The sequence below is a fragment of the Pseudomonas sp. 18-147 genome (assembly GCF_051048045.1).
Lineage (GTDB): Bacteria > Pseudomonadota > Gammaproteobacteria > Pseudomonadales > Pseudomonadaceae > Pseudomonas > Pseudomonas aeruginosa.
Genome location: NZ_CP182296.1, coordinates 4805062 through 4860785 on the forward strand (window position 1 = coordinate 4805062; position 55724 = coordinate 4860785).

The 55724-nt window shown below is 67.0% G+C and carries 54 protein-coding genes (2 of these 54 only partly in view); 27 read left to right on the top strand and 27 right to left on the bottom strand.

Features of this window, described 5'->3' with window-relative positions; genetic code table 11:
* A protein-coding gene (locus tag ACM0M4_RS22795; protein WP_003123025.1) for a LysR substrate-binding domain-containing protein crosses the window boundary here: on the top strand, positions 1-829 show its 3' portion. Its footprint begins 101 nt before the window's first position; the window shows 829 of its 930 coding nt (coding positions 102-930); its start codon lies off the left edge, out of view; its stop codon occupies positions 827-829.
* Positions 830-973: 144 nt separating this feature from the next.
* On the opposite strand, the gene putP is transcribed toward ACM0M4_RS22795, so the two are convergent.
* Positions 974-2494 carry a sodium/proline symporter PutP gene (gene putP / locus ACM0M4_RS22800; protein ID WP_003103073.1) on the bottom strand — a complete coding sequence of 507 codons (1521 nt, stop codon included), beginning with the start codon at positions 2492-2494 and terminating at the stop codon, positions 974-976.
* Positions 2495-2805: 311 nt separating this feature from the next.
* Positions 2806-5988, bottom strand: a complete 3183-nt coding sequence (gene putA / locus ACM0M4_RS22805) for a bifunctional proline dehydrogenase/L-glutamate gamma-semialdehyde dehydrogenase PutA (protein ID WP_012614477.1) — start codon at positions 5986-5988, stop codon at positions 2806-2808.
* Between the two features lie 463 nt (positions 5989-6451).
* Between putA and ACM0M4_RS22810 the strand changes: the two genes are divergently transcribed.
* The gene (locus ACM0M4_RS22810; protein WP_003085587.1) at positions 6452-8515 is read left to right on the top strand and encodes a TonB-dependent receptor; all 2064 of its coding nucleotides are present in this window, start codon (positions 6452-6454) and stop codon (positions 8513-8515) included.
* A 120-nt stretch (positions 8516-8635) separates the two neighbouring features.
* Here ACM0M4_RS22810 and ACM0M4_RS22815 read toward each other — a convergent pair whose 3' ends face one another.
* A complete protein-coding gene (locus tag ACM0M4_RS22815) occupies positions 8636-9388 on the bottom strand; it encodes an AraC family transcriptional regulator (protein ID WP_003085585.1) in 753 nt (250 codons plus the stop codon).
* Positions 9389-9578: 190 nt separating this feature from the next.
* Here ACM0M4_RS22815 and lon point away from each other — a divergent pair, with 190 nt between their 5' ends.
* From lon to cmoB, 6 genes are all read left to right on the top strand, one after another.
* A complete protein-coding gene (lon, locus tag ACM0M4_RS22820) occupies positions 9579-11978 on the top strand; it encodes an endopeptidase La (protein ID WP_003101982.1) in 2400 nt (799 codons plus the stop codon).
* Between the two features lie 110 nt (positions 11979-12088).
* Positions 12089-12493, top strand: a complete 405-nt coding sequence (locus tag ACM0M4_RS22825) for a protease inhibitor I42 family protein (RefSeq protein WP_003085581.1) — start codon at positions 12089-12091, stop codon at positions 12491-12493.
* 98 nt (positions 12494-12591) lie between these two features.
* Positions 12592-13344, top strand: coding sequence for a substrate-binding periplasmic protein (locus tag ACM0M4_RS22830; RefSeq protein ID WP_003114186.1), 753 nt, complete (start codon positions 12592-12594; stop codon positions 13342-13344).
* Between the two features lie 131 nt (positions 13345-13475).
* Entirely contained in the window at positions 13476-14048 is a 573-nt protein-coding gene (locus ACM0M4_RS22835; RefSeq protein WP_003085577.1) for a hypothetical protein, read from the top strand.
* 104 nt (positions 14049-14152) lie between these two features.
* The gene (gene cmoA / locus ACM0M4_RS22840; RefSeq protein WP_003123029.1) at positions 14153-14893 is read left to right on the top strand and encodes a carboxy-S-adenosyl-L-methionine synthase CmoA; all 741 of its coding nucleotides are present in this window, start codon (positions 14153-14155) and stop codon (positions 14891-14893) included.
* The gene (gene cmoB / locus ACM0M4_RS22845) at positions 14890-15858 is read left to right on the top strand and encodes a tRNA 5-methoxyuridine(34)/uridine 5-oxyacetic acid(34) synthase CmoB (protein WP_003085573.1); all 969 of its coding nucleotides are present in this window, start codon (positions 14890-14892) and stop codon (positions 15856-15858) included. The genes cmoA and cmoB overlap by 4 nt, the downstream gene beginning before the upstream one ends.
* An 88-nt stretch (positions 15859-15946) precedes the next feature.
* On the opposite strand, the gene pdxJ is transcribed toward cmoB, so the two are convergent.
* The 12 genes from pdxJ to rpoE all read right to left on the bottom strand — a co-directional run bounded on the left by pdxJ (position 15947) and on the right by rpoE (position 26471).
* Positions 15947-16693: a pyridoxine 5'-phosphate synthase gene (pdxJ, locus tag ACM0M4_RS22850; RefSeq protein WP_003101974.1), complete on the bottom strand. Its 747-nt coding sequence runs from the start codon at positions 16691-16693 to the stop codon at positions 15947-15949.
* On the bottom strand, positions 16686-17387 hold the full coding sequence (gene recO / locus ACM0M4_RS22855; protein WP_003085569.1) for a DNA repair protein RecO: 702 nt from the start codon (positions 17385-17387) through the stop codon (positions 16686-16688). Before recO ends, pdxJ begins: the two co-directional genes overlap by 8 nt.
* Before the next feature lie 60 nt (positions 17388-17447).
* Positions 17448-18365 carry a GTPase Era gene (era, locus tag ACM0M4_RS22860; RefSeq protein WP_003085566.1) on the bottom strand — a complete coding sequence of 306 codons (918 nt, stop codon included), beginning with the start codon at positions 18363-18365 and terminating at the stop codon, positions 17448-17450.
* Positions 18358-19047, bottom strand: a complete 690-nt coding sequence (gene rnc, locus ACM0M4_RS22865; protein WP_054376026.1) for a ribonuclease III — start codon at positions 19045-19047, stop codon at positions 18358-18360. The genes era and rnc overlap by 8 nt, the downstream gene beginning before the upstream one ends.
* Positions 19044-19421 (bottom strand): DUF4845 domain-containing protein, encoded by a 378-nt coding sequence (locus tag ACM0M4_RS22870; protein ID WP_003085562.1) that lies wholly within the window; start codon positions 19419-19421, stop codon positions 19044-19046. The genes rnc and ACM0M4_RS22870 overlap by 4 nt, the downstream gene beginning before the upstream one ends.
* A 168-nt stretch (positions 19422-19589) precedes the next feature.
* Positions 19590-20444, bottom strand: coding sequence for a signal peptidase I (gene lepB, locus ACM0M4_RS22875; RefSeq protein WP_003101969.1), 855 nt, complete (start codon positions 20442-20444; stop codon positions 19590-19592).
* A 5-nt stretch (positions 20445-20449) separates the two neighbouring features.
* Positions 20450-22249 carry a translation elongation factor 4 gene (lepA, locus tag ACM0M4_RS22880; protein WP_003085555.1) on the bottom strand — a complete coding sequence of 600 codons (1800 nt, stop codon included), beginning with the start codon at positions 22247-22249 and terminating at the stop codon, positions 20450-20452.
* 149 nt (positions 22250-22398) lie between these two features.
* Positions 22399-23823 (bottom strand): serine protease MucD, encoded by a 1425-nt coding sequence (gene mucD / locus ACM0M4_RS22885; RefSeq protein ID WP_003114183.1) that lies wholly within the window; start codon positions 23821-23823, stop codon positions 22399-22401.
* A 39-nt stretch (positions 23824-23862) separates the two neighbouring features.
* A complete protein-coding gene (mucC, locus tag ACM0M4_RS22890) occupies positions 23863-24318 on the bottom strand; it encodes an alginate biosynthesis regulator MucC (RefSeq protein WP_016263846.1) in 456 nt (151 codons plus the stop codon).
* Entirely contained in the window at positions 24315-25265 is a 951-nt protein-coding gene (gene mucB / locus ACM0M4_RS22895; protein ID WP_003101960.1) for a sigma factor AlgU regulator MucB, read from the bottom strand. The genes mucC and mucB overlap by 4 nt, the downstream gene beginning before the upstream one ends.
* An 8-nt stretch (positions 25266-25273) precedes the next feature.
* The gene (gene mucA / locus ACM0M4_RS22900) at positions 25274-25858 is read right to left on the bottom strand and encodes an anti-sigma factor MucA (RefSeq protein WP_003101958.1); all 585 of its coding nucleotides are present in this window, start codon (positions 25856-25858) and stop codon (positions 25274-25276) included.
* A gap of 31 nt (positions 25859-25889) precedes the next feature.
* Complete coding sequence (gene rpoE / locus ACM0M4_RS22905) at positions 25890-26471, bottom strand: RNA polymerase sigma factor RpoE (protein ID WP_003085543.1); 582 nt, start codon at positions 26469-26471, stop codon at positions 25890-25892.
* Between the two features lie 403 nt (positions 26472-26874).
* On the opposite strand from rpoE, the gene nadB reads away from it, so the two are divergent.
* Entirely contained in the window at positions 26875-28491 is a 1617-nt protein-coding gene (gene nadB / locus ACM0M4_RS22910; RefSeq protein ID WP_003101954.1) for an L-aspartate oxidase, read from the top strand.
* Here the strand turns inward: nadB and ACM0M4_RS22915 are convergent.
* Together ACM0M4_RS22915 and ACM0M4_RS22920 are read right to left on the bottom strand one after the other, a co-directional pair.
* Positions 28460-28912, bottom strand: coding sequence for a protein YgfX (locus ACM0M4_RS22915; protein WP_054376027.1), 453 nt, complete (start codon positions 28910-28912; stop codon positions 28460-28462). The two genes, nadB and ACM0M4_RS22915, sit on opposite strands and share 32 nt — an antisense overlap.
* Positions 28896-29150, bottom strand: a complete 255-nt coding sequence (locus ACM0M4_RS22920) for a succinate dehydrogenase assembly factor 2 (protein WP_003085532.1) — start codon at positions 29148-29150, stop codon at positions 28896-28898. Before ACM0M4_RS22920 ends, ACM0M4_RS22915 begins: the two co-directional genes overlap by 17 nt.
* A 272-nt stretch (positions 29151-29422) precedes the next feature.
* On the opposite strand from ACM0M4_RS22920, the gene ACM0M4_RS22925 reads away from it, so the two are divergent.
* On the top strand, positions 29423-30367 hold the full coding sequence (locus ACM0M4_RS22925; protein ID WP_003101947.1) for a YgfZ/GcvT domain-containing protein: 945 nt from the start codon (positions 29423-29425) through the stop codon (positions 30365-30367).
* A 100-nt stretch (positions 30368-30467) separates the two neighbouring features.
* A complete protein-coding gene (locus tag ACM0M4_RS22930) occupies positions 30468-31304 on the top strand; it encodes an HDOD domain-containing protein (RefSeq protein ID WP_003085528.1) in 837 nt (278 codons plus the stop codon).
* A gap of 8 nt (positions 31305-31312) precedes the next feature.
* Here ACM0M4_RS22930 and ACM0M4_RS22935 read toward each other — a convergent pair whose 3' ends face one another.
* A complete protein-coding gene (locus tag ACM0M4_RS22935; RefSeq protein ID WP_003145754.1) occupies positions 31313-32695 on the bottom strand; it encodes a sensor histidine kinase in 1383 nt (460 codons plus the stop codon).
* A complete protein-coding gene (locus ACM0M4_RS22940; RefSeq protein ID WP_003085524.1) occupies positions 32688-33359 on the bottom strand; it encodes a response regulator in 672 nt (223 codons plus the stop codon). The genes ACM0M4_RS22935 and ACM0M4_RS22940 overlap by 8 nt, the downstream gene beginning before the upstream one ends.
* Positions 33360-33569: 210 nt before the next feature.
* On the opposite strand from ACM0M4_RS22940, the gene ACM0M4_RS22945 reads away from it, so the two are divergent.
* Genes ACM0M4_RS22945 through ACM0M4_RS22965 form a run of 5 tightly spaced genes read left to right on the top strand, consistent with a single transcriptional unit; the run spans position 33570 to position 38943 of the window.
* The gene (locus ACM0M4_RS22945; RefSeq protein ID WP_003116508.1) at positions 33570-34853 is read left to right on the top strand and encodes an OprD family porin; all 1284 of its coding nucleotides are present in this window, start codon (positions 33570-33572) and stop codon (positions 34851-34853) included.
* Between the two features lie 29 nt (positions 34854-34882).
* Positions 34883-35866 carry a tripartite tricarboxylate transporter substrate binding protein gene (locus tag ACM0M4_RS22950; protein ID WP_003085519.1) on the top strand — a complete coding sequence of 328 codons (984 nt, stop codon included), beginning with the start codon at positions 34883-34885 and terminating at the stop codon, positions 35864-35866.
* A 48-nt stretch (positions 35867-35914) separates the two neighbouring features.
* Positions 35915-36385 carry a tripartite tricarboxylate transporter TctB family protein gene (locus ACM0M4_RS22955; RefSeq protein ID WP_003101933.1) on the top strand — a complete coding sequence of 157 codons (471 nt, stop codon included), beginning with the start codon at positions 35915-35917 and terminating at the stop codon, positions 36383-36385.
* 10 nt (positions 36386-36395) lie between these two features.
* Positions 36396-37913, top strand: coding sequence for a tripartite tricarboxylate transporter permease (locus tag ACM0M4_RS22960; protein WP_003116509.1), 1518 nt, complete (start codon positions 36396-36398; stop codon positions 37911-37913).
* Positions 37906-38943, top strand: a complete 1038-nt coding sequence (locus tag ACM0M4_RS22965; RefSeq protein ID WP_003114172.1) for an AbrB family transcriptional regulator — start codon at positions 37906-37908, stop codon at positions 38941-38943. The genes ACM0M4_RS22960 and ACM0M4_RS22965 overlap by 8 nt, the downstream gene beginning before the upstream one ends.
* Before the next feature lie 126 nt (positions 38944-39069).
* Here the strand turns inward: ACM0M4_RS22965 and ung are convergent, their stop codons facing one another.
* From ung to ACM0M4_RS22980, 3 genes are all read right to left on the bottom strand, one after another.
* The gene (gene ung / locus ACM0M4_RS22970) at positions 39070-39765 is read right to left on the bottom strand and encodes a uracil-DNA glycosylase (RefSeq protein ID WP_003106436.1); all 696 of its coding nucleotides are present in this window, start codon (positions 39763-39765) and stop codon (positions 39070-39072) included.
* 99 nt (positions 39766-39864) lie between these two features.
* Positions 39865-40686, bottom strand: coding sequence for a VanW family protein (locus tag ACM0M4_RS22975; protein WP_221345431.1), 822 nt, complete (start codon positions 40684-40686; stop codon positions 39865-39867).
* A gap of 56 nt (positions 40687-40742) precedes the next feature.
* On the bottom strand, positions 40743-41624 hold the full coding sequence (locus ACM0M4_RS22980) for an AraC family transcriptional regulator (protein ID WP_017148766.1): 882 nt from the start codon (positions 41622-41624) through the stop codon (positions 40743-40745).
* Between the two features lie 132 nt (positions 41625-41756).
* Between ACM0M4_RS22980 and ACM0M4_RS22985 the strand changes: the two genes are divergently transcribed.
* From ACM0M4_RS22985 to ACM0M4_RS23015, 7 genes are all read left to right on the top strand, one after another.
* A complete protein-coding gene (locus ACM0M4_RS22985; RefSeq protein ID WP_023122704.1) occupies positions 41757-43265 on the top strand; it encodes a CoA-acylating methylmalonate-semialdehyde dehydrogenase in 1509 nt (502 codons plus the stop codon).
* A gap of 11 nt (positions 43266-43276) precedes the next feature.
* The gene (locus ACM0M4_RS22990) at positions 43277-44440 is read left to right on the top strand and encodes an isobutyryl-CoA dehydrogenase (protein WP_003085499.1); all 1164 of its coding nucleotides are present in this window, start codon (positions 43277-43279) and stop codon (positions 44438-44440) included.
* A 65-nt stretch (positions 44441-44505) separates the two neighbouring features.
* Positions 44506-45324 (top strand): enoyl-CoA hydratase, encoded by an 819-nt coding sequence (locus ACM0M4_RS22995; protein WP_003085498.1) that lies wholly within the window; start codon positions 44506-44508, stop codon positions 45322-45324.
* 58 nt (positions 45325-45382) lie between these two features.
* A complete protein-coding gene (locus ACM0M4_RS23000) occupies positions 45383-46486 on the top strand; it encodes an enoyl-CoA hydratase/isomerase family protein (RefSeq protein WP_003114169.1) in 1104 nt (367 codons plus the stop codon).
* Positions 46487-46597: 111 nt separating this feature from the next.
* Positions 46598-47494 (top strand): 3-hydroxyisobutyrate dehydrogenase, encoded by an 897-nt coding sequence (gene mmsB, locus ACM0M4_RS23005; protein ID WP_054376029.1) that lies wholly within the window; start codon positions 46598-46600, stop codon positions 47492-47494.
* A gap of 56 nt (positions 47495-47550) precedes the next feature.
* Positions 47551-48195: a potassium channel family protein gene (locus tag ACM0M4_RS23010; protein WP_003085490.1), complete on the top strand. Its 645-nt coding sequence runs from the start codon at positions 47551-47553 to the stop codon at positions 48193-48195.
* Between the two features lie 115 nt (positions 48196-48310).
* Positions 48311-48952, top strand: a complete 642-nt coding sequence (locus ACM0M4_RS23015) for an NAD(P)-dependent oxidoreductase (RefSeq protein ID WP_003110820.1) — start codon at positions 48311-48313, stop codon at positions 48950-48952.
* A 34-nt stretch (positions 48953-48986) separates the two neighbouring features.
* On the opposite strand, the gene ACM0M4_RS23020 is transcribed toward ACM0M4_RS23015, so the two are convergent.
* On the bottom strand, positions 48987-50963 hold the full coding sequence (locus tag ACM0M4_RS23020) for an alkyl/aryl-sulfatase (RefSeq protein WP_054376030.1): 1977 nt from the start codon (positions 50961-50963) through the stop codon (positions 48987-48989).
* Positions 50964-51065: 102 nt separating this feature from the next.
* Here ACM0M4_RS23020 and ACM0M4_RS23025 point away from each other — a divergent pair, with 102 nt between their 5' ends.
* Positions 51066-51980, top strand: coding sequence for a LysR family transcriptional regulator (locus ACM0M4_RS23025; protein ID WP_003116515.1), 915 nt, complete (start codon positions 51066-51068; stop codon positions 51978-51980).
* A 3-nt stretch (positions 51981-51983) separates the two neighbouring features.
* On the opposite strand, the gene ACM0M4_RS23030 is transcribed toward ACM0M4_RS23025, so the two are convergent.
* The 4 genes from ACM0M4_RS23030 to ACM0M4_RS23045 form a co-directional block, all read right to left on the bottom strand.
* The gene (locus ACM0M4_RS23030) at positions 51984-52172 is read right to left on the bottom strand and encodes a hypothetical protein (protein ID WP_003098351.1); all 189 of its coding nucleotides are present in this window, start codon (positions 52170-52172) and stop codon (positions 51984-51986) included.
* 122 nt (positions 52173-52294) lie between these two features.
* The gene (locus ACM0M4_RS23035) at positions 52295-52540 is read right to left on the bottom strand and encodes a DUF1145 domain-containing protein (RefSeq protein WP_003085479.1); all 246 of its coding nucleotides are present in this window, start codon (positions 52538-52540) and stop codon (positions 52295-52297) included.
* Between the two features lie 116 nt (positions 52541-52656).
* Complete coding sequence (locus ACM0M4_RS23040) at positions 52657-53112, bottom strand: hypothetical protein (RefSeq protein WP_003114164.1); 456 nt, start codon at positions 53110-53112, stop codon at positions 52657-52659.
* Positions 53113-53207: 95 nt separating this feature from the next.
* Positions 53208-53387: a hypothetical protein gene (locus ACM0M4_RS23045; protein ID WP_003098355.1), complete on the bottom strand. Its 180-nt coding sequence runs from the start codon at positions 53385-53387 to the stop codon at positions 53208-53210.
* A 232-nt stretch (positions 53388-53619) separates the two neighbouring features.
* On the opposite strand from ACM0M4_RS23045, the gene ACM0M4_RS23050 reads away from it, so the two are divergent.
* The 3 genes from ACM0M4_RS23050 to ACM0M4_RS23060 all read left to right on the top strand — a co-directional run.
* Complete coding sequence (locus ACM0M4_RS23050; RefSeq protein WP_016253815.1) at positions 53620-54696, top strand: DUF2157 domain-containing protein; 1077 nt, start codon at positions 53620-53622, stop codon at positions 54694-54696.
* On the top strand, positions 54693-55508 hold the full coding sequence (locus tag ACM0M4_RS23055; RefSeq protein ID WP_003098357.1) for a DUF4824 family protein: 816 nt from the start codon (positions 54693-54695) through the stop codon (positions 55506-55508). The genes ACM0M4_RS23050 and ACM0M4_RS23055 overlap by 4 nt, the downstream gene beginning before the upstream one ends.
* 80 nt (positions 55509-55588) lie before the next feature.
* Positions 55589-55724, top strand: partial view of a cysteine-rich CWC family protein gene (locus ACM0M4_RS23060; protein WP_003098360.1) — the 5' portion only. Its footprint extends 77 nt past the window's final position; the window shows 136 of its 213 coding nt (coding positions 1-136); it begins with the start codon at positions 55589-55591; the stop codon falls past the right edge of the window.

Here is a 55724-nt window from a genome sequence, read left to right on the forward strand (position 1 = left end):
GGTAACGCCAACCGCGGTTTCCCACCAGATCCGTTCGCTGGAAGCCTGGCTCGGCGTTCCGCTGTTCCAGCGCCTGCCACGGAAAGTGCGCCTGACCGACTGCGGCGAACGGCTGTTCCGCAGCCTGCACGGGGCCCTGCTGGAAATTTCGCAGAGCGTCGACACGCTGCGTCCGCAGCGCAGCGTAGGCAACCTGACGGTCTCCACCACCCCGGCCTTCGCCGCCCTCTGGCTGGTGCCGCGTCTCGGCCGCTTCTACGCCGCGCACCCGCAGATCAACCTGCGCCTGGACACCAACTGCGAAGTCCTCGACCTGCACCAGGACGCCAGCATCGACCTGGTGATCCGCTACAGCCTCGACGACCATCCGAACTTCTACGGTCTCTGCCTGTTCGACGAATGCTTCGCGGTCTACGGCTCGCCGGCCCAGGTCGCCCTGGCCGCAGAACGGCAGCCGACCCTGATCAGCGTGCGCTGGCACAACTCCAGGCTCTACGCCCACGGCTGGGAGGCCTGGTGCGCGCAGGCCGGCGAAGACTGGATGGAGGGCCAGCCGGTGATCCGCCAGTACGACGAGGAGCACTATGCCCTGCAGGCGGCCATCGCCGGCCAGGGACTGGTGCTGGCCAGTTCGATCCTGGTTTCGGAAAGCGTCGCCAGCGGCCTGCTGCAACCCTACAGAGCGGATATCAGTGTCGACGGCGCCGGCTACAGCGCGCTATGCGTGCCCGGACGGGAACGTCATCCGCCGGTGAAGGCATTCTTCGAATGGCTGAGGCTGGAGGCACGACAGTCGGGGCACGCTTGCCGGCTGGAGCGGGACGCCTGAGCGGCGCGGCGGGACAGGGACAACGCGGCTGCCGTTATCCGTCCTGCGCGGAGAGGCGCAGCAGCCGCCGGAAAAAACGACGGCCCGCACCTTGCGGGGCGGGCCGTCTCCATGCGCGGGCGCTTTACCCGCCCGCAGGCTCGATCAGCGCTGGGTTACCGGAGCGGCGGAACCCTGGTGCGCCTCGCGGTACTCCTGCTCCGCATCGTCGAAGCGCTTGAGCATGCTCGTCGAAGGCGCCTTGCCGAGCAGGCTGAAGACGACGATGGCGACGCTGGCGAAGAGGAAGCCGGGGATGATCTCGTACAGGCCGGTCCAGCCCAACAGGTTCTTCCACAGGATCACCGTCGCCGCGCCGACGATCATGCCGGCCAGCGCGCCGTTGCGGGTCATCCGCTTCCACAGCAGGGAGAACAGCACCAGCGGGCCGAAGGCGGCGCCGAAGCCGGCCCAGGCATAGGACACCAGGCCGAGCACGCGGTTTTCCGGGTTGGAGGCCAGCCAGATGGCGATCACCGCCACCAGCAGCACCATGGCGCGACCGACCCAGACCAGTTCCAGCTGGCTGGCGCCCTTGCGCAGGAAGGCCTTGTAGAAGTCCTCGGTGAGCGCCGAGGAGCAGACCAGCAGCTGGCAGCTCAGGGTGCTCATGACCGCGGCGAGGATGGCGGACAGCAACACGCCGGCGATCCACGGGTTGAACAGGATCTTGGCCAGCTCGATGAATACCCGCTCGGGGTTCTCGCTGACCGCGCCGGCCTGCTCCGGATGCGCCTGGAAGTAGGCGATGCCGAAGAAGCCCACGGCCACGGCGCCACCGAGGCAGAGGATCATCCAGGTCATGGAGATGCGGCGCGCGGCAGGGATCGATTTCACCGAGTCGGCGGCCATGAAGCGCGCCAGGATGTGCGGCTGGCCGAAGTAGCCCAGGCCCCAGGCCATCAGCGAGATCACGCCGATGAAGGAGGCGCCCTTGAGCATGTCGAAGCTGGTCGCGTCCTTCAGCTCGATGGCGGTGAAGGTCGGCTCGACGCCGCCGGTGGCGAGCATCACGATCACCGGGGTGAGGATCAGCGCGAAGATCATCAGCGAGGCCTGCACGGTGTCGGTCCAGCTCACCGCGAGGAAGCCACCGATGAAGGTGTAGGCGATGGTCGCCGCGGCGCCGGCCCACAGCGCGGTCTCGTAGGAGAGGCCGAAGGTGCTCTCGAACAGGCGCGCACCGGCGACGATGCCGGAAGCGCAGTAGATGGTGAAGAACACCAGGATCACCAGGGCCGAGAAGATCCGCAGCAGGCGGCTGTTGTCCTCGAAGCGGTTGGTGAAGTAGTCGGGCAGGGTCAGCGCGTTGCCGTTGTGCTCGGTCTGCACCCGCAGGCGGCCGGCGACGAACAGCCAGTTGAGGTAGGCGCCGACGATCAGGCCGATGGCGATCCAGCTTTCGGACAGGCCCGACAGGTACACCGCGCCGGGCAGGCCCATCAGCAGCCAGCCGCTCATGTCGGAGGCGCCGGCGGACAGCGCCGTGACGAAGCTGCCGAGGCTGCGGCCACCGAGGATGTAGTCGGAGAAGTTGTTGGTGGAGCGATATGCCGCCAGGCCGATCAGGACCATGGCCGCGATGTAGATCACGAAGGTGATCAGCGTGGGCGTATTGACACTCATAGGGACTCCCCTATTGCTTGTTTTTATCCGGGCCCTTGCGTGTGCAAGCAACGGGTAGCGGGCCCTTGGTTGGCAGAATGGCGCTTGTGGCGTCACTCCGTGAGCGCTTGCCGGAGCAAGCCGGAAACGTGGGTGGCCTCAAACGAGTCCGAACAGGCCCACGCCTCACGATCCCTCCCCTGTCGGGCAGGGAAAATCGTCCTTTATGGTCCGTTCCGGGCACGCACCGGAACGGCGGTCATTTCCCTCGGCGTTCGCTGCGGCGAACCCCGGAAACCGACCCGGGCGCCAAGGCGCCCGGGAACGGAGTATCACTCGGCGTCGGCCAGCGACAGCAGCGACGCGTTGCCGCCCACCGCGGTGGTGTTCACCGACGTGGTGCGCTCGCTGACGAAACGCAGCAGGTAGTTCGGCCCGCCGGCCTTGGGACCGGTGCCGGACAGGCCGTGGCCGCCGAACGGTTGCACGCCCACCACCGCGCCGATCTGGTTGCGGTTGATGTAGAGGTTGCCGACCCGCGCCAGCTCTTCGATGCGACGGGCGGTTTCCTCGTTGCGGCTATGGACCCCCATGGTCAGGCCGAAACCGGTGGCGTTGATCGCCTGCACGACCTTTTCCAGGTCCTGCGCGGCATAACGCACCACGTGCAGCACCGGGCCGAAGTTCTCTTTCTTCAGCTCGTCGATGCCGCTGATCTCGAACGCGACGGGAGCGACGAAGTGACCGTTCAGGTTGCCCGGCACCTTGGTCTCGGCGATCAGCTTGCCGGCGGCCTTCAGCGCGGCGATGTGCTGCTCCAGGCCGGCCTTGGCCTCGGCGTCGATCACCGGGCCGACGTCGCTGACGCGCACGTCGGTCGGGCCGACCTTCAGCTCGGCCATGGCGCCCTTGAGCAACTCGATCACCCGCTCGGCGATGTCCTGCTGCACGTACATCACGCGCAGCGCGGAGCAGCGCTGGCCGGCGCTGGTGAACGCGGATTGTACCGCATCCTTGATCACCTGTTCCGGCAAAGCGGTGGAATCGACGATCATCGCGTTCTGCCCGCCGGTCTCGGCGATCAGGGTGGCGATGGCGCCGGGCTTCTCGGCCAGTTGGCGGTTGATGATGCGGGCGGTGTCGGTGGAGCCGGTGAAGGCCACCCCGGCGACCCGCGCGTCACGGCAGAACACGCCGCCGAGGGTGGCGCCGTCGCCCGGCAGCAGGGCGATAACGTCCTTCGGCAGGCCTGCTTCGAACATCAGTTCGACGGTGCGCGCGGCGATCAGGCTGGTCTGCTCGGCCGGCTTGGCCAGCACAGTGTTGCCGGCCACCAGCGCGGCGCTGATCTGGCCGAGGAAGATCGCCAGCGGGAAGTTCCACGGGCTGACGCAGGCGAAGATGCCGCGGCCTTCGTAGAACAGCTCGTTGCGCTCGCCGGTCGGGCCGCGCAGTTCCTCGCGGACCAGGCGCTGGCGGGCCTGCTGGGCGTAGTAGCGGCAGAAGTCGACCGCCTCGCGGATCTCGTCGATACCGTCCTGCAACGACTTGCCGGCTTCCAGGGTGCACAGCGCCATCAGCTCGCCGCGCTGGGCTTCCAGCAGGTCGGCGAGACGCTCGAGGATGCCGGCACGCTCGTCCACCGGGGTGGCGCTCCAGCGCGGCCAGGCCGCCTGCAACACGTCGAGGGCCTTGCCGGCCTGCTCGGCGGACGCGTACTGGACGCTGCCGACCAGCCTCTCCAGGTCGTACGGGCAACGCACTTCGTGGGCCGGGCCGGAGAGCTTCTCGCCGTTGACGATCGGCGCGGCTTGCCACTGGCGGGTCAGGTGCGGCTTGTAGGCGAGCTCCAGCTCGTTCCACTGGTTCTGGATGTTCATGTTGATGCCCTGGGAGTTTTTCCGCCCGGCGCCGAAGATCGCCTGGGGCAGAGGGATACGGTCGTTGGCCAGCGTCTTGAACTGGCGCAGTTGGGTAACCGGGTGCTGGATCAGCGTCTCCACCGGCACGCGCGGGTCCACCAGCTTGTGCACGAAGGAAGAGTTGGCGCCGTTCTCCAGCAGGCGCCGGACCAGGTACGGCAGCAGGTCCTTGTGCGCGCCGACCGGGGCGTAGATGCGCACGTTGCGGCGGTACTTCTCGATCACCGTGTCGTACAGCGCGTCGCCCATGCCGTGCAGGCGCTGGAACTCGAAGTCGCGCTCCTCGCCGCCGGCGGCCCTGGCTTCGTCGGCCAGGGCGAGGATGGCGGTCACGGTGTGGGCGTTGTGGCTGGCGAACTGCGGGTAGATCACCCCGCGGGTGTGCTCGCTGAGCAGGTAGCGGGCGCAGGCCAGGTAGGAAGTGTCGGTGCCTTCCTTGCGGGTGTAGACGGGGTAGCCATCGGCGCCCTGCACCTGGCACTGCTTGATCTCGCTGTCCCAGTAGGCACCCTTCACTAGGCGCAGCGGGATGCGTGCGCCAAGCTCGCGGCCGAGCAGGGTCAGCCATACCAGCACCGGCAGGCAGCGCTTGGAGTAGGCCTGGATGACCAGGCCGAACTCGCCCCAGCCGGCGATGGCCGGGTCGCGCATCAGCTTCTCGTAGAGTTCGAGGGACAGCTCCAGGCGATCGGCTTCCTCGGCGTCGATGGTGATGCCGACGTTCAGCTTGCGCGCGCGCACCGCCAGTTCCAGGACATTGGCGAACAGCTCGCTGAGCACCCGCTCGCGTTGCGCCACTTCGTAGCGCGGATGCAGCGCCGAGAGCTTGATCGAGATCGACGGCCGCGGCCCCGGACCGACCTGCGGCTCGGCGCCGACGGTGTCGATGGCCTGGCGGTAGTCGGCCATGTATTTCTCGGCGTCGGCGGCGGTCAGCGCGGCCTCGCCGAGCATGTCGAAGGAATAGGTGTAGCCCTGCTCGCGGCATGGACGACCGTTCTTCAGCGCTTCGGAGATGGTCCGGCCAAGCACGAACTGCTTGCCCATCAGCTTCATCGCCTGGTTCATCGCGGCGCGGATCACTGGTTCGCCAGAGCGCTGCACCAGCCAGCTGATGACGCTCGGGGCGCGGCCGTCGGTGCGTTCGTCGATGTTCACCACCTTGCCGGTCATCACCAGGCCCCAGGCGGCGAAATTGACCAGAACGTTGTCGCTCTGGCCGAGATGGCGCTGCCAGTCGGCGGCGGACAGCTTGTCGCGGATCAGCGCGTCGGCGGTCGCCGCGTCAGGCACACGCAACAGCGCCTCGGCCAGACACATCAGCATCAGGCCTTCCTGGGTGTCCAGGCTGTATTGGCGCAGGAGTGCGTCGAGGGTATCGACGGCGTTGTCCCGGCTGCGCACGGTTTCGATCAGTGCGCGGGCGTTGCGGCGGATAGCCTCGATGCCATCGGGACCGGGGTCGGCGAGCTGCAGCAGTTCGCCCAGGTAGGCTTCCTCGTCGACCGCGTAGTTGGCGCTGATGACAGGGAAGAATTCGGCTGCGGACCGGGTCTGGTCCTCGCCCTGCAAGACGTGACTGGCTTTGAACATCACGCCCTCCTCTTGTGGAGCCATTGTTATTGAAAGAAGTCCGGCCAGGCGTCCATTGCCCGGGGCACCGCCGCCGGCGGGTTGTGCCGGCGGCGCGGCACGTCCTGTGGCGCGGGAATACGGATCAGTATGGGTCAGGCCCATTCCGCCGGCGCGAGGCACCAGCGGATAGCGGAATGTAGTGGCTGCGAGAGGGGCGATTCTTGCGAAAGACTCTGGAGTTTTTGCGGAAAACTCCTGGCTGCGGAACTTTCCCGTTCCTCTTCGCCGGCAGGCATGCGGACATTGCCGCTGCACGTCGGCACGACGCCATGCAGAGTGGCTACGCGGGTCTACCGACACAAAAAGAAATAATATAACATCCCAATAAATACGCCGATCCGACCCCGTCGCCCTTCCTCCGGGAAGGGCCTGGGTTCGCTTTGGCCTGAAAAAAGTCCGACCCATGACCATGGAGCCCGCAATGTCCTCTTCCGGCCTTTTCCCTTCCCGTCCGCTCTGGCCTCTCACGCCACTGGCGCTGGCCTGCCTGATTGTTTCGGGGGAAACGCTCGGCGCCGACGGCCGCCCCAGCGAATTGCCCTCCCAGGTGATCACCGCCAACCCGCTGGGCAACGAATCTCCCGCCACGCCCAGCAGCGTGCTCGAAGGCGACGAGCTGACCCTGCGACAGAAAGGCAGCCTCGGCGAAACCCTCAACGGCCTGCCCGGGGTGTCCTCCACCTACTTCGGACCGGGCGCCAGCCGACCGGTGATCCGCGGCATGGACGGCGACCGCATCCGCCTGCTGCGCAACGGCGTCGGCGCGCTCGACGCCTCGTCGCTGTCCTACGACCACGCGGTGCCGGAAGACCCCAACAGCGTCGAGCGCCTGGAAGTGGTACGCGGCCCGGCCGCCCTGCTCTACGGCGGCAATGCCATCGGCGGGGTGGTGAACAGCTTCGACAACCGCATCCCCAGCGAACCCGTCGACGGCATCCACGGCAGCGGCGAACTGCGCTACGGCGGCGCCGACACCACCCGTAGCCGCTCCGGCGCACTGGAGGCCGGCGACGGCAACTTCGCTCTGCACGTGGACGCCGCCAGCCGCGAGTTCAACGACGTCAGGATTCCCGGCTACGCCCATTCCAGCCGCCAGCGGCAGATCGACGGCGACACCGGCAAGCATCGGGTGCAGAACAGCGACGGCCGCCAGGACGGCGGCGCCGTCGGTGGCTCCTATCACTGGGAGCACGGTTACGCCGGCCTCTCCTACAGCGGCTACGACAGCAACTATGGCTCGCCGGCCGAGGACGACGTGCGCCTGAAGATGCAGCAGGACCGCTACGCCTTCGCCTCCGAGATCCGCGACCTCGAAGGCCCGTTCACCTCGCTGAAGCTGGACGCCGCCTATACCAAGTACGAGCACAAGGAAATCGAGGACGGCGAGACCGGCACCACCTTCAAGAACGAAGGCTACGAAGGCCGCATCGAGGCCCGCCACCGCCCGCTCGGCCCGCTGAACGGGGTGGTCGGCGCGCAGTTCGCCAACAGCCGCTTCTCCGCCCTCGGCGAGGAAGCCTTCGTGCCGCACACGGAAACCGACAGCGCCGCGCTGTTCGCCCTGGAGGAATGGAAGCTCAGCGACCGCCTCGACCTCAGCTTCGGCGCCCGCCTGGAGCACACCCGCGTGGACCCCGACGCCAAGGGCAACGAGCGCTTCGCCGAGAACGACGGTTCACAGAGCTTCACCACCGGCAGCCTGTCCACCGGCGCGGTGTACAAGCTGACGCCGATCTGGTCGCTGGCCGCCACCCTCAGCTACACCGAGCGCGCACCGACCTTCTACGAGCTGTACGCCAACGGTCCGCACGCCGCCACCGGCACCTACGAGGTAGGCGATGCCGACGCGGACAAGGAAAAGGCGGTCTCCACCGACCTCGCCCTGCGCTTCGACAACGGCGTGCACAAGGGCAGCGTTGGGGTGTTCTACAGCCGCTTCTCCAACTACATCGGCCTGCTCGCCAGCGGTCGCCATCGCAACGAGGAAGGCGAAGTGGTCGCCGCCAGCGATGACGAGGCGCTGCCGGAATACCTCTACAGCGGCGTTCGCGCGGACTTCTACGGCGTCGAGGCGCAGGACCGCATCCACCTGCTGGAAAGCCCGTACGGCAACTTCGACCTGGAACTCTCCGGGGACTACACCCGCGCCAAGAACAAGGACACCGGCGAACCGCTGCCACGCATCGCCCCGCTGCGCCTGAACACCGCGCTGATCTGGGAGTTGCAGCAGTGGCAGGCGCGGGTCGACGTCGAACACGCCGCCTCGCAGCACCGCGTGCCGGAGGAAGAACTCTCCACCGACGGCTACACCACCCTCGGCGCCAGCCTCGGCTACAACTTCGACCTCGGCGAGAGCCGCTGGCTGGCCTTCGTCAAGGGCACCAACCTGACCAACCAGACCGTGCGCTACGCCAGTTCGATCCTGCGCGACCGGGTGCCGGCGGCGGGACGCGGCATCGAGGCGGGGGTGAAGGTGGCGTTCTGAGACAGGCCGTGCGGGACGAATTCGCTCGGCGGATGACGTCCGCGCCGTTATCCGTCCTACACCACTCCCGGTAGGGCGAATAACCGCCTGCGGTTATCCGCCGAAGGTGGCGGATGGCGCTCAGCCCTTGCGCAGCGACTTCGGCGTCAGCCCCAGGTAGCGGCGCATCGCCGTGGTCAGCGCGCTCTGGCTGGAGAAGCCGCATTCCTCGGCGATCCGCACCAGAGGCAGGCGGCTTTCCCGCAGCAACCGCGCGGCGCAGTCGAGGCGGACCTTGAGCAGGTACTGGTGCGGGGTCAGGCCGACGCTGTCCTTGAACTGCGCGTGGAAATGGCTCGGGCTGAGACAGGCGACCTGGGCCAGTTCGGCGACCGTGATGCGCCGCGCCAGGTTCCGCACGATATGCGCGTCCAGGCGCTCCAGGTCGAGCGGCCCGCTGGCCGCCAGGGGCTGCTGCTCGCCGAACAGGCGCAGGTGCAGGGCGCGGATCAGCACTCCGCCGAGGGCACGGGTCAGCAGCGGGTCGCTGCCGTAGCGGGCCAGTTCGGCGCCGGCGTAGCTGAGCAGGTTCTGGAAGTCGGCGTCCAGGGTCGGGTAGCGCGGCGCCTCGAACAGGCGCGCGAGCAGGTCGGGGTCTTCCGGGGTCGGGTTGTCCTCGCCCAGGTCGATGATCAGCATGCGGTTGTCGCCCACCCCGGCGAACACGTGGCCTGCCTCGCCCGGCACCAGGCAGGCGCGCATCCGGCAGACTTCCCCGCCACAGCCGTTGACCTCGAATTCGGCGCGCCCGGCCAGCGACATCACCAGTTGGTGATGCTCGTGGGCGTGGGTGTGCGACTGGTCGGGCAGACGGATGAGGCGGGTGTCGAACATGAACGGCAACTGCTCAATTTTTGCGCACTCTACTCGACTTGCCCGACGCTGCCCAGCACCTTGCCGCAAGTGGTACCCGCGTACCGCGTGCTGCGTGGAAACCTTCGGCAACATCCTTGAACGGACAGGGATTGAAACCCGCCCCCGGGGCCCCATCTAGACTCTCATGTTTCAGTCAGTCAGGTGCCTCATGAGCGACCAGGACGTTAATCCCGAACACATCAGCGACGCGCAGCCCGCCGGCACCGGCCTGGTGCTGCCCGGCCAGACCCTGCCGACCACCCTCTACGTGATCCCGATCCACAACCGCCCGTTCTTCCCGGCGCAGGTGCTGCCGGTGATCGTCAACGAAGAACCCTGGGCGGAAACCCTCGAACTGGTGGCCAAGACCGACCACCATTCGCTGGCCCTGTTCTTCATGGACAATCCTCCGGAAGACCCGCGCCACTTCGACGTCAACAGCCTGCCCGAGCACGGCACGCTGGTCCGAGTGCACCATGCCTCGCGCGAGGGCGGCAAGCTGCAGTTCGTCGCCCAGGGCCTGTCGCGGGTGCGTATCCGGGGCTGGATCAAGCGCCATCGTCCGCCGTTCATGGTGGAGGTGGACTATCCGAAGACCCCGATCGATCCCAGTGACGAAGTGAAGGCCTACGGCATGGCCCTGATCAACGCGATCAAGGAGCTGCTGCCGCTCAATCCGCTGTACAGCGAGGAACTGAAGAACTACCTGAACCGCTTCAGTCCCAACGACCCGTCGCCACTCACCGACTTCGCCGCGGCCCTGACCACCGCGCCCGGCGGCGAACTGCAGGAAGTGCTGGACACCGTGCCGATCCTCAAGCGGATGGAGAAGGTCTTGCCGCTGCTGCGCAAGGAGGTGGAAGTCGCGCGCCTGCAGAAGGAACTGTCCGCCGAGGTCAACCGCAAGATCGGCGAACACCAGCGCGAATTCTTCCTCAAGGAACAGTTGAAGATCATCCAGCAGGAGCTGGGCATCACCAAGGACGACAAGAGCGCCGACGCCGACGAATTCCGCGCCCGCCTGGAAGGCAAGGTGCTGCCCGAGCAGGCGCGCAAGCGTATCGACGAAGAGCTGAACAAGCTGTCGATCCTCGAGAGCGGCTCGCCCGAGTACGCCGTCACCCGCAACTACCTGGACTGGGCCACAGCCCTGCCCTGGGGCGTGTACGGCAAGGACAAGCTCGACCTCAAGCATGCGCGCAAGGTCCTCGACAAGCATCACGCGGGCCTCGACGACATCAAGGATCGCATCCTCGAGTTCCTCGCCGTGGGTAGTTTCAAGGGCGAGATCGCCGGCTCCATCGTGCTCCTGGTCGGCCCGCCGGGAGTGGGCAAGACCAGCATCGGCAAATCCATCGCCGAGAGCCTCGGCCGGCCGTTCTACCGTTTCAGCGTCGGCGGCATGCGCGACGAGGCGGAGATCAAGGGCCACCGCCGCACCTACATCGGCGCCCTGCCCGGCAAGCTGGTGCAGGCGTTGAAGGAAGTCGAGGTGATGAACCCGGTGATCATGCTCGACGAGATCGACAAGCTCGGCGCCAGCTACCAGGGCGACCCGGCCTCGGCGCTGCTGGAAACCCTCGACCCGGAGCAGAACGTCGAATTCCTCGACCACTACCTGGACCTGCGCCTGGACCTGTCCAAGGTGCTGTTCGTCTGCACCGCCAACACCCTCGACTCGATCCCCGGACCGCTCCTCGACCGGATGGAAGTGATCCGCCTGTCCGGCTACATCTCCGAGGAAAAACTGGCCATCGCCAAGCGCCACCTGTGGCCCAAGCAGTTGGAAAAGGCCGGCGTACCCAAGGGCCGCCTGAGCATCAGCGATGCCGCGCTGCGCGCGGTGATCGAGGGCTATGCGCGGGAAGCCGGGGTGCGCCAGTTGGAGAAACAGCTCGGCAAGCTGGTGCGCAAGTCGGTGGTCAAACTGCTGGAGGATCCCGAGTCGAAGGTGAAGATCGGTCCCAGGGACCTCGAGGACTACCTCGGCATGCCGGTGTTCCGCAGCGAGCAGGTGCTTTCCGGGATCGGCGTGATCACCGGGCTGGCCTGGACCAGCATGGGCGGCGCCACCCTGCCGATCGAGGCGACCCGCATCCACACGCTGAACCGTGGCTTCAAGCTCACCGGCCAGCTCGGCGACGTGATGAAGGAGTCCGCCGAGATCGCCTATAGCTACATCGGCTCGCACCTGAAGAAGTATGGCGGCGACCCGACCTTCTTCGACCAGGCGTTCGTCCACCTGCACGTGCCGGAAGGTGCCACGCCCAAGGACGGTCCCAGCGCCGGCGTCACCATGGCCAGCGCCCTGCTCTCCCTGGCGCGCAACCAGGTGCCGAAGAAAGGCGTGGCGATGACCGGCGAACTGACCCTGACCGGCCAGGTCCTGCCCATCGGCGGGGTCCGCGAGAAGGTGATCGCCGCGCGCCGGCAGAAGATCTTCGAGCTGATCCTGCCGGAAGCCAACCGCGGCCACTTCGAAGAGTTGCCCGACTATCTCAGGGAAGGGCTGACCGTGCATTTCGCCAAGCGCTACGGCGACGTGGCCAAGGTGCTGTTCCCGGCCTGAGCCGGCGGCGGATGGCCGACCGGTTCGGCCGTCCGCCGCGCCAACCTTGGCACTCGGGCGCCAGCAAGGTTTATGCTGGCGCCCTTTCCATTCGAGCCGAGGAGCGCTGCATGTCCTTTTCCCCCTCCCGTCTGCTGCTGCCATTGTCCATCGTGGTCCTGGCCGGCTGCGCCGGGCAACAGAAGCCGGTGGTCACCCTGGACGACGCCGACGACTGTTCGCCGCTGAAGCTGACGCAAGGCCAGGAACTGGTGCTGACCCTGCCGAGCAATCCCACCACCGGCTTCCGCTGGGAACTGCGCAACCCTGCTGCCAGCGTGCTCAAGCGCCTTGGCCCGGAGGTCTACAGCAATTCCGAAGAAGACAGCGGCCTGGTTGGCAGCGGCGGCGAATCGACCTGGCGCTTCCGCGTCGCCGCCAGCGGCGACGACCGCCTGGAACTGGTCTACCGGCGGCCCTGGGAAAAGGACGCGGAACCGGCGGAAAGCTTTTCCTGCGCGATCCAGGTGCGCTGAAACCGCTGCCCGCGGCGGACACATTCTGTACGAAGACCGACGTCCTGCGCCGTGGCGACCTGGCCTATCCTGACAGGCCCCGTCGCCCCGAGGACTCCATGCTCCGCGCCTCCTTCGTCCTGCTCGCCCTGTCCTGCGCCGCTCCTCTGCTCTCGTTGGCCGAACCGTTGCGCTTCGCAGGCGACGACGGCTGCCCCTACCTGTGCCCTGGCACGCCGCAGCGGCCCGGCTACCTGGTCGAGGCGCTCAGCCAGGTCCTTCGGGAGCCACCGCACTTCGACAGCCTGCCCTGGCCGCGCGCCGTGCAGATGGTCCGCGACGGCCATCGCGACGGCCTGGTCGGCGCCTATGGACTCGACGGCCTGCGGGTCGGCAGTGAGCCCATCGGCTGGGTCGGGCTGGCCTTCTATACCCGCCACGACAGCGACTGGCACTACTCCGGCGATGCATCCCTGCTCGGCCAGCGCCTGGGCCTCGCCCAGGGCTACGTGAACAATCCGCGCTTCGAAGCCTGGCGCAGCCAGGCCGGCGACGACGACCTGCACCTGCAGGTCCTCGGCGGCGAGCGCGTGCTGCCGCGCAACCTGCAGAAACTGCTGCTCGGCCGCATCGACGTGCTATTGGAAGACCGCGACATCATCGAGCACTACCTGGAGCATCATCCGCAGCTCGCCGGACAGATCCGCCGCGCCGGCGAACTACCCGGGCGGCAGCCGCTGCACGTCGGCCTCAGCCCGCACCTGCCGGAGGTCGACGCGCGTCTCGCGGAACTCGACGAAGGGCTACGCCAACTGCGTCGCGAAGGCACCCTGAAGGTCCTCGGCGAGCGCTATAGGCTTTCTTTCGAATGACTTTCCGGGCCGCCGGAAATCCGCCGCCAGACCAGCAACCACGCTGCTTTCAGCCGATTGAATAAATTCCGGCAGGCCTTTTTGGCGTCGTCTATTACTCAATCTACGACGGCACCGAAAGGAGGCGCGTCATGGGCACCGCTCTTCGTTACTCACTGCTCTGGGCATCCACTGTCTTCGTTTCCTCCTGCGGCAGCCTGCTGCCCAGCGAACGAGCGGAAGTCCAATCCCCCTTCGTCGACTACCTCGATGCCGAACTGCGCTATTCCCAGGCACAACCCGGCAGCACGACCCGTTCGCAGCTGTTCGGGCTGGGTTTCGATCCATTGACCCAGGGCAACGGCCGCATGCTGTCGTTCATCGACGTGCGGCTCATGTTCATCCAGCCGAACATCCCCATCGATTACCTGCCGGGCGGCCTGGTGCAATGCCTGGAAGCGAAGGACCGTTGCATCGGCTACGCCTTCGATTTCAGCAAGACCGACACCCAGCGGGTCGGCAGCTTCTGGGCGGACGTGTTCAACTTCCGCAAGAAACGGGAGTTGCAGGGCTGGTCGTTCAAGGCGGTGTTCGTCTTCGTCAACGACGTGCTGGTGCACAAGGTCAGCAACGGCGAACCGAACATCCATCGCCTGGAAGACAAGAAGAACCCGCTGGGTCCGCTGCAGGGCGCGGGAGAGTACTTCTCCGACAAGCTCAGGTGATTCGCCTGCGCGCATGGGTGAATCGTCGCCGCGCAGTTGGGCGACGCTCATCCCTCGGCTACAATTCGGCCCCCTGAAAAGCCGTGATGCCCGAGGTCACCCGCGTGAGCGAGTCCGATCGCCTGTTCGCCCAACCCCAGCAACGTGTCGCCGACTTCGTGTTCAACGAAGACGTGGTGCGCGTGTTCCCCGACATGATCAAGCGCTCCGTGCCGGGCTACCCCACCATCGTCGAGAACATCGGCGTACTCGGCGCGCAGTTCGCCCAGCCGAACAGCGTGCTCTACGACCTCGGCTGCTCGCTCGGCGCGGTCACCCAGTCGCTGCGCCGCCACGTCCGCAACGACGGCTGCCGGGTGATCGGGGTGGACAACTCGCACGCGATGATCGAGCGCTGCAGTGAATACCTGCATGCCCAGGACGCCATGTACCAGGAGCTGCTGCCGGTCGAGCTGATCGAGGCCGACATTCTCGCCCTGGACCTGCAACCCACCTCGCTGGTGGCGATGAACTTCACCCTGCAGTTCGTCGCCCCCGACCAGCGCCTCGGCCTGCTGCGCAGGATCCGCCAGGCACTGCTGCCCGGCGGCGCGCTGATCCTCTCGGAGAAACTGCGCTTCGCCGATGCGCAGGAGCACGCGCTGCTCACCGACCTGCACATCGCCTTCAAGCGTGCCAACGGCTACAGCGAGCTGGAGATCGCGCAGAAGCGCAGCGCGCTGGAAAACGTCATGCTCCCCGACACCTTCGAGGAACACCGTGAACGGCTCCTGGCCGCCGGCTTCAGCCGGGTCAGCCAATGGTTCCAGTGTCTCAACTTCGCCTCGATGATCGCCCTGCCATGATCCAGCACCTCGCCCTCGACGCCCTCCAGCGACACCTCGCCGGCTCTCCGCTGTACGGCTGGGCGACCAGCCTGCCCGCGCAGATCGCCGCGCGCATCGAGGAAGGCCACGGCGACCTGGCCCGTTGGTGGAGCGCGGTCCAGCGCCTGCCCCAGGTGCCCGCGCCGAAGGTCGAACTGGCCCAGCGCTTCGCCCTGCACAGCGACCACGATGCGGCGCTGCAAGCGCAGGTGAAGGAAGCGCTGCAAGGGCTGATTCCCTGGCGCAAGGGGCCGTTCGACTTCTTCGGCGTACAGGTCGATACCGAATGGCGTTCCGACTGGAAATGGGAGCGTGTCTCGCCACATGTCGAACTGCGTGGCAAACGCGTCCTCGACGTCGGCTGCGGCAACGGCTACTACCAGTGGCGCATGCTCGGCGCCGGCGCGGAAAGCGTGGTCGGGGTCGATCCAAACTGGCTGTTCCTCTGCCAGTTCCTCGCCGCCAAGCGCTACCTGCCGGAGCTGCCGGCCTGGCACCTGCCGCTGGCCCTGGAAGACCTGCCGGAGAAGCTCGAAGGCTTCGACACGGTATTCTCCATGGGCGTGCTCTATCACCGTCGCTCGCCCATCGACCACCTGCTGGCGCTCAAGGACTGCCTGAAGCGCGGCGGCGAACTGGTCCTGGAGACCCTGGTGGTGGAAGGCGACGCCAGCACCGTGCTGGTGCCCGAGGACCGCTACGCGCAGATGCGCAACGTCTGGTTCCTGCCCTCGGTGGCAGCCCTGGAGCTCTGGCTGCGCCGCGCCGGGTTCGCCGACGCGCGCTGCGTCGACGTCAGCCTGACCAGCGTCGAGGAACAACGCTCCACCGAATGGATGCGTTTCCAGTCGCTGCCGGAATTCCTCGATCCGCAGGACCGTTCGCGAACCGTCGAAGGCCTGCCGGCACCGATGCGCGCCACGCTGGTGGCGCGCAAGCCCTGACAGCGAATAGGGAAAAGCCCATCCTCGGATGGGCTTTTTTTTGCTTTCATCCGCCCCGCAGGTCGACGGCAAGCGGGGCGCGATTGCCTCAGCGCTTGGTCGCCGCGGCCAGCATCAGCGCTTTCATCTCGGCCACCGCCTGCCTGAAGCCGACGAACAGGGCGTGGGCGACGATGGCGTGGCCGATGTTCAGCTCGTTGATGCCGTCGATGGCCGCGACCGGCTCGACATTGTGGTAGTGCAGGCCATGCCCGGCGTTGACGATCAGGCCGAGGGAACGCCCGAGGGCCACGCCCTCGCGTACCCGCTGCAGTTCACGGGCCTGCTCCTCGGGGTCTTCGGCGTCGGCGTAGCGACCGGTATGCAGTTCGATAGCCGGCGCGCCGACCCGGGCGGAGGCCTCGATCTGCCGCGGATCGGGATCGATGAACAGCGACACTTCGCTGCCCACCGCAGCCAGGCGTCGCACCGCGTCGCGGATGCGCTGTTCCTGGCCGGCGACGTCGAGGCCGCCCTCGGTGGTCAGTTCCTCGCGGCGCTCGGGGACCAGGCAGCTATGCGCCGGCCGGATCTCCTCGGCGAAGGCGAGCATTTCCTCGGTGACCCCCATCTCGAAGTTCATCCGCGTTTGCAGCACTTCCTTGAGCACCCGCACGTCGCGTTCCTGGATATGCCGGCGGTCCTCGCGCAGGTGCACGGTGATACCGTCGGCGCCGGCTTCCTCGGCGTCCAGGGCGGCCTTCACCGGGTCCGGATAGCGGGTGCCCCGGGCCTGGCGCAGGGTGGCGACGTGATCGATGTTCACGCCGAGCAGAATTCGAGTGGCTTCAGTCACGGGGTGACTCCTTACGGTTCATGAACAGCTCGCGGCTGACCAGCGGCCGGCCGCCCAGATGGGGAGCGAGCGCCTGGCGCATCAGGCGCTTGGCCGCCGCCAGGGCGCCGGGGGCGCTCCAGTCGGCGTCGGCCATGGATAACAGTTCGGAGCCCTGGAACAGCCCGGGTTGCAGCTGCGCCACCGGCTCCAGGCCGGCCTCTGGCAAAAGCTGGTACAACGCCTGCGGCTCGATCGGGCGCCCATCGATGTCGACATCGAGAGCGAAACCATAGCCCAGTTGCTCCAGCAGGCGCCATTCGAACGCGCGCAGCAGCGGTTCGATGGGTCGCCCCGCCGCCAGCAGCGGCAGGGTCGCGGCGTAGTGGGCGAAGATTTCCGGCTGCGGGTCTTCCGCCGGCAACAGGCGGATCAACAGCTCGTTGAGATAGAGACCGCTGAACAGCGCCTGGCCATTGAGCAGGTTGGGAATGCCGGCGCTTTCCAGGCGGGCCACGGTCTTCAGTTCGCCGCGCCCGCGCCACTCCGCTTCCAGCGGCACGAATGGCCGCGCCAGGGCGCCGGCCTTGCCGCGGGCGCCGCGCAGGACCGCGCGCAGGCGACCCAGCGGGGTGAAGAAGTCCACCAGGGCGCTGGTTTCCTTGTACGGCCGGCTATGCAGCACGTAGGTGGCTTGGGCGGCGGCGAAGGACATGGCGGGTCGACCGGGCGCGAGAGGGATGGCGCCCGGCTGGCGCCGGGCTGCCGGGAACGGTCAGAGGTCGCCGTAGCCCAGCGAGCGCAGGGCGCGCTCGTCGTCGGACCAGCCGCCCTTGACCTTGACCCAGAGGTTGAGCATGACCTTGGAGTCGAACAGCACTTCCATGTCCTTGCGCGCGTTCTGGCCAATGCTTTTGATCCGCTCGCCCTTGTCGCCGATGATGATCTTCTTCTGCCCCTCGCGCTCCACCAGGATCAGCGCATGGATATGCAGGATGCGACCTTCCTGCTTGAACTCCTCGATCTCCACGGTGATCTGGTAGGGCAGCTCGGCGCCGAGCTGGCGCATGATCTTCTCGCGGACCAGCTCGGCGGCCAGGAAGCGGCTGCTGCGGTCGGTGATCTGGTCTTCGGGGAAGAAGTGCTCGCTTTCCGGCAGACGCTCGGCGACCAGCTTCTCCAGCACGTCCAGGTTGGTCCCGTGCTGCGCCGAGATCGGTACTACCTCGGCCTTCGGCAACTGCTGGGTGAGCCATTCGAGGTGCGGCAGCAGGTCGGCCTTTTCCTCGATGCGGTCGGTCTTGTTCACCGCGATCAGCACCGGGCAACTGACGTACTGCACGCGCTCCAGGACCATCTGGTCCTCTTCGGTCCAGCGGGTGCGGTCGACCACGAAGATCACCACGTCGACATCCTTCAATGCCGCGCTGGCGGTACGGTTCATGTAGCGGTTGAGGGCCTTCTCGCCGCTCTTGTGCAGGCCGGGCGTATCGACGTAGACGGCCTGCACCTCGCCCTCGGTCTTGATCCCGAGCATGTTGTGGCGGGTGGTCTGCGGCTTGCGCGAGGTGATCGCCAGCTTCTGCCCGAGGATGTGGTTGAGCAGGGTGGACTTGCCCACGTTGGGGCGGCCCACGATCGCCACGTAGCCGCAACGGCTGCCGGCGGGGATGTCGTCGTGCATGTCAGTCATGGCCATTCTCCACGCCCAGGGCCACCAGCGCGGCGGCCGCGGCCACCTGCTCGGCGATGCGGCGGCTGCCGCCGTGCCCGTGGGTCTTGTCGTTCAGCAGGGCCACTTCGCAATCGACGAAGAAGGTCCGGCAATGGGGTTCGCCCTGGATATCCACCACCTCGTAGCGCGGCAGGTCGCAGCCACGCGACTGCAGGAACTCCTGCAGGCGGGTCTTGGGGTCCTTGTTGGTGTCCACCGGGGTCAGCTCGCGCAGTTGCGGTCCGAGCCAGGCGATGATCCGCTCGCGCGCGGAGTCCATGCCGGTATCCAGGTAGATGGCGCCGATCAGGGCTTCCATCGCATCGGCGAGGATCGACTCGCGGCGGAACCCGCCGCTCTTCAGCTCGCCCGAGCCCAGCCGCAGGTAGTCGCCCACCTCGAAGCCGCGCGCCAGCAGGGCCAGGGTCTCGCCCTTGACCAATCGCGCGCGCAGGCGCGAAAGCTGGCCTTCGCGAGCCTGCGGGAAGTGGTGGAACAGCGCCTCGCCGATGACGAAGTTGAGAATGGCGTCACCGAGGAACTCCAGGCGCTCGTTGTTGCGCCCGGCGTAGCTGCGATGGGTCAGGGCCAGGACCATCAGGTCCCGGTCTTTGAAGGTATAGCCGAGCTTGCGCTCGAGTCGGTCCAGCGAATTACTCACGGCATGCGTACACGGAATTCTTTGTCGAAGTGGACCACCAGGTCGATGTTGCTGATCAGTGGCTCGCGTTTTTCATATTTCAGGTGCGCCCGGAATTGGTTGTCTTCCAGTTGCACCTCCAGGGCCTTCTCCAGGTCCAGGTTGCGGATGCCGTTGATCTGCATCCCCTTGCCGACGTAGCTGTAGAACTCCGGCACGGAACGCACCTCGGCCGCCTTGTCGGTCTCCACGGAAGTGATCACCTTCTCCAGCGAATAGTAATCCATGTAGTGCGGGATGATCTTGAACGCGGCGCTGGCGAAGAACGCCACCACGCCCAGCACCACCAGCCACCCCAGCAGGGACATCCCCTTCTGCGAACGCGCGAACCTCATGTCGGACCTCATGTCAGTGTAGTTATTCCGTCCAGCGAGCGGTAACGCCATCGGGCAAGGCCCTGCGGCGGCGTTCGCGGAAGTGAAAGCGGGGCTGCCCTCGGGAGCAGCCCCGCTTCGCGATTATTCAGCAGGAGCGCCCTTCCGCGTGGCGAACCTGCGCACAGGTCAGTGAATCACGCCGACCCGGGAGAAGTTCGGCAGGTTGCTCATCTTCGGATCGGGCCAGCTCATCCATACAGCGAAGGCCTTGCCGACGATATTGCGGTCCGGAACCATGCCCAGCAGATCCTTGGGGATCTTCGGATCGTTCCAGTAGCGGCTGTCGTTGGAGTTGTCGCGGTTGTCGCCCATCATGAAGTAGTGGCCGGCGGGAATGGTCCACTGGCGGTCGGGCTCGATGCGATAGCGGCTCATTTCCTTGCGGATCAGGTGCTCGGCCTGGCCCAGCTTCTCCTGGTACAGGGTCACGCTGCCCAGGGTGCCCGGTTCCTCGCCGACCAGTTTCTCCGCCACCAGCTCGCCGTTGACGTACAGGCGCTTTTCCTTGGTGTAGCGCACGGTGTCGCCGGGCAGGCCGACCACGCGCTTGATGTAGTTGATGTTCGGTTCGCTGGGATAGCGGAACACCATGACATCGCCGCGCTGCGGGTCGCCGATCGGGATCACCTTGGTGTCCAGCACCGGCAGGCGGATACCGTAGGCGAACTTGTTGACCAGGATGAAATCGCCGACCTCGAGGGTAGGTTTCATCGACCCCGAGGGAATCTGGAACGGCTCGACCAGGAAGGAACGCAGCACCAGCACGATGAACAGCACCGGGAAGAACGACTTGCCGTACTCCACCAGCAGCGGTTCCTTGTTGAGCTTCTCCAGCACTGCCGGATCGGGCTCGTTCACCTGCCCTTCGTAGGAAGAGATCGCGGCCCGCCGACGCGGCGCGAACAGCACCAGGTCGACCAGGGCCAGGGCGCCGCATACAGCCACGGCGATGACCAGCAACAACGGGAAATTGAGTGTCATGGGTTCTAGCTATCCACTTTGAGCACGGCGAGGAAGGCTTCCTGGGGAATTTCCACGCTACCGACCTGCTTCATCCTTTTCTTACCAGCCTTCTGCTTCTCCAGCAGCTTGCGTTTACGGCTCACGTCGCCACCGTAACACTTGGCCAGCACGTTCTTCCTGAGCGCCTTGACCGTCGAGCGGGCGATGATCTGCCCACCGATGGCTGCCTGGATCGCCACGTCGAACATCTGCCGCGGGATCAGTTCCTTCATTTTCTCCACCAGCTGGCGGCCCTTGTAGGGGGCGTTGTCGCGGTGGACGATCAGGGCGAGGGCGTCGACCTTCTCGCCATTGATCAGCACGTCGAGACGAACCAGGTTGGACGGCTCGAAACGATCGAAGCTGTAGTCCAGGGAAGCATAGCCCCGGCTGGTGGACTTGAGGCGATCGAAGAAGTCGAGCACCACCTCGTTCATCGGCAGGTCGTAGACCACCTGCACCTGGCCGCTGAGGAAGTGCATGTCGCGCTGCACGCCGCGCTTCTCGATGCACAGGGTGATCACGTTGCCCAGGTGGTCCTTGGGCACCAGGATGGTGGCGCGGCAGATCGGTTCGCGCATTTCCTGGATCGACGCCAGGTCCGGGAGCTTGGACGGGTTGTCGACGTAGATGATCTCGCCATTCTTCTGCACGATCTCGAAGACCACCGTGGGCGCGGTGGTGATCAGGTCCAGGTCGTATTCGCGCTCTAGGCGCTCCTGGATGATCTCCATGTGCAGCATGCCGAGGAAGCCGCAACGGAAGCCGAAGCCCAGGGCTTCGGAGCTTTCCGGCTCGTATTGCAGCGACGAGTCGTTGAGGGTCAGTTTCTGCAGGGCGTCGCGGAAGTCCTCGAAATCGTCCGAGCTGACCGGGAACAGGCCCGCGTAGACCTGCGGCTTGACCCGCTTGAAGCCCGGCAGGACCTCGACGTCCGGCGTGTTGTTCAGGGTCAGCGTATCGCCCACCGGCGCGCCGTGGATATCCTTGATACCGGCGATGATGAAGCCCACCTCGCCCGCCTTCAGGTCGACGGTCTCGGTGTGCTTCGGAGTGAATACCCCGACGCTGTCCACCTGGTGGACCTTGCCGGTGGACTTCACCAGGATCTTGTCGCCCTTCTTCACCCGGCCGTTCTTCACCCGTACCAGCGAGACCACGCCGAGGTAGTTGTCGAACCAGGAGTCGATGATCAGCGCCTGCAGCGGCGCCTCGATCTCGCCTTCCGGGGCGGGGATGGCGGTCACCAGGCGCTCCAGCACCTCCAGCACGCCCATCCCGCTCTTGGCGCTGCAGGCCACGGCGTCGGTGGCGTCGATGCCGATGATGCTCTCGATTTCCTCTTTCACCCGCTCCGGCTCGGCCTGGGGCAGGTCCATCTTGTTCAGCACGGGCATCACTTCCAGCCCCTGCTCGATGGCGGTGTAGCAGTTGGCGACGGACTGCGCCTCGACGCCCTGGCCGGCGTCCACTACCAGCAGCGCGCCCTCGCAGGCGGCCAGCGAGCGGCTGACTTCGTAGGTGAAGTCGACGTGGCCGGGGGTATCGATGAAGTTGAGCTGGTAGGTCTTACCGTCCTGCGCCTTGTAGTGCAGGGTCACGCTGTGGGCCTTGATGGTGATCCCGCGCTCGCGCTCCAGGTCCATGGAGTCCAGGACCTGGGCCTCCATTTCGCGATCGGAGAGGCCGCCGCACATCTGGATGAAGCGATCGGCCAGCGTCGACTTGCCATGGTCGATATGGGCAATGATGGAGAAATTGCGGATATGGCTCAGGTCGCTCACGGCTCAACACACTCGAAAAGGGCAAGGGCGGCAATCCGCCGAAAAATAGCCGGGGAGTTTACCTGATGCTCGGGCAAGGCGTCACGCAGGTAACGGATTGACGGGCATGAAAAAGGGCGGTGGAAACCGCCCTTTTTTCGCCAGCCGGCTTATTCGGCCAGCTTGAAGGTAATGAAGCTGGCGCGTCCCTGGCGCAGCACCCGCATCGAAACCGAACGGTTCTTCGGCAGGGCCTTGGCCACGTCGGCGAAGACCTTGGTCGAGGTCACCGCCTTGTTGTCCAGGTGGGTGATGACATCGCCCGGACGCAGGCCGATGACCGCGGCCGGACCGTCCTGGACTTCCTTGATCACCACGCCGCCCTGGATATCCAGGCTCTTGCGCTGCTCGGCGGTCAGGTCGGCGACGGTCACGCCCAGGCGGTTGCTGCTGCGCTCGGCGCCCGGAGCGCCCATCGAGGCGATTTCCTCGTCGTCGTCCGGAAGGCTGCCTACCGCCATGCTCAGGGACTTGCGCTGGCCGTTGCGAATCACGTCCAGGTTGATCTTGTCGCCCGGCTTCATGTTGCCCACCAGGTGCGGCAGGTCGGCGGACTCGTTGATCGACTGGCCGTTCAGGCTGAGGATCACATCGCCCACCTGCAGGCCACCCTTGGCCGCCGGGCCGTCTTCCACCAGTTGCGCCACCAGCGCGCCGGACGGCTTGTCGAGGCCGAAGGACTCGGCGAGATCCTTGTTCACTTCCTGGATCACCACGCCCAGCCAGCCGCGACTGACCTTGCCGGCTTTCTTCAACTGGTCGGCGACGTTCAGCGCGACATCGATCGGAATGGCGAAGGACAGGCCCATGAAGCCGCCGGAACGGGTGAAGATCTGCGAGTTGATGCCGACCACTTCGCCCTGCAGGTTCAGCAGCGGACCGCCGGAGTTACCCGGGTTGATCGCCACGTCGGTCTGGATGAAGGGTACGTAGCTCTCGTTCGGCAGGCTACGCCCCTTGGCACTGACGATACCGGCGGTGACAGAGTGATCGAAGCCGAACGGCGAACCGATGGCCAGGACCCATTCGCCCACTTTCAGCTTGTTCGAATCGCCCAGTTTCAGGGTCGGCAGGTTCTTCGCCTCGATCTTCAGCACCGCCACGTCGCTGCGCGGGTCCGCGCCGATCAACTTGGCCTTGTGCTCGCTACGGTCGGACAGGCGCACCAGGATCTCGTCGGCATCGGCCACGACGTGATTGTTGGTGAGGATGTAGCCGTCGTTGGAGATGATGAAGCCGGAACCCAGCGATTGCGCCTCGCGCTGCTGGCCGCGCGGATTGCGCGGAACCTGCGGGATGCTGCGCTCGAGGAAGTCGCGGAACATCGGCGGCAGCCCTTCGAGGTCGGGGATCGACAGCTGCCCGCGCGCCATGGCGCGATCCGGCAGCTTCTGCCGCGTACTGATATTCACCACCGCCGGCGACGCCTGTTCGACCAAAGGCGTGAAGTCCGGCAGTTCTGCCCGGGCCGTCATCGCCAGGCTCAAGGCCAGCAAGGCCACCATCGCAGCCATACAGCGTTTTAGGGTATGCATCGACTACAGCTCCCGTGATGTTCGAGGGAAGAGAAAGACTCAGGCCGAATCGGACGGCCCGGAAATCAGCGCTCGCAGAACCACCGGCTGCGAGGCTGGATCATCGGCATGACGACGAGCATGCCGACGCACCAATAGCCAGGCCGCCAGCAAACCCGCCAGCCCGGACACGATGATCAGAGGTTCGACAAGGCCCGCCCGGGTCGCCAGCAATGCTGCCACGAAAAACCCGAGCAGAGGGAAAAGATAGAAGAGGACGGAGGCGCGCAACAACAGGTCTTCATGAATTCCTAGGACGACCGCATCGCCGACCCGCAGGCTCAGTTCGCTCAACGCGCGCACCCGGGCACGCCCCGCGCCGACGCCCAGGCGCTGCATCAGCCCCTGGCCGCAACCGGCATTGGCCGAGCAGGACGAGCAGGTACTGCGGCGCACGGTCTCGACCCATACCGCTCCCGGCTCGGTCGCCACCACTCGCCCCTGCTCCTCGATCATTTCTGGGCGGCGGCCTCGGGCCGGATGGACAGCGCCACCCGCTCGGCGGTGCCCAGCGGCACTTCGCCGACGACGGTCACCATCTGGCCGCCGTCATCGGTCTGCAGGCGCTTGGAAACCACCACGGTCGGGCCGAGCTGGCTGCGCGCGTCGCCAACCATGGCACCGTGCAGCGGCTCGATGAACACCGAGAATCGTGCCAGGCCATCGCCATAGGTCAGGCAGGCGACCGGATCGGGGGTGACCGGACTGCGACGCATGAAACTGCGGGTCAGGGTGAAACCTGGCGGCAGCCATTCCGAGCGCCAGGCCACGGTCTTCTCGCCGTCGGCCTTGGCCGGGCCGACGACCTGGCATTCGGCGCCCGCCTGCAACTGGTCTTCGGCAGGTGCCGCGCCGGTATTCAACTGGGTGAACTGGAAGCGCTCGAGCAACTGCCCCTTCTCGTTCAGCAGCAGCGACTTCAACGGCAGGCCGGTGTCGCGGTCCAGGTGCAGCTCGAAGCCGTAGCGATGCTGGTCGCGCGGAGTCACCGCAAGGACCACTGCCGGGCGGCCGGCGACACGGGATTCGCCGACCAGGCGCAGGTCGTACCAGGAAGCCAGCTGGGAGGGATCGAACTTGCGCACCGGCCACAGCTGGGCATCGGCCAGTTGGTCGGCAAGGCCGCCGCTGATGCACTGGGTGCGCCCGTCGACCCGGACCACTTCCTGGCGCGCGCCGTCGAGCTGGAGCAGGCGCTCGCGAACCGCACCATCGCTCTCCACGCGATGCCAGATCTCATGGGTGGAGAAGCTGCCATTGCGCTCGTAGACGAAGGTGCCTTGGAAACTGTTCTGGCGATCGGCCTCGGCGAGACGATTCAGCCAGTCGGAAGCGTCGGCAGCCTGAGTGGCGGGAACCGCCATCAGGCTGCCAAGCAAAAGCAACAGGGAGGTGGTGCGCATGTCTCTCCTCAGCGGTTTTCCAGGCTGGCTGCCCGAGCGTAGGGCAGCGCGCTCTCTGTACCACTGACGGCGGATTGTTGCACGTGCTGACGCAGGTAGATCGGCAGACGCTGCTCATGCCAGCGGGTATCGCTGGACGAGGAGTTGGTGATCACCTGCGGCGCCCCCTGCTCTTCGCTGTAGCCGGCCAGCACGGCCGGGCCTTTCACCTGAGGCAGGGCGATCTGCGGGGTGGTCCCCTGTTGCGCCATCTGCGGCAGGGCGTCGTTCTGGTTGTACAGACGCACGCCGGCCAGCACCGCCAGGGTCACCGAGGCAGCGACCGCCAGGCGACCGACCATCCGCCACGGTCCCTTCTCCGCTTTCGGCGGAGCGGCCTCGTCGGCCAGGGCAGCAGAGACCGCCGCAGCGATATCCAGCTTCGGCAGGGTAGGCTCGCGGTGCATGACGGACCGCGCCAACTGGTAACGCGACCAGGTGGAACGCAGCTCGGCATCCTCGCCGCAAGCTGCGAGCACCCGCCGCAACTCGAGTTCATCCGCTTCGTTATCCATCACAGCGGACAGAGTTTCCTGCAGGGCTTCACGACTCATAGCGATACCTCTCTTGGCATTTGCCGCTGTGTCAGGCTTCTCGCAACAAAGGCTGCAGAGCTTTGTCGATTGCTTCACGAGCGCGGAAGATCCGCGACCGTACCGTCCCCACCGGACACTGCATCACGGTGGCGATATCTTCGTAACTCAAACCTTCGAACTCGCGCAGGGTCAGGGCCGTGCGCAAATCCTCGGGCAACTGCTGGATGGTCTGGTGCACGGTGGCCTCGATCTCATCCCGCAACATCGCCCGTTCCGGCGACTCGATGTCCTTCAGGGCGTGGTCGCCCTCGAAGAACTCCGCATCCTCTGCGGTCACATCGCTGTCCGGTGGCCGACGCCCGCGAGCGACCAGGTGGTTCTTCGCGGTGTTGATGGCGATCCGATACAGCCAGGTATAAAAAGCACTATCGCCGCGGAAATTGCCGAGCGCACGGTATGCCTTGATGAAGGCTTCCTGCGCTACGTCCTGGGCTTCCTGGGCGTCGTGCACGAACCGCACGATCAATCCCAGTATCTTGTGCTGGTATTTCAGTACCAGCAGATCGAAAGCCCGCTTGTCTCCGCGCTGTACCCGTTCAACCAGTTGCTGATCCTGTTCCTGGGTTAGCATGAAAGCTCCTCTTCGAACCTGGAGGAGCTTCGAGCGTCCCAGCGAATCGTCTTGCCAAGATAGACTCGGGCTTCTTGCAAAAGTTCTCCCCTCCAAGCATGCGTCACGAGTTTTTTCCTCGCTCGTGACGTGCGGCCCCGGACATCGTGTCCGGGCCCCGCGAAAATGGATTGCATCGGGCTCAGGGCCCGGCCTCTGTGCCGCTGGGTAGGCCAACCGGACGAGGTCTTCAGGCATCCTGCTTTGGAACCGATGCGTCTAAGAAAGTTCCAGCATCGCCCCGCTCTGATGACGCCTGCCGATGACAGGCCCGCAGCTCATCCGCCGGACCGGCAGCGGGGGTGCGCTATTGTGCCGCCAGGCCCTTCTATATACTAGGGCTCCACCACGGGGAAATGCGGGCATGAGCCAACATTATCAACACGATGTACTGGTCATCGGCAGCGGCGCCGCCGGCCTGAGTCTGGCCTTGACCCTTCCGGAACACCTGCGCATCGCCGTCCTCAGCAAGGGCGAACTGTCGCAGGGCTCGACCTACTGGGCCCAGGGCGGCGTGGCCGCCGTGCTGGACGATACCGACACCGTGGAATCCCACGTCGAGGACACCCTGGTCGCCGGTGGCGGCCTGTGCCGCGAGGATGCGGTGCGCTTCACCGTGGAGCATAGCCGCGAAGCGATCCAGTGGCTGATCGAACAGGGGGTGCCCTTCACCCGCGACGAGCAGCACAACCACGAGGAAGGCAGCTTCGAATACCACCTGACCCGCGAAGGCGGGCACAGCCACCGGCGCATCATCCATGCCGCCGACGCCACCGGCGCCGCGATCTTCAATACCTTGCTGGCCCAGGCCCGGCGGCGACCGAACATCGAGTTGCTGTCGCAGCGAGTGGCGGTCGACCTGATCACCGAGCGCAAGCTCGGTCTGCCGAGCAAGCGCTGCCTGGGCGCCTACGTGCTGAATCGGGAAAGCGGCGAAGTCGATACCTTCCGTGCCCGCTTCACCGTGCTGGCCTCCGGTGGCGCGAGCAAGGTCTACCTTTATACCAGCAATCCTGACGGCAACTCCGGCGACGGCATCGCCATGGCCTGGCGCGCCGGCTGCCGGGTCGGCAACCTGGAGTTCAACCAGTTCCACCCGACCTGCCTGTACCACCCGCAGGCCAAGAGTTTCCTCATCACCGAGGCATTGCGCGGCGAAGGCGCCCTGCTCCGCCTGCCCAATGGCGAGCGTTTCATGCCGCGCTTCGACCCGCGTGGCGAGCTGGCGCCCCGAGACATCGTGGCCCGCGCCATCGACCATGAAATGAAGCGTCTGGGGATCGACTGTGTCTACCTGGACATCAGCCACAAGCCGGCCGAGTTCATCAAGGCGCACTTCCCCACCGTCTACGAGCGCTGCCTGGACTTCGGCATCGACATTACCCAGCAACCGATCCCGGTAGTGCCGGCCGCTCACTATACCTGCGGCGGCGTGCTCGTCGACCAGCACGGGCATACCGACGTGCCGGGCCTCTACGCCATCGGCGAAACCACCTTCACCGGCCTGCACGGCGCCAACCGCATGGCCAGCAATTCGCTGCTGGAATGCTTCGTCTATGCCCGCTCTGCCGCCGCCGACATGCTCCAGCGCCTGCCCGGCACGCCCGTGCCGGAAAGCCTGCCAAGCTGGGACGCCAGCCAGGTCACCGACTCCGACGAGGACGTGATCATCGCGCACAACTGGGACGAACTGCGGCGTTTCATGTGGGACTACGTCGGTATCGTGCGCACCAACAAGCGCCTGCAGCGCGCCCAGCACCGGGTGCGCCTGCTGCTCAGCGAGATCGACGAGTTCTACAGCAACTACAAGGTCAGCCGCGACCTGATCGAGTTGCGCAACCTGGCGCTGGTCGCCGAACTGATCATCCGCTCGGCCATGCAGCGCCGCGAAAGCCGGGGCCTGCACTACACGCTGGATTATCCGGACCTGCTGCCCGAAGCCCGCGACACTATCCTGGTGCCGCCCATCTACGGCGACTGAAGCGCAGGCGGACACGCAGGCGCCGATGGCTGTCGGCGCCCAATGCATCGGCCGGGATACAGCAGCCAAGGATGCGCCAGCGGCCCGGCAGGCGCACGCGCAGTACGATGAGCCAGGGCAACGCCAGGCTGTCAGGGCGCAATTGCACCGCTTGCCAGCCGCTTCCGGCGCTCCACAGCTGCCAGCCCCGCTCGTCATGGCGCACGCCGCGGAAGGCCCGCGAGCCGCGCAGCAGTACCTGGCGGTACAGCCCCCAGGCACCGTAGGCCAGGCAGACCAGCGCAAGCGGCGGCTTCAGCCAGACCGGCAGCGCCGCCAGCAGGATCGACAGCAGCGCCAGGGCCCACAGTGCCAGGCTCGCCGCCAACAGGATCGGAGAGACCAGCCAGCGGCATTCGAACGGCTCAATCCGGCTGGACACGGTCCAGGATCATCCGCACCATCCGCCGCAGGTCGGCGTCTTCCGGCTCGCCGCGCTGCATGAACCAACCGAACATGTCCTGGTCCTCGCACTCCAGCAGCTTGCGGAAGCGCGCCTGGTCCTCGGCGTCCAGGCCCGGGTAAACCTCCTGCACGAAAGGCACCAGCAGCACATCCAGTTCCAGCATGCCGCGACGGCTGTGCCAGTAGAGTCGTTTCAGTTCGGTTTCATCTGCCATGTTCGGGCTCCTCGAAAACGCCCGGCATTATAGGGCGGTTGCGCTCGAATGGCGCGGCCCGATGACGAGGCGTCGCTCCGCCGGCGTCCGCCCTTGGTCGTATTGCCCGGCAAACCAAGGGTATCCGCGCGGGACGCAGGCCCATGCCGACGGCGGCCTCGGAAGTGTCCGACAACCGCCAAGGCGGATGCGCCAGGCATTCTTGCCCGCTGACAAGCCTCGGACCGAGTTCTATGATGACGGTCCTGACTGACTGACCGCGCAGCATCGCAATGGCCGACCCCGCTTTCCACACCCCGCTAGTCCATGAAGGCATCCTCGCCGTCCGCGGCCCTGACGCCGCCAAGTTCCTCCAGGGCCAGCTGACCTGCAACCTCGCCTACCTCAACGACGAGACCTCCAGCCTCGGCGGCCGCTGCAACATCAAGGGCCGCCTGCTATCGAGCTTCCGCATCCTGCCCGAGGGCGACGGCCTGCTGCTGGCGATGGCCGGCGAGCTGCTCGAGGCCCAGTTGGCGGACCTGAAGAAATACGCCGTATTCTCCAAGGCCAGCCTTGCCGACGAGAGCGCAGCCTGGCTCCGCATAGGCTTGCGCGACGCCAGCGAGGCACTGCGCGCCCTGGGGATAGACACCCCGGCGGAGAGCGGCAGGATCGCCCGCCACGGCGACCTGCTCGCCGTCGCCCTGGGCGACGCCCGCGTCGAGCTATGGGTTCCGGCGCAGCGCGCCGAGGCGGTGCTTGCCACGCTCCGCGAGCACAGCCGCGAGGCGCCGCTCGACGATTGGCTGCTCGGCCAGGTGCGCGCAGGCATCGGCCAGGTGTTCGGCGCTACCCGCGAGCTGTTCATCCCACAGATGATCAACCTGCAGGCGGTCGGCGGGGTCAGCTTCAAGAAGGGCTGCTATACCGGCCAGGAAATCGTCGCCCGCATGCAGTATCTCGGCCGCCTCAAGCGCCGCCTGTATCGCCTGGCGCTGGACGCAGACGAGGTGCCGGCGCCCGGCACCGGGCTGTTCTCGCCAGTCCATTCCACCAGCGTCGGCGAAGTGGTACTGGCCGCCCGTACGCCGGAGAACAGCGTGGAATTGCTCGCCGTGCTGCAGGACGACGCCGTCGCCGACGGCCGGATCAGCCTCGGAAGCGCCGAAGGAGCGCCGCTCGTCCTCCTCAATCTGCCTTACACGCTGGACAGCGACCGCGAAATCCAGCGCTGACCGTAAACTGTGCCTCGCCGTCCGCGGACGGCCCGCCAGTATTCCCATGGCCGGTGCACGTAGAGCGTGCTCCGGCCATTGCGTTTTCAAAGGAAATGCCATGAGCAAGCTTGCCGACAAAGTCCAACAGGACCTGATCCGCGCCATCGATCAGGATGAACTGGTGCTGCCGACCCTGCCCGAGGTGGCCCTGCAGGTCCGTGAGGCGGCGGAAGACCCGGATGTCAGCATCCAGGCCCTGAGCAAGGTGATCGGCAACGACGCGGCGCTGACCGCGCGCATCATCCGCGTGGTGAACAGTCCGCTGCTGCGCAGCCCGAAGGAAATCACCGACCTGCAGATGGCGATCAGCCGGCTGGGCATCAACTACACCTGCAACCTGGCCACCGGCCTGGCCATGGAGCAGATGTTCCAGGCCACCACCGACGTGGTCGACCGCAAGATGCGCGAAGTCTGGAACAAGAGCACCGAGATCGCCGGCATCTGCCACGTGCTGGCCCGTCACTACACCCGTCTGGCGCCGGACCAGGCGACCCTGGCCGGGCTGGTGCACCAGATCGGCGTGCTGCCGATCCTCACCTACGCCGAGGATCACAACGAGCTGCTGTCGGACTCCATCAGCCTGAGCCATGTGATCGAGCGCATCCATCCGCTGATCGGCGAGCGCATCCTCAAGGCCTGGGATTTCCCCGCGCCGATCGCCGAGGTCCCGCGCCAGCACCTGGACTTCACCCGCAACTCGCCGCGCGCGGACTATACCGACCTGGTCCAGGTCGCCACCCTGCAGAGCTACCTTGGCAGCGAGCATCCCTATACCCGCCTGGACTGGAGCCAGATCCCGGCGTTCGCCAAGCTCGGCCTCGAGCCGACCGTCGACATGAAGGAAGACGAGGACCTCTCCAGCGCCCTGGAAGCCGCCACCAGCATGCTGCAATAGACCCCGCCCTACTCCGCCGGGAAGCGCACCCGCACCAGCAAGCCGCCCAGTTCGCCTTGGTCGAGCTGGATCTGCGCCCGGTGCGCCCGGCAGACCTCGCCGACGATCGCCAGCCCCAGGCCGCTGCCGGGGCTGTCGCCGCGCCGGTAGAAGCGCTGGAAGACCCGCTCGCGGTCGGCGGCGGGAATTCCCGGACCATCGTCTTCCACTTCCAGCACGCCCCCCTCCAGCACCCTGAGGATCACGTTGCCGCCCTGCGGGGTGTGCGCCAGCGCGTTGTCCAGCAGGTTGCTGAGCAATTCGTTGAGCAGCGTCGGTTCACCCTGGATCCACACCGGCCCGGCGCTTTCCAGCGCCAGCGAGGCTCCCCGCGCATAGGCCAGCGGCGCCAGCGCCAGGCCCAGTTCCCGGGCCAGGGCGGTCAGGTCGATACGCTCGGCGCCACCCTCGGCGATGGCCTGGGCGCCGCTTTCGATGCGCGCCAGGGAGAGCAGCTGGTTGGCCAGGTGGATCAGGCGGTCGGTGTTCTTCGCCGTGGTCTCCAGGGTCGAACGCCAGGCTTCCGGCTCCTGCTCGCGCAGGCCCAGTTCCAGGCGCGCCTTGAGCGCCGCCAGCGGCGTGCGCAACTCGTGGGCGGCATCGGCGATGAACTGCGACTGCCGCTCGAACAGGCTGCGCAGGCGCTGGGTGAAGTGGTTCAGCGACTCCACCAGCGGCCGCAATTCATGCTGGACCTCTAGCATCGGCAACGGCCGCAGGTCGTCCGGCTGGCGCTCTTCCACCTCGCGGCGCAGGCGATCCAGCGGACGCAGCGCGGCGCTCACCGCCAGCCACACCAGCACCAGCGCGCCGACGCCGAGGACGCCCAGGCGCAGCAGGGTATCGGTCATCAGGCTGCGCGCCATGCGCTCGCGGGCGCCTTCGGTCTCCGCCACGCGGATCTCCGCCATGCCGCTCATGCTCGGTTCGCTGACCGGTTGCAGCAGGCTCACCACGCGTACGTCGACGCCCTGGTAGACGCCGTCGTAGAACTTGGCCAGGGCCGGGTAGTCGTCGGTGCGCAGGGCATCGGCGGGTGCCGCCGGAAGATTCTCGTAGCCGGAGATCATCCGTCCGTGGATGTCGTTGACCTGGTAGAAGATCCGCCCGGCGCTGTCGTAGGCGAAGGTATCCAGTGCCACGTAGGGGACGTCGGCGCGCAGGGTGCCGTCCTTCTCGTAGAGCCCGTCGGCGATCGCCCGCGCCGAGGCCAGCAAGGTCCGGTCGTAGGCGGTGTCGGCCACCTCGCGACCGTTCCAGTAGGCGCTCAGGCCGCTCGCCAGGAGCACCAGCAGCAGGAGCAGGGCCAGCCACAGCAGCAGCCTTCCGCGCAGGCTGCCGGCATCAGTCACCCTGCGCCTCCAGCAGGTAGCCGAGGCCGCGGAAGGTGACTATGCGCACGGCGCCGCCTTCCAGCTTCTTGCGCAGGCGGTGGACGTAGATCTCGATGGCGTCGGCGCTGGCCTCCTCGTCCAGGCCGAAGACCTGGGCGGCCAGTTGCTCCTTGCTCATCACCCGCCCCGGACGGGCGATCATCGCTTCCAGCACCGCCTGTTCCCGCGAGGTCAGGGTCAGCGGCTGCTCGTCGAGGCTGAAGCGCCGGGTGCCGAGGTCGTAGACCAGGGCGCCGCAGCGCTGCAACTGTTCGCCACCGAGCACGCTGCGGCGCAGCAGGGCCTTGACCCGCGCCTCCAGCTCGGACAGTTCGAAAGGCTTTGCCAGGTAGTCGTCGGCGCCGAGATTGAGGCCGTGCACCCGGTCCTTCACCTCGCCGCGCGCAGTCAGCATCAGCACCGGCAGGGTCTTGCCGCGCCCGCGCAGGCGCGCCAGCACCTCGAAGCCGTCCATCCGCGGCAGGCCGACGTCGAGGATCGCCAGGGCGTACTCCTCGCTGGCCAGGGCCAGGTCGGCGGCCACCCCGTCCTGCAGCAGGTCTACCGTCCAGCCGGCGCCCTTGAGCGCCTGGACCACGCTTTCGGCGAGCTGCGGATGATCTTCCACCAGAAGGATGCGCATGGACGGTTCTCCACCACCGGATGAGGGCACAAGAGGCGAAGTGTACCGGGGAAAACCCTCCGGTAAATGGCTTCTCTGCCACCGGGGATTGCTGAAAGCCTGGCGAAAGCTTGGCGCCTTAGGATCAGTCGATGGACGGCGCAGATCGTCCGCCAAAACGCCCTGCAGCGTGGTGCTCGGCGTACAAGAACAAGAATCGGAGACCACTGCATGTCGACTTCCCTGCCGCAGGCCGCAAGGTCTGTACGTTCGTCCCGCAGCACCACCCTGACCACCACCGCCGTCGTGCTCGCCGGCATCGCGCCCCTGGGCAACGCCGCCGGCTTCCTCGAAGACAGCAAGGCCAGCCTGGAAACCCGCAACTTCTACATGAACCGCGACTTCCGCGACGGCCCCGGCCAGTCCAAGCGCGAGGAGTGGGCGCAAGGCTTCATCCTCAACCTGCAGTCCGGCTACACCCAGGGCACCGTCGGCTTCGGCCTCGACGCCATGGGCATGCTCGGCGTCAAGCTCGACTCCGGCCGCGGCCGCAGCGGTACCGGACTGCTGCCGAAGGATTCCGACGGCCGCGCGCCGGACACCTACTCGAAACTGGGCCTGACCGCCAAGGTCAAGGTCTCGCAGAGCGAGCTGAAAGTCGGCACGCTGATTCCGAAGCTGCCATCGGTACAACCGAACAACGGGCGGATCTTCCCGCAGATATTCGAAGGCGCGCTGCTCACCTCGAAGGAGATCAAGGACCTCGGCTTCACCGCCGGGCGCCTGGAAAAGACCAAGATCCGCGACTCCAGCGACTCCGAGGACCTCGCGCTGAACGACAAGAACGGCCGCTTCGCCGGGGTCAGCGCCGATCACTTCGACCTCGGCGGACTGGACTACAAGCTCACCGACCAACTCACCGCCAGCTATCACTACAGCAACCTGCAGGACGTCTACCGCCAGCACTTCGTCGGCCTGCTGCACAGCTGGCCGATCGGTCCCGGCGAACTGACCAGCGACCTGCGCTTCGCCCGCAGCACCGACAGCGGCTCGGCCAAGGCCGGCGGCATCGACAACAAGTCGCTCAACGGCATGTTCACCTACAGCCTTGGCAACCATGCCTTCGGCGCGGCCTGGCAGCGAATGAACGGCGACGACGCCTTCCCCTACCTGGAAGGCAGCAACCCGTACCTGGTCAACTTCGTCCAGGTCAACGACTTCGCCGGCCCCAAGGAGCGCTCCTGGCAACTGCGCTACGACTACGACTTCGTCGGCCTCGGCATTCCCGGCCTGACCTTCATGACCCGCTACGTCAAGGGCGACAATGTCGAACTCGCCGGGCAGCGCGGCGAAGGCCGCGAATGGGAACGCAACACCGAACTGCAGTACGTGTTCCAGAGCGGCGCGCTGAAGAACCTCGGAATCCGCTGGCGCAACGCGACCTTCCGTTCCAATTTCACCCGCGACATCGATGAGAACCGCCTGATCGTCAGCTATACCCTGCCGATCTGGTAAGCCAGAACAAGAACTCCACAGGAGCACCGATGATGATGAAACTGTCTTTTCGTCCCCTCGCCTTGGTTGCCGCCGGCCTGCTGCTGGCCGGCGCCGCCGTGGCCGAACCCAAGCGTCCCGAATGCATCGCCCCGGCGTCCCCCGGCGGCGGTTTCGACCTCACCTGCAAGCTGGCCCAGAGCGCCCTGGTCGAGGCCAAGCTGCTGAGCAAGCCGATGCGCGTCACCTACATGCCCGGCGGCGTCGGCGCGGTCGCCTATAACGCGGTGGTCGCCCAACGCCCGGGCGACGCCGGCACCATCACCGCCTTCTCCAGCGGCTCGCTGCTGAACCTGGCCCAGGGCAAGTTCGGCCGCTTCGACGAGAACGCGGTGAAATGGCTGGCCGCCATCGGCACCAGCTACGGCGCCATCGCGGTGCGCACCGACTCGCCCTACAAGAACCTCGACGACCTGGTGAAGGCGCTCAAGGCCGACCCGAGCAAGGTGGTGATCGGCTCCGGCGGCACCGTCGGCAGCCAGGACTGGATGCAGACCGCGCTGATCGCCAAGGCCGCCGGGATCAATCCGCGCGACCTGCGCTACGTGGCCCTGGAAGGCGGCGGCGAGATCGCCACCGCGCTGCTCGGCGGGCACATCCAGGTCGGCAGCACCGACATTTCCGACTCCATGCCGCACATCCTCAGCGGCGACATGCGCCTGCTCGCGGTGTTCTCCGAAGAACGCCTGCCAGAGGCGGCGATGGCCAACATCCCCACCGCCAAGGAACAGGGCTACGACATCGTCTGGCCGGTGGTTCGCGGGTTCTACCTCGGGCCGAAGGTCAGCGACGAAGACTACGCCTGGTGGAAGAACGCCTTCGACCAACTGCTGGCCTCCGAGGACTTCGCCAAGCTGCGCGACCAGCGCGAGCTGTTCCCCTTCGCCATGACCGGCGAGGAACTCGACGGCTACGTGAAGCAGCAGGTCCAGCAGTACAAGCAACTGGCCAAGGACTTCGGCCTGATCCAGTAAGCCAGCCCGCGCGCGGCCGGACCCCGGCCGCGCCACGAGGATCGTCCCATGACCCGTTCCAACCTGTACCAGCGCCTGTTCGCCGGGCTCTGGCTGCTCGCCTGCGTCGGCCTGGCGGTCGCCGGCTGGCGTTACCAGGCGCCGTTTTCCTACGAACCGGTCGGCCCGCGCGCCTACCCGCTGCTCTGCCTGGCGCTGATGGGCGCCGGCCTGGCGTGGCTGATCGCGCGGCCGACGCCGATCCGCCACGCCGAGGACGAACAACCGCTGGGCGGCGCCGTGCTGCTCAAGGTGCTCGCCTGCATCGCCCTGCTGCTGGTGTTCGCCGGCCTGTTCGAAACGCTCGGCTTCATCCTCAGCGCCGCCCTGGTCGGCTCCTGCATGGCCATTCTCTACGGCGCCCGGCCAATCCCTGCGGTGGTCACCGCGAGCCTGCTCGGGATCGGCCTCTACTGGCTGTTCGACCGCGCCCTGGACGTCCCGCTGCCGCTGGGCGTTCTCGACTTCCTGCCGCTGTGAGGACTTCGTGATGGAAACCTTGAACTACCTCGGCCAGGGCTTCGGCGTCGCGATGACGCCGACCAACCTGATCACCGCGCTGATCGGCACCCTGATCGGCACCATCGTAGGCCTGCTGCCAGGCCTCGGTCCGATCAACGGCGTGGCACTGCTGATCCCGGTGGCCTTCGCCCTCGGCCTGCCGCCGGAAACCGCGCTGATCCTGCTCGCCGCCGTATACCTGGGCTGCGAATACGGCGGGCGGATCAGCTCGATCCTGCTCAACATCCCCGGCGAAGCCTCGACCGTGATGACCACCCTCGACGGCTACCCGATGGCACGCAAGGGCCTGGCCGGCGTGGCCCTGTCGCTGTCGGCCTGGAGTTCGTTCATTGGCGCTTTCATCGCCACCTGCGGGATGGTCCTGTTCGCCCCGCTGCTGGCCAAGTGGGCGATCGCCTTCGGTCCGGCGGAATATTTCGTGCTGATGGTGTTCGCCATCGTCTGCCTCGGCGGGATGGCCGGCGACCGCCCGCTGAAGACCCTGCTGGCGGCGCTGCTCGGGCTGTTCCTGTCGAGCGTCGGGATCGACGCCAACAGCGGCGTGTACCGCTTCACCGGGGACAGCATCCACCTCGCCGACGGCATCCAGTTCGTGGTCCTGGTGCTGGGCCTGTTCTCGGTCAGCGAGATCCTCCTGCTGCTGGAGAAGACCCACCACGGCCAGGAGGCGGTGAAAGCCACCGGACGCATGCTGTTCAACTTCAAGGAGGCCGCCAGCGTATTCCTGGTCAACCTGCGCTGCGGTCTGCTCGGTTTCGTCATGGGCGTACTGCCCGGCGCCGGCGCGACCCTGGCAAGCGCGGTGGCCTATATGACCGAGAAGAAGCTGGCCGGTGCCAAGGGCGAGTTCGGCAAGGGCGACATGCGCGGCCTGGCCGCTCCCGAGACCGCCATCGGCGCCTCCGCCTGCGGCGCCATGGTGCCGATGCTGACCCTCGGCGTGCCCGGCTCGGGTACCACTGCGGTGATGATCGGCGCCCTGACCCTGTACAACATCACTCCCGGCCCGCTGCTGTTCCAGCAGCAACCGGACATCGTCTGGGGCCTGATCGCCTCGCTGTTCATCGCCAACGTCATGCTGATCATCCTCAACGTGCCGATGGTCCGCGTATTCACCCGCATCCTCGCGGTGCCGAACTGGGCCCTGGTGCCGGCCATCGCGATCATCACCGGGATCGGCGTGTACGGCGTGCATGCGACCACCTTCGACCTGTTCCTGATGGTCGGCATCGGCGTGATCGGCTATATCCTGCGCAAGCTCGACTTCCCGCTCTCGCCGCTGCTGCTGGGCTTCATCCTCGGTGGACTGATGGAGCAGAACCTGCGCCGCGCGCTGTCGATCTCCAACGGTGAACTGGGCATCCTCTGGTCGAGCCCGATCAGCCTGGTGACCTGGGCGCTGGTGGTGGTAATGCTGCTGTTGCCGCTGGTCCGCGCCTGGCGCCGCCGCGTGGCCCGTCGCGCGACAGGGCTGGCCGATGCCTGAGCGCGTCACCTGGAGGCTGTACTGGGCGACGCCGCTGGTGGGCGCCCTTGGCGGCTGGCTGGCAAGCCTGGTCGGCTGGCCGCTGCCGTGGATGATCGGCTCGCTGCTTGCGGTGATGCTGGTGCGTTGCCTGGCCGACCTGCCGCTGGCCGAAGTGCCGGGGGCACGCAAGTGCGGGCAATGGATCGTCGGCATCGGCATCGGCCTGCACTTCACCCCGGCAGTGATCGAGCAAGTGCTGGCGCATAGCGTGATCATCGTCTTCGGCGCCGTGGCCACCACGCTTTCCAGCGTGCTGGCGATCGCCTTCATGCGCCGCAGCGGCGAGGACCGCGCCACCGCGTTCTTCGCCAGCATGCCCGGTGGTGCCAGCGAGATGGTCAACCTCGGGCAGCGCCACGGCGCGGTGCTCAGCCGCGTCGCCGCAGCGCAGAGCCTGCGCCTGTTGCTGGTAGTGCTGCTGGTGCCGGCGGCGTTCCAGTACCTGCTCGGCGGCGGCCAGCCAGGCCCGCACCAGGCCGCGCCGGTGGACTGGCACTGGCTGGCCCTGCTGTTCCCGGCCGGGGCGCTGGTCGCGCTGGGCTGGCAGAAGTTGCGCCAACCCAATCCCTGGCTGCTCGGCCCGCTGTTGCTGGCGGCCGGCGTCAGCCTCGGCTTCGACCTGCATATCGGCCTGCCGGCCGGTTCCAGCGGCGTCGGCCAATGGCTGATCGGCAGCGCCCTGGGTTGCCATTTCAACCGCAGTTTCTTCCGCAGCGCTCCAGCCTTCGTCAGTCGTACCCTGGTCTGCACGCTGTGGATGATGTTCGCCGCGGCGCTCGCCGCCGAGTTGCTCGGCTGGCTGACCACCCTCGACCACCAGTCGCTGATGCTCGGCATGATGCCCGGCGGCATCGCCGAGCTGAGCCTGACCGCCGAAGCCTTGCAGCTCTCGGTGCCGCTGGTCACCGCCTTGCAGGTACTGAGGCTATTGCTGGTGCTGTTCCTCGCCGAGCCGTGCTTCCGCTACTGGAGGAAGCGCGCCGGCTGATCGAGCCACGCCGCCACACTGGATGTGTGGCGTTTTCCAGCCCGCCTCGTGCGGGCTTTTTTTTCCGGGCGCGGTCAGAGGCACACAGCGGCGCCCACCATGTGAAGAGCTGGGCGACAGCGGCCTTCAGAGGTCCGGCAGCGACCAGTCGATAGGCGTCTTGCCGTTCTGCTCGAGGAACTTGTTGGTGCGGCTGAAGTGGCCGTTGCCGAGGAAACCGCGGTAGGCCGACAACGGCGACGGGTGCGCCGACTTGAGAATCAGGTGGCGCTGCGGGTCGATCAGCTTCTGCTTGCTCTGCGCGTGGCTGCCCCAGAGCAGGAACACCAGGCGCTCGCAACGCTCGTTGACCACCTCGATGACGCGGTCGGTGAACGGCTGCCAGCCGGCATTGGCGTGGGAGCCGGCCTTGGCCTGCTCGACGGTCAGGGAGGTATTGAGCAACAGCACGCCCTGCTCCGCCCAGCGCTGCAGGTAGCCGTTGTTGGGAATCGGGATGTTCAGGTCGCGGTTGAGTTCCTTGTAGATGTTCTGCAAGGACGGCGGCGTCGGCACGCCGGGCTGCACCGAGAAGCACAGGCCGTGGGCCTGGCCTGGTCCGTGGTAGGGATCCTGGCCGATGATCACCACCTTGACGTTCTCCAGCGGCGTGGTGTTCAGCGCGTTGAAGATCAATGGCCCGGGCGGAAAGATCACCTTGCCGGCGGCCTTCTCCTGGCGCAGGAACTCGCCCAGTTGCTTCATGTAGGGCTTGTCGAATTCCTCGCGCAGCGCTTCCTTCCAACTCGCCTCGAGCTTGATGCGGTCGTCGTTATCGGTCATGGAACCCCCTGTCTCGGTACTGAAAAAGTCGTCCGGCCTTTTTCAGAAGGTCGCCGACAGCCTGTGGCCGCGGAACCGTAGAAAAGCCCGCCGCGCTTGTCAATCTCGGGACAGGCGGGCCTCTTCCACCGGATACTTCACGCGCACCCGGTTGCGGTACAGGCACTCGCTGGCCAGCAGGGTGCCGGCCTGGCCCTTTTCCCGGATGTCGCGCCAGATCTCGTTGAGCCTCAGCACCGCATCGTCGTCGCGGACAAAGCGCTGGGCCCTCTCATAGACGTGGTAGCGCACAGGGCGCGGCGCGCTGCACAGCAGTTCGCCTTCCAGTTGGTGGGCGGCGATATGGAAGCGCAGCTGGAAGGTATCCGCCGTCGGATTGTGCAGCACCAGGTCGATGAAGTTGTAGAAGATCGCCGCGCCCGAGCCGAACGGCAGGATCCGTCCCTCGTCGGGAAACGGGTCGAAGCTGTGGTTGGCCCGCTCCACCACGCGCAGCGGGGAATGCAGGGCCATCCAGTGGATCAGGTTGCTCAGTTGGCAGATGCCGCCGCCGATTCCGCTGCGCGCCTCGCCGAAGGACAACTCCATACCTTCGACGAAGCCACGCCGGGCGCTGGGCCGACCGACCAGCCGGCAGAACGAGAAGTACTCGCCGGGGCCGATGCTCACGCCGTTCATGCAGTCCACCGCCAGGCGCAGGTTGACCACCTTGTTGCGTTGCAGGGCGAGGTCGCTGTCGCCGAGGCGGCGGATCAACTTCGAGGTGTGCTTGATGTAGCGGTACGGCAGGCGCTCGTCGATCGATGGCAACCGCACGTAGCGACGGCCGCCAAGACGCCAGCGGCAGTGCCGCCAGAGACGTCGTTGCCAGACCCGCAGCCAGTAGAGCCAGGGGTGGTAGAGCGATAGGGGTTTGCGCATCGACGATCCTTGTCGGTCTCGGCCCACGGGCAGGATGCAGCATTATGCCCGGAGCACTAGCCCTGGTGCAGCGCCCGGTAGTGACTGGGCGCCATGCCCACCACCTTGCGGAACAGCCGCGAGAAGTAATAGGGATCGGCGTAGCCGAGCTGCTCGGCGATCTGCCGCACCTCCAGCGCGCCCTCGTCGAGCAGGCGGCAGGCATGGGCCATCTTCATCTGGATGAAATCCTGGATCGGCGCCTGGCCGGTCAGGGCGCGATAGGTCTTGGCGAAATGGAAGCGCGACAGCTTGAACTGCGCCGCCAGCTCGTCGAGGTTGAGGCTGTCGTGCAGGTGCGCGCGCATCAGCGCCTGCACCGCGTCGATGTCCAGCACCCGTCCGGATTTCAGGCTGGCCCGCGCCGGACGCACCGCCAGCGAGGTGAGCAGGCCCTGCAACAGGTGCGCGGCATGGATGAAGTGCGGCAGGCTGAGGCCCTGGCGACGCAGCGCCAGCAGCGCATCGAACTCCGCCAGCAGGCGCGGCTGCATGCCCAGGCGCAGGCGCGGGACGCTGCCCAGCGGACGCAGGAAATCCTCCGCCAGTCCGCCTTCGAAATGTACCCAGTAGATGCTCCAGGGCCGCTGCGAGTCGGCGCCGTAGGCATGTTCCCGGCCCTTGGGCAGGACCAGCAGGTCGCCGCCGCCGACCTCGACGCGCTCGCCGGCACACTCCAGCCAGCCGCGTCCGGCCCGGCAGTAGATCAACAGGTTGTCGTCCGGCGCGCGCCGCTGCATGTGGTGGCCATGCGCCTCCGGATAGTAACCGAGGGCCAGCGGGTAGCAGGCCTGGCCGAGCGGATGGCGGGCCAGGGCGCGACGCAGGCGGGGCGGCGTGATGAAACGCACACCCTGGTTGGGCAGGGGCCAGGCGGAGGTCTGTACGGAACGCTTCACGGCGACGCGACTCGGTAGTCTGAATCCCAAGATCGTCCATCCCTTGCGCAAGATCGTCAATCCACAGGCGGCTTGCGGCCGGCTATAACGACTCAAAACAACATCCCGGTCCACCGGGAAGCGGAGGCGACGATGGCCAAGGCAATCCCCCAGCTGATCGACGGCGAATGGCGCGGCAGCCGTTCCCGCGAGCTGGTCGAAGTCACCGATCCGGCGACCCAGGACGTCCTCGCGCTGGCGCCGAAGGCCACCGCCGACGAGATCGAGCAGGCCATCGCCAGCGCCCAGCGCGCCTTCGAGACCTGGCGCGAAGTCCCGGCTCCCGAGCGAGCGCGGTTGATGCTGCGCTACCAGCACCTGCTCAAGGAACACCACGACGAACTCGGCGAACTGCTGGCCCGGGAGACCGGCAAGAACCTCGCCGATGCCAAGGGCGACGTGTGGCGCGGCATCGAGGTGGTCGAACACGCCGCCAACGTGGCCAGCCTGATGATGGGCGAGACGGTGGAAAACGTCGCCCGCGAGATCGACACCACCAGTTGGATCCAGCCCCTCGGTGTGTGCGCCGGGATCACCCCGTTCAATTTCCCGGCGATGATCCCGCTGTGGATGTTCCCGCTGGCCATCGCCTGCGGCAACACCTTCGTCCTCAAGCCCTCCGAACAGGATCCGCTGACACCCAACCGCCTCGCCGAGCTGTTCCTCGAGGCCGGCGCGCCGAAGGGCGTGCTGCAGGTGATTCATGGCGGCCGCGAGCAGGTCGATGCCCTCCTCACCCACCCGGACATCCGGGCGATTTCCTTCGTCGGCTCGGTCGCCGTCGGCCAGCACGTGTACCGCACCGGCACCGCGCACCTGAAGCGGGTGCAGGCCTTCGCCGGGGCGAAGAACCACATGGTGATCCTCCCCGACGCGAACAAGGCCCAGGTTCTCGGCAACCTGGTCGGCGCCAGTTGCGGCGCCGCCGGCCAGCGCTGCATGGCGATCAGCGCGGCGGTGTTCGTCGGCGCGGCGCGCGAGTGGATTCCCGAACTGGCCGAGCGGATGGCCGCCCTGCGCCCCGGCCACTGGCAGGACCCGGACGCCGCCTATGGTCCGCTGATCAGCCCGCAGGCGCGCCAGCGCGTGCTGCGCCTGATCGCCGAAGGCAAGGCGGAAGGCGCCGAGTGCCTGCTCGACGGCTCGCAGTGCCAGGTCGAAGGCTATCCCAACGGCAACTGGCTCGGTCCCACCCTGTTCCGCGCAGTGACGCCGAAGATGGGCCTGTACCGCGAGGAAATCTTCGGCCCGGTGCTGGCCTGCCTGGAGGTGGAAAGCCTGGAAGAGGCCATCGCCCTGGTCAACGCCAACCCCTATGGCAATGGAACAAGCCTGTTCACCCGCTCCGGCGGCGCCGCTCGGCGCTACCAGCACGCGGTGCAGGTCGGCCAGGTGGGGATCAACGTGCCGATCCCGGTACCGCTGCCATTCTTCTCCTTCACCGGCTGGAAGGGTTCCTTCTACGGCGACCTGCACGCCTACGGCAAGCAGGCTGTGCGCTTCTATACCGAGACCAAGACCGTCACCAGCCGCTGGTTCGACGATGAACCGACGACCGACGAATCGTCGGCCGGCCCGAACATGACCATCCATCTCAAGTGACCCGAGGACCTATGGATTTCGACCTCACCGAAGAACAACGCCTGCTGGTGGAGAGCGCCCGCGCCTTCGCCCGCCACGAACTGGCGCCGAAGGCGGCCGACTGGGACCGCGACCATCACTTCCCGGTGGAAGTCATCCGCGCCGCCGCCGAACAGGGCTACCTCGGCCTGTACATCGCCGAGGAAGACGGCGGCCTGGGCCTGTCGCGGCTGTCCACTTCGCTGATCTTCGAGCAACTGGCCGCCGGCTGCGTGGCCACTACCGCCTACATCAGCATCCACAACATGGCCGCCTGGATGCTCGCCTCGTTCGGCGACGCGGCGCTGAAGGAGGCCTGGCTGCCCGGCCTGATCGGCGGCGAGTCGCTCGCCTCCTATTGCCTGACCGAGCCCGATGCCGGCTCCGACGCCGCGCGCCTGCGCACCCGCGCCCGCCGCGAGGGCGACGAATACGTGCTGGACGGCAGCAAGTGCTTCATTTCCGGCGCCGGCAGCACCCAGGTGCTGATCGTCATGGCGCGCACCGGCGAGGACGGCGCCAGGGGCATCTCCTGCTTCCTGGTGCCGGCCGACGCGCCCGGCATCCGCTACGGCCGCAACGAGGACAAGATGGGCTGGCGCGCGCAGCCGACCCGCACCATCACCTTCGAAGGCGTGCGCATCCCCGCCGGCAACCGCATCGGCCCGGAGGGCCAGGGCTTCGTCTATGCCATGAAAGGCCTCGACGGCGGCCGCCTGAACATCGCCAGTTGTTCCCTGGGCGCCGCCCAGGCGGCGCTGGAGCAGTCGATGCGCTACGTCGAGGAGCGCGAGCAGTTCGGCAAGCCGCTGGCGACCTTCCAGGCCTTGCAGTTCAAGCTCGCCGACATGCTCACCGAACTCACCGCCAGCCGCCAGATGGTCCGCCTCGGCGCCCATCGGCTGGACCGCGGCGACGCCGAGGCGACCCTGTACTGCGCAATGGCCAAGCGCTTCGCCACCGACCGCTGCTTCGATGTCTGCAACGAGGCCTTGCAACTGCACGGCGGCTACGGCTATCTCAACGATTATCCGCTGGAGCGCTGGGTACGCGACACCCGCGTGCACCAGATCCTCGAAGGCACCAACGAAATCATGCGGGTGATCGTCGCCCGCCGCCTGCTGGAGCAGGGTGGCATGCTCGATCGCCTGCTGTGAACGCCGCGAACCATCGCATCCGATAGTGCCGGGACGCCCCGGCCCATGATCCAGTGAGGGACTTCATGAACACTGCCGTCGAACCCTACAAGGCTTCCTCCTTCGACCTGACCCACAAGCTCACCGTGGAAAAGCACGGGCACACCGCGCTGATCACCATCAACCACCCGCCGGCCAACACCTGGGACCGCGACTCGCTGATCGGCCTCCGCCAACTGATCGAGCACCTCAACCGCGACGACGATATCTACGCCCTGGTAGTGACCGGCCAGGGGCCGAAGTTCTTCTCCGCCGGCGCCGACCTGAACATGTTCGCCGACGGCGACAAGGCCCGCGCTCGCGAGATGGCCCGCCGCTTCGGCGAAGCCTTCGAGGCGCTGCGCGATTTCCGCGGGGTGTCGATCGCGGCGATCAACGGCTACGCCATGGGCGGCGGGCTGGAGTGCGCCCTCGCCTGCGACATCCGCATCGCCGAGCGCCAGGCGCAGATGGCCCTGCCGGAGGCCGCGGTGGGCCTGCTGCCCTGCGCCGGCGGGACCCAGGCGCTGCCCTGGCTGGTGGGCGAAGGCTGGGCCAAGCGGATGATCCTCTGCAACGAGCGGGTGGATGCGGAAACCGCCCTGCGCATCGGCCTGGTCGAACAGGTGGTGGACAGCGGCGAGGCGCGCGGCGCCGCCCTGCTGCTGGCGGCCAAGGTGGCACGCCAGAGCCCGGTGGCGATCCGCACCATCAAGCCGCTGATCCAGGGTGCCCGCGAACGCGCGCCGAACACCTGGCTGCCGGAGGAGCGCGAGCGCTTCGTCGATCTGTTCGACGCCCAGGACACCCGCGAAGGGGTCAACGCCTTCCTCGAGAAGCGCGATCCCAAGTGGCGCAACTGCTGAGCCTTCCCATCGAACCCGGCGGGCTGCGCCACAGCCCGCCCGAGCCGAGAGCCCCGACATGAACGTGCTTTTCGAAGAACGCCCGAGCCTGCATGGCTTCCGCATCGGCATTGCCACCCTGGATGCGGAAAAGAGCCTGAACGCCCTGTCCCTGCCGATGATCGAGGCCCTGGCGGCGAAACTCGACGCCTGGGCCGAGGACGCCGGCATCGCCTGCGTGCTGTTGCGCGGCAACGGCGCCAAGGCCTTTTGCGCCGGCGGCGACGTGCGCAAGCTGGTGGACGCCTGCCGTGAGCAACCCGGCGAGGTACCGGCCCTGGCGCGACGCTTCTTCGCCGATGAATACCGCCTCGACTACCGCATCCACACCTACCCGAAACCCTTCATCTGCTGGGCCCACGGCTATGTAATGGGCGGCGGCATGGGGCTGATGCAGGGTGCCGGGATTCGCATCGTCACCCCGTCCAGCCGCCTGGCGATGCCGGAGATCGGCATCGGCCTGTACCCGGACGTCGGCGCCAGCTGGTTCCTCGCCCGCCTGCCCGGCAGGCTCGGCCTGTTCCTCGGCCTGAGCGCGGCGCAGATGAACGCCCGCGACGCTCTCGACCTCGACCTGGCCGACCGCTTCCTTCTCGACGACCAGCAGGACGCCCTGCTCGCCGGCCTGGTGCAGATGAACTGGAACGAGTCGCCCCAGGTGCAACTTCACAGCCTGCTTCGCGCCCTCGAACACGAGGCCCGCGGCGAACTGCCGGAGGCCCAGTTGCTCCCGCGCCGGCCGCGCCTGGACGCACTGCTCGACCAGCCGGACCTGGCGAGCGCCTGGCAGGCGCTGGTGGCGCTGCGCGACGACGCCGACCCGCTGCTTGCGCGTGGCGCGAAGACCCTGGCCGAGGGCTGCCCGATGACCGCGCATCTGGTCTGGCAGCAGATCGAGCGTGCGCGCTACCTGTCGCTGGCCGAGGTGTTCCGCCTGGAATACGCCATGAGCCTGAACTGCACGCGCCATCCGGACTTCGCCGAGGGGGTACGCGCAAGGCTGATCGATCGCGACAACGCACCGAACTGGCATTGGCCGCAGGTGGAATCGATCCCGCAGGCGGTGATCGAGGCGCACTTCGAGCCGACCTGGGAGGGCGAGCATCCGCTGGCGGGGCTCTGATCCGCCGCGCCGCCCTCTGCCGAAGGAGGGCGCGGGCCCGCCACGTCCATAGCGTCTAAGCTGTTTCACAGCATCCCCAAGAGGCCTCGCGGCCGCCACAGGAGGAGCTCCATGAAACAGATCGCCTTCATCGGCCTCGGCCACATGGGCGCGCCGATGGCCACCAACCTGCTCAAGGCCGGCTACCTGCTGAACGTCTTCGACCTGGTGCAGAGCGCCGTCGACGGCCTGGTCGCCGCCGGCGCCAGCGCCGCCCGCAGCGCCCGCGACGCGGTGCAGGGCGCCGACGTGGTCATCAGCATGCTGCCGGCCAGCCAGCACGTCGAAGGCCTGTACCTCGACGACGATGGCCTGCTCGCGCACATCGCCCCCGGCACCCTGGTGCTGGAATGCTCGACCATCGCCCCGACCTCGGCGCGCAAGGTCCACGCCGCCGCCCGCGAGCGCGGCCTGGCGATGCTCGACGCGCCGGTGTCCGGCGGCACTGCCGGCGCGGCAGCCGGCACCCTGACCTTCATGGTCGGCGGCGACGACGAAGCCCTGGAGAAGGCCCGGCCGCTGTTCGAGGCCATGGGTCGCAACATCTTCCATGCCGGCCCCGACGGCGCCGGCCAGGTGGCCAAGGTGTGCAACAACCAGCTCCTCGCGGTGCTGATGATCGGTACCGCAGAAGCCATGGCCCTGGGCGTGGCCAACGGCCTCGACGCGAAGGTGCTGGCCGAGATCATGCGCCGCAGCTCCGGTGGCAACTGGGCGCTGGAAGTCTACAACCCCTGGCCGGGGGTTATGGAGAACGCTCCGGCGTCGCGCGACTACAGCGGCGGCTTCATGGCCCAGTTGATGGCCAAGGACCTCGAGCTGGCCCAGGAAGCCGCCCAGGCCAGCGCCAGCAGCACGCCGATGGGCAGCCTGGCGCTGAGCCTGTACCGTCTGCTGCTGAAGCAGGGCTATGCGGAGCGGGACTTTTCCGTGGTGCAGAAATTGTTCGATCCGACCCAAGGCCAATAGACAGGCAGGCGGGTCCGCGCCCAGGCTGGTCGATTCGACGATGCGAGGAGCCCGCCTTGAACGCCCTGCTGCTGCGTTACCGTTTCCGCCTGCTGTTCTTTTCCACCGTGCTGTTCACGGCGATCCTCGGCCTGCCGTCGAGCACCAAGCCACGGGTGCTCGGCAGCCTCCTGCTGCTGGTGCTGGCCGGGATGAACACCTTGCGCAGACGCAGTCCGCTGGTCTACCTGACGGCCTTCTTCGGCCTGTTCAGCCTGGCCCTGTACACCACTGCGGACTTCAGCAGTCCCTACTCCAGCCTGCCGCCCGGCCTGCTGCGCGGGCTGAGCCTGATCCTGCTGTACCTGACCCTGTTCGCCGCGCTGTTCCGCCGCGTCACCCAGGAGCGCCCGGTGACCCACGAGCTGCTCTACGGACTCTGCGCGCTCTACCTGCAGATGGCGCTGGCCTTCGCTCTCGCCTACTACATGGTCGAACAGATGCAGCCGGCCAGCTTCATCGCCAGCCATGGCGCACTCGGCCTGGATACCTTCGTCTACTACAGCCTGGTGACCCTGACCACCGTGGGCTACGGCGACATCCAGGCGATCAACCCGCTGGCGCGCCTGCTGGCCGGCAGCGAAGGAGTGATCGGGGTCCTGTTCATCGCCCTCGCCGTGGCCCGCAGCCTGACCCTGATGAGCGACAGCGAGGAGGTCTGATTATTAAGCTGAGCTAACGAGTGCATCCCCCGCGCAGCGGTTTATCCCGGCGAGCGCAGGGCGGATGATGCTGATCGACGCCGCTCTGCGGCATTTCTCGAACGGAAGGTGCAGCATGAAAATCGCCCTGATCGGCGCCACCGGCCACGTCGGCCACTATTTCCTCAACGAAGCCCTGCAACGCGGCCACGCGGTGACCGCCCTGGTCCGCGACCCGAGCAAGCTGGCGGCGCGCGACGGCCTCTGCGTAGTGCAGGCGGACGTCAGCGACCCGGCCCAGGTGGCCAGCGCCGTGGCAGGCCACGAAGTGGTCATCAGCGCTTTCAACGGCGGCTGGGGTAGCGCCGACCTCCGCGCCCGCCACGCCGCCGGCAGCCAGGCCATTCTCGACGGCGTGAAACGCTCCGGCGTGCCGCGCCTGCTGGTTCTCGGCGGCGCCGGGAGCCTGGAGATCGCCCCCGGCCAGCGCCTGGTGGACAGCCCGGAATTCCCCGAGCAGTGGAAGCAGGGCGCCCTCGGCGCCGCCGACGCCCTCGACCAACTGCGCGGCGAGCAACGACTGGACTGGGTGTTCCTCAGCCCGGCGATGCTCCTCGAACCCGGCCAGCGCAGCGGCAAGTTCCGCCTCGGCGGCGACCAGGTCCTGTTTGACGCCAAGGGCGAGAGCCGGATTTCCCTGGAAGACCTGGCGGTAGCCATGCTCGACGAGGCCGAGCAGCCCCGTCATCATCGCCAGCGCTTCACCGTGGCCTACTGAAAAGACCAGGCGCCCCTCTCGGGCGCCTTCGTCGTCAGCCTTCGGACTTCGCCGCCGGCGTGACGATATCGAACCAGAAGTCGAAGTCGCCGAGCATGCCGAACAGTTGCCCCAGCAACAGCGGATTGCCGGAACTCTTCAGCTTGCCCTCGAAGACCAGGCGTACCGCCGATACCTCTTTGAGCAGCAGCCGGTTGAGATCGGCGCGGTCGATGCTCACGGTCTGCCCGGCGTCCTCGCTCTGCACGCCGCGCAGGTTGTTCAGGTGCGAGTTCTTCAGTTCCAGCAGGTAGTTCTCACCGATGTCCGGCAGGCGCAGGTTGATGCTCAGCGCCTTGCCCTCCGCAGCGCCGGCGTCCAGGCGCACGCCGAGATAGTCGAACAGCAGGCCGGTGTCCATCGCCGCCAGGGCATCGGCGCTGCCGGCCTTCATCGTCGGCTGGTCGCGCGGTACGCCGTGGCGCAGTTCGTAGGCGGCGCTGAGGTAGCTGTTGCGCCAGCCGGCGTTCTCCGCCTGGTAGCCGAGTTGCTCCAGGGCGTCGGCCTGCAGCTCGCGCGCGGCCCGGTTATCCGGCTCGGCGAAGACCAGCCTGTTGACCACCTCGACCACCCAACGGTATTCGCCCCTGGCGTACGACGCCCGCGCTTGCTCCAACAGGCGCTCGGCGCCGCCCATGTATTCCACGTAGCGGCCCGCCGAGTCCTCCGGGCTGAGCGGGTCGAGGGTCGCCGGGTTGCCGTCGTAGTAGCCCAGGTAGCGGTTCAGCACGGCCCGTGCGTTATGGCTGACCGAGCCGTGGTAGCCGCGGTCGTACCATTCCTGGTCGAGGCTGGGCGGCAGGCGCAGGCGGTTGTGCACCTGGCCGATGGTCACGCCCTGGTTGGCCAGGTGCAGGGTCTGGTCGTGCAGGTAGCCGTACAGGTCGCGCTGCTTCTCCAGCACCTCGACGATCTCCGCGTTGCCCCAGCGCGGCCAGTTGTGCACCGCGAACATCACCTCGGCCTGCCTGCCGAAACGATGCAGCGCCTGGTTGATGTACTTGCTCCAGCCCAGCGCATCACGTACCTCGGCGCCGCGCAGGGTGTACAGGTTGTGCAGGGTACCGACCACGTTCTCGGCCATCAGCAGGGCCTTCTGCCGCGGCAGCCAGATGTTCATCTCCGCCGGCGACTCGGTGCCCGGCGTGTTCTGGAAGGTGAACGGCACGCCGTCCAGCACCAGGTCCTCGCCCTCGCCTTCGATCAGGCGGGTCGGCGCCAGCAGGCTCAGCGGTCCGCGCGCCAATCCCTTGCCGATGGCCATGTCGACCTGCCCCTGCGGCCCCTTGGGCAGTTGCGTGCCGTACTGGTAGGTGGCGCGGCGCATCATGGCGTTGCCGGCCAGGACGTTCTCCTTGATCGCCGCCTCCATGAAGCCGGCCGGAGCGATGATCTGCACCGCGCCGCTGGCGACCTGCTGTGGCTCTACCAGACCGCGCACGCCTCCAAAGTGATCGGCGTGGGCGTGGCTGTAGATCACCGTACGGATCGGCCTCTCGCCCAGCTCGCGGCTGACCAGTTCGTAGGTCGCCCTGGCGGTGGCCGGGGTGGTCAGGGTGTCGACCACGATCCAGCCGCTGTCGCCGCGGATGAAGGTGATGTTGGCCAGGTCGAAGCCGCGCACCTGGTAGATACCCTCGGCAACCTCGAACAAGCCGTACTTGAGATTGAGCAGGGCCTGGCGTTGCAGGCTGGGATTGATGCTGTCGCGAGGCTTGCCGTCGAGGAGGAAGTCGTAGCCACCGAGCTGCCAGGCGACGCTGCCGTCGGGGTTGCGGATGAGTAACCGCTCCGGGCGCCGGATCAGGCCGCGTTCGGCGCGCTCGAAGTCGGCGCGGTCGGCGAAGGGCAATTCCGCTTCGACCCGCCGCTGGGCCTCGACGGTGAAGGCACTGGGCGGTTTGGGCGCGGTGGTTTCGGCGGCGCCGGCGAGCAGCGGGGCGAGCGCCAGGAGTGCGAGCAGACGGCTCATCGGATACTCCGTTTTATTGTTGTGGGCTTCGGCTGGCACTATGCCGAGCGGCACGGCAATAATTCCAATGCATTCCAGGTCCACATTCGATGCGGAGTCCGCATGAGCGATCTACGCCAGTTCCGCCACTTCGTCGCCCTCGCCGAGCACGGCCACTATGCCCGCGCCGCCGAAGCGGTGAATCTCAGCCAGCCGGCGCTGTCACGCAGCATCCAGGCGCTGGAGGGACAGTTGGGTTGCACCCTGGTGGAGCGCGGCAGCCGCGGCGTGGCCCTCACGGCCCACGGCCGGCTGGTGCTGGAACACGCTCGGCGCCTGCTGGCCGGGCATCGCGCACTGCACAACGCGGTGAGCCAGTTGGCCAATCTCGACAGCGGCGAGCTACGCCTGGGCGGCGGTCCCTTCCCCGCCGCACGGCTGTTGCCCGAGGCACTGGCCGGTTTCTCCAGCGCCCACCCACGCGTGCGCGTCGTACTGCTCATCGAAGACTGGCAGACCCTACGCCAGCGCCTGCTGGATGACGCCGTCGAACTCTTCGTCGCCGATATCCGCGAGCTGCAAGGCGATCCGCAGTTGCGCATCCACCCGCTACGCGAGTATCCCGGCGTACTCTTCTGCCGCCCCGGCCATCCGTTGCTGCGTCTGGTGAGGCCGAGCGCCGAGCAACTGGCCGACTACCCGCTGGCCGGCCCGCGCCTGCCCGAGGCAGTCCGCGGCGACCTGGCGCGCCTGCTGCAACGCGAAGAACCGCTCGGCATACAGTGCGACGACGTGCTGATGCTCAAGGGCCTGGTCGGCTCCAGCGAGCTGATCAGCCTGGCGCCCTGGGACGTGGTTGCCGCCGACGTCGAGGCCGGCCGCCTGGCGCTGCTGCCCTGGCCCGCCGGCGCCGAGCCCGCCCGCGCCAAGGGCTCCGCCTACGGTCTGGTCAGCCGCGCCGGCCGCAGCCTGTCGCCGGCCGCGGCAGTGTTCGTCGAGCGGGTGCTGGAACAGGACCGGCGCTTCGCCGCCACCTGAGGATCAGCGCCAGCGAGCGTCGTCGCGGCGCTCCTGCCAGGAACGGTTCCAGTCGCGCCCGCGGTTGTCACGGTCGCGGTCGTGATAGCGCTCGTAGCGGTAGTCGGGACGATGCCGGTGGTCGTTGCGGTCGTAGACCACGCAGGCCGACAGCGGCAGGACGAGGATCAGCAGGGAAAGCAAACGACGCATGGCGCCTCCTGTGCGGTTCCGGCCTCTCCTGCGGATGCGGGAGGATTGCCTGTTCCGGAACCTGCACATCGGACTGCGCGGCGCGCGGGCGGTGCCCGCGGCGAGAGTAAAGCCTGGGTAAATCAGCCGAGGCTACGCAGGTGCAGGACGCCGAACAGCAGCACCTGAAGGCGCTCCAGCCAAGGTGCCGGGCGCGCCTTGAGACGCCCGTTGAGCAGCAGGATCTCGGCGGCATGGACCAGCACCAGCACGCCGGACAACAGCAGGATCGGTCGATGCAACTCGCCCAGCGGGTAGGCCAGGTTGACCAGCGCGACGAGCCAGAACATCGCCAGGGCGCCCTTGGCGAACGACAGAAAATGACTCATGGGAACCTCCTCGTTTCGGTATCGGCAGAGTGTGCCGAGCAAATGCGCCAAGAGGGTCCGCACTTTCGACTGGAAAGCACGACGGCGCCCGCAGGCGCCGCCTTTCCTTGCGCACCTCAGTTGCGCCAGCGAGGTGTCCCGCCCTGCTGGCCCTGGTGTCCCGGACGATCCTGCCGACCGTGTTGTTGCCAGCGTTGCGGAGAATGCCCGCGCCATTGCGGCTGGCCGCCGCGCTGCCAGTTGCCCGGATGCCGCTCGCCACGATGGGCCGGGCGCGATTCGTGGTAGCGCTGCTGGTAGCGATATTGCTCGCGCCGGTAGTCGCGGTGGCCATCGTAGCGGCGTGGCGCCGGGTAGTAGCGTTGGTCGTAGTAGCGCGTCGAGTAGTAGCGCCGTTCGCTGCGCCAGCCATCGTCATACACGCGATAGCGCGGCACTTCGTAGGCGTAGCCGTAGGGCTGGCCGCGATAGTGGCGCCAATCGCCGTCATCGTAGTCGTAGTCATACACCGCGCAGCCACCCAGGCTGGCGAGAAGCAGAAGAAGCGGGACTCTCAGGAATGTGCGCCACATGGCAGCCTCCTGCGGCCCCGCTGCCGACCGGCCGGACGACCGGCGACGCCGCGAGGCGCGCATACGACGTGAAGACTCGGGAAATGGAAGTGGGCTCAGCACCAGCCTTTCTTGGCGTGGCCCGGAGGACAATGGGGCGGGCCGCCGCGATCGTAGCCGTAGTAGCCATCGTCGAACGGATCCAGTTCGACGTAGGCGCCCGGCACCCGAACGCTGCAACCGCTCATCAGGAAGGCCGCCAGTAGCAGCCCGAACAATCGCATGACCATCAGCATTCTCCTTCATCGCAGAACGCAGCCGAACCACGCCTGGACAAGATCCCGATGGAGCGGGAAGCCGGTTGCGGCGGTTGCAACCCGGCTGCAATAGAGACCGAAGGAAAAAACGGAAATTCCCTGAATCCGACCAACGACACGGGCCTCCAGAACGTGACCGCAGCCGGCGTTTCTCGGTAGAGTGCGCGGACCAAGGACTGCCGGCCCCGCCGGAACCGCTCAAGGAGCATGCATGCAACCCATCGACCGCGCCCAGGCACAGCAGCGCGCCAACGACATCCTGGTGTTCCAGCGCGAGCTGCAACGCCTCGACCAGGAGCAGGCGTTCCGCCTCGAACCGGCCCAGGCCCGGCAACTCGCCGACTATCACCTGGCCCTGCTGGACAGCTACCGCGACCGTTTCGACATCGACCACGACCTGCGCAGCCAGCAACTTTCGCTGGGCATGCGGGTAGCCTCGTTCTTCGGCGCCCTGGCCTTCGCCGCCAGCGTGTTCCTGCTGTTCTATCGCTTCTGGGGCCTGTTCCCCACCGTCGCCCAGGTGGCGATCCTGATCGGCAGCGCCTTCGCCGCGTTCTTCGCCACGCTCTGGGTCCAGGCCAAGGACGCCTCGGGCTACTTCAGCAAGCTGGCGGCGATGGTCGCGTTCGCCTGCTTCGTCCTCGACCTGACCATGCTCGGGCAGATATTCAACGTCACCCCCAGCGACCTGGCGCTGGTGCCCTGGGCGCTCTACGCCCTGCTCCTGGCCTACCTGTGCAACGCCCGCCTGCTGCTGGCGGCGGCGATCCTCTGCGTGATGGGTTTCATCGCCGCGCGCGTCGGTACCTGGGGCGGCGGCTACTGGCTGAGCGTAGGCGAGCGACCGGAGAACTTCTTCCCCGCCGCCGCGCTGATCTTCGCCGTGCCGCTGTGCTTCGAGCAGCGCAACTTCAGCGGCTTCGCCGTGATCTACCGGGTGTTCGCCCTGCTCGGCCTGTTCCTGCCGATGCTGGTGCTGGCCAACTGGGGCTCAGGCAGCTACCTGGCGTTAGCGTCGGCGCTCATCGAGGGGCTCTACCAGGTCGCCGGCTTCGTCGCCGCCGCCCTTGTGATCTGGCTCGGCGCGCGACGCAACTGGGCGGACGTGAGCAATACCGGGATCACCTTCTTCGTCATCTTCCTCTACACCAAGTTCTTCGACTGGTGGTGGGAAGCGATGCCGAAGTACCTGTTCTTCCTGGTGCTCGGCCTCAGCGCCCTGCTGATCCTGCTGGTCCTGCGCCGCCTGCGCACGCCCCTGGGCATCGCCGCGAGGACTGACGCATGAATCGCAACCGTCGCAACGCCCTGATCGCCGGCAGCCTCCTGCTGCTGGCGGCGAACCTGGCCGCCCTCGGTGGCGTCGCCTGGAACCGGTCCGGCGAGGCCGAAAGCAAGCTGGTGCTCAGCCAGCGCGAGCTCCAGCGCAACTGGTCCTACGGTTTCTGGAGCGAAGAGAACAGTGGCGTCGAACTGCGCCTGGAGCTTCGCTCGCCGAGCAGCGAGCCGCCCAGTGACCTCGCTCCCCCGCTGCCGCCCGAGCAGATGCGCGCCCTCGGTTTCAGCATCCCGGACGCGCTCGACGAAGAGAGCGTACGGCGCTACCGCCGCCAACAGGAAAAACAGGTGCTGCTGGTCCTGGAGCTCGACGGCCCGGCCTATCGCCGCGAAGTACGCCTGGCCGAGGAGCGCCTGGCCGAGGCCAGCGCCCGCAGCAAGGCCCTGCCCAAGGACGAAATGCTGTCCAGCCAGATGGAAGCCGCTCGCCACCAACTGAAGCATGAGCAGGGAGAGGCCAGCCGACTGTTCATCGTCGACGCCGGCCTCGACCTGGCCGCCCTGCGCCAGCGCTACCCCGAGCGCCAGCGCTACGCCATCGTCAAGGGCCGGGTGCGTCCCTGGTCCGCGGTCGACGGAGGCAGGACGCTGGTCGGCGGCTACATCAGCCGTACCGACCTCGCCGCGATCAACGTGCCACGACAATGGCACGCGGTATTCGCCAAGGTCGACGAACAAAACTACCGGCTAGCGCCGCTGGAACTGCACCTCAGCTTCGGCCAGCGCCTGGAGCCCTGGATCACCAACGCCGTTCGCCGCTGAAACGCCCCGCCTGGCGCACGATGCTTGCATCCGCGCGCCGGGCCCTGCACCCTGGGCACCCGCCAGCCATCCACCGCGCCATGAACAGCGAAATCGATCCAGGCCGCTGCCCGCTGTGCCAGCAATCCAACCGCTGCACCCTGGCCTATCCCGCTAGCGCCACCCAGGCTTGCTGGTGCTTCACCACGGAGATCGATGCGGCCGTGCTGGAGCGGA

Coding starts and splice junctions, on each gene's coding strand:
- putP (WP_003103073.1), bottom strand. CDS start 2,494: ATGAGTGTCAATACGCCCACGCTGATCACCTTCGTGATCTACATCGCG.
- ACM0M4_RS23050 (WP_016253815.1), top strand. CDS start 53,620: ATGCAACCCATCGACCGCGCCCAGGCACAGCAGCGCGCCAACGACATC.
- nadB (WP_003101954.1), top strand. CDS start 26,875: ATGAGCCAACATTATCAACACGATGTACTGGTCATCGGCAGCGGCGCC.
- cmoB (WP_003085573.1), top strand. CDS start 14,890: ATGATCCAGCACCTCGCCCTCGACGCCCTCCAGCGACACCTCGCCGGC.
- lepB (WP_003101969.1), bottom strand. CDS start 20,444: ATGACACTCAATTTCCCGTTGTTGCTGGTCATCGCCGTGGCTGTATGC.
- ACM0M4_RS23040 (WP_003114164.1), bottom strand. CDS start 53,112: ATGTGGCGCACATTCCTGAGAGTCCCGCTTCTTCTGCTTCTCGCCAGC.
- ACM0M4_RS22950 (WP_003085519.1), top strand. CDS start 34,883: ATGATGATGAAACTGTCTTTTCGTCCCCTCGCCTTGGTTGCCGCCGGC.
- ACM0M4_RS22955 (WP_003101933.1), top strand. CDS start 35,915: ATGACCCGTTCCAACCTGTACCAGCGCCTGTTCGCCGGGCTCTGGCTG.
- ACM0M4_RS23000 (WP_003114169.1), top strand. CDS start 45,383: ATGAACGTGCTTTTCGAAGAACGCCCGAGCCTGCATGGCTTCCGCATC.
- ACM0M4_RS22835 (WP_003085577.1), top strand. CDS start 13,476: ATGGGCACCGCTCTTCGTTACTCACTGCTCTGGGCATCCACTGTCTTC.
- ACM0M4_RS23025 (WP_003116515.1), top strand. CDS start 51,066: ATGAGCGATCTACGCCAGTTCCGCCACTTCGTCGCCCTCGCCGAGCAC.
- ACM0M4_RS22995 (WP_003085498.1), top strand. CDS start 44,506: ATGAACACTGCCGTCGAACCCTACAAGGCTTCCTCCTTCGACCTGACC.
- ACM0M4_RS23055 (WP_003098357.1), top strand. CDS start 54,693: ATGAATCGCAACCGTCGCAACGCCCTGATCGCCGGCAGCCTCCTGCTG.
- putA (WP_012614477.1), bottom strand. CDS start 5,988: ATGTTCAAAGCCAGTCACGTCTTGCAGGGCGAGGACCAGACCCGGTCC.
- ACM0M4_RS22870 (WP_003085562.1), bottom strand. CDS start 19,421: ATGAGGTTCGCGCGTTCGCAGAAGGGGATGTCCCTGCTGGGGTGGCTG.
- ACM0M4_RS23020 (WP_054376030.1), bottom strand. CDS start 50,963: ATGAGCCGTCTGCTCGCACTCCTGGCGCTCGCCCCGCTGCTCGCCGGC.
- ACM0M4_RS22815 (WP_003085585.1), bottom strand. CDS start 9,388: ATGTTCGACACCCGCCTCATCCGTCTGCCCGACCAGTCGCACACCCAC.
- ACM0M4_RS22975 (WP_221345431.1), bottom strand. CDS start 40,686: ATGCGCAAACCCCTATCGCTCTACCACCCCTGGCTCTACTGGCTGCGG.
- ACM0M4_RS22985 (WP_023122704.1), top strand. CDS start 41,757: ATGGCCAAGGCAATCCCCCAGCTGATCGACGGCGAATGGCGCGGCAGC.
- ACM0M4_RS22830 (WP_003114186.1), top strand. CDS start 12,592: ATGCTCCGCGCCTCCTTCGTCCTGCTCGCCCTGTCCTGCGCCGCTCCT.
- ACM0M4_RS23015 (WP_003110820.1), top strand. CDS start 48,311: ATGAAAATCGCCCTGATCGGCGCCACCGGCCACGTCGGCCACTATTTC.
- mucD (WP_003114183.1), bottom strand. CDS start 23,823: ATGCATACCCTAAAACGCTGTATGGCTGCGATGGTGGCCTTGCTGGCC.
- mucC (WP_016263846.1), bottom strand. CDS start 24,318: ATGATCGAGGAGCAGGGGCGAGTGGTGGCGACCGAGCCGGGAGCGGTA.
- ACM0M4_RS23035 (WP_003085479.1), bottom strand. CDS start 52,540: ATGAGTCATTTTCTGTCGTTCGCCAAGGGCGCCCTGGCGATGTTCTGG.
- ACM0M4_RS22960 (WP_003116509.1), top strand. CDS start 36,396: ATGGAAACCTTGAACTACCTCGGCCAGGGCTTCGGCGTCGCGATGACG.
- era (WP_003085566.1), bottom strand. CDS start 18,365: ATGACTGACATGCACGACGACATCCCCGCCGGCAGCCGTTGCGGCTAC.
- ACM0M4_RS22940 (WP_003085524.1), bottom strand. CDS start 33,359: ATGCGCATCCTTCTGGTGGAAGATCATCCGCAGCTCGCCGAAAGCGTG.
- ACM0M4_RS22990 (WP_003085499.1), top strand. CDS start 43,277: ATGGATTTCGACCTCACCGAAGAACAACGCCTGCTGGTGGAGAGCGCC.
- rpoE (WP_003085543.1), bottom strand. CDS start 26,471: ATGCTAACCCAGGAACAGGATCAGCAACTGGTTGAACGGGTACAGCGC.
- ACM0M4_RS23030 (WP_003098351.1), bottom strand. CDS start 52,172: ATGCGTCGTTTGCTTTCCCTGCTGATCCTCGTCCTGCCGCTGTCGGCC.
- mucB (WP_003101960.1), bottom strand. CDS start 25,265: ATGCGCACCACCTCCCTGTTGCTTTTGCTTGGCAGCCTGATGGCGGTT.
- mmsB (WP_054376029.1), top strand. CDS start 46,598: ATGAAACAGATCGCCTTCATCGGCCTCGGCCACATGGGCGCGCCGATG.
- ACM0M4_RS22920 (WP_003085532.1), bottom strand. CDS start 29,150: ATGGCAGATGAAACCGAACTGAAACGACTCTACTGGCACAGCCGTCGC.
- ung (WP_003106436.1), bottom strand. CDS start 39,765: ATGACCGATAACGACGACCGCATCAAGCTCGAGGCGAGTTGGAAGGAA.
- lon (WP_003101982.1), top strand. CDS start 9,579: ATGAGCGACCAGGACGTTAATCCCGAACACATCAGCGACGCGCAGCCC.
- ACM0M4_RS23045 (WP_003098355.1), bottom strand. CDS start 53,387: ATGCTGATGGTCATGCGATTGTTCGGGCTGCTACTGGCGGCCTTCCTG.
- ACM0M4_RS22965 (WP_003114172.1), top strand. CDS start 37,906: ATGCCTGAGCGCGTCACCTGGAGGCTGTACTGGGCGACGCCGCTGGTG.
- ACM0M4_RS22945 (WP_003116508.1), top strand. CDS start 33,570: ATGTCGACTTCCCTGCCGCAGGCCGCAAGGTCTGTACGTTCGTCCCGC.
- ACM0M4_RS22810 (WP_003085587.1), top strand. CDS start 6,452: ATGTCCTCTTCCGGCCTTTTCCCTTCCCGTCCGCTCTGGCCTCTCACG.
- ACM0M4_RS22925 (WP_003101947.1), top strand. CDS start 29,423: ATGGCCGACCCCGCTTTCCACACCCCGCTAGTCCATGAAGGCATCCTC.
- ACM0M4_RS22930 (WP_003085528.1), top strand. CDS start 30,468: ATGAGCAAGCTTGCCGACAAAGTCCAACAGGACCTGATCCGCGCCATC.
- ACM0M4_RS22825 (WP_003085581.1), top strand. CDS start 12,089: ATGTCCTTTTCCCCCTCCCGTCTGCTGCTGCCATTGTCCATCGTGGTC.
- recO (WP_003085569.1), bottom strand. CDS start 17,387: ATGTCCTTCGCCGCCGCCCAAGCCACCTACGTGCTGCATAGCCGGCCG.
- mucA (WP_003101958.1), bottom strand. CDS start 25,858: ATGAGTCGTGAAGCCCTGCAGGAAACTCTGTCCGCTGTGATGGATAAC.